Below are 57,671 nucleotides of genomic sequence, written 5' to 3'. Positions count from 1 at the left end.
CATCTTCACGGTTTACGTAGTGAGTAACACTGATCTTAGTTGCGCCCATCTCTTTTGCGTTTTTCCAGCTGTGACATGCTAGGCATTTGTTTGCATTTAGAGACACTTCGTAACTACGGATGTTATGTGGGATTAGTGGTGGTTGATATACAAAACTGCTGTCGAGTACTTGCTCACGAGGGAACTTTTTTAAGTCATCTGCAGGACGAGTTGCTTCTAGCTCACTTGCACCGCGTAAAGACTCAAGACCACCGATACCGCCAGGGTTTTCGATTTCAGCAACGGCAACGCCGCTTACAAGAGCACCAACAGATAACAGTGCGATTAGAAATTTTTTCATTATTAATTCTCCGCCTAATGGCCAAAATCTTGATTCTGACTACCCTCAAAGAGGGCAGTTAGAGCATTCATATTTAAGCGATTTTAGTAATCTTAACTGGACACTTCTTGAAGTCTGTCTGTTTAGACAGTGGATCGGTTGCGTCTAGAATCAGCTTGTTAATAAGAATACGTGCATCAAAGAACGGTACGAATACCAAGCCTTGAGGTGGGCGGTTACGGCCACGTGTTTCAACACGCACACGTACTTCACCACGTTTGTTCTCGATGAGTACTTCGTCGCCACGGCGGACGCCACGTGCTTTCGCATCTGCTGGGTGCATATAACAAACAGCATCAGGAACGGCTTTGTACAACTCTGGTACTCGACGAGTCATAGTACCTGTATGCCAGTGTTCTAGAACACGGCCAGTACATAACCACATATCGAACTCAGCATCAGGTGTTTCTGGTGGTGCTTCGTATGGAGCAGAGATAATCAGTGCTTTACCGTCAGGTTTACCGTAGAAATCCCAACCAGAACCTGCTTTCGCATATGGATCTGAGCCTTCTTTATAGCGCCATAGCGTTTCTTTACCATCAACAACAGGCCAGCGTAGGCCACGTACTTCGTGGTATAAATCATAAGGTGCTAAATCGTGGCCATGACCGCGACCAAATGCCGCGTACTCTTCGAATAGGCCTTTTTGTACGTAATAACCGAAGTGGTGTGCATCGTCGTTTAGTTCACGAGCTTCTTCGATTGGGAATTTGTTGATCACGCCGTTAGCAAACAGCATGTCATACATGGTTTTACCTCGGTATTGAGGCGCAGCAGCAAGTTGTTCTTCAGTCCAAACTTCTTCCATCTTGAAGCGTTTAGAGAATTCCATCACTTGCCATAAGTCAGACTTTGCTTCGCCGACAGTTTCGACTTGTTGGTACCAAGCTTGAGTACGACGCTCAGCGTTACCGTAAGCACCTTCTTTCTCAATCCACATTGCTGTGGGTAGAACTAGGTCAGCTGCTTGCGCGGTTGCTGTTGGGTATGGGTCAGAACACACAATGAAGTTTTCTGGATTACGGTAACCCGGTAGACGTTCACCGTTGATGTTTGGACCCGCTTGCATGTTGTTGTTACACATTACCCAGTAAGCGTTAAGCTTGCCGTCTTTAAGCATACGGTCTTGAAGAACTGCGTGATACCCCGGTTTTGGAGGGATAACACCATCAGGGATATTCCATATACCTTCGGCAATCTTACGGTGTTTAGGGTTAGCAACAACCATGTCTGCAGGTAGACGGTGCGCGAACGTACCAACTTCACGAGCAGTACCACATGCTGATGGCTGACCTGTTAGTGAGAATGGGCTATTACCAGGTGTCGCAATCTTACCTGTTAGTAGGTGGATGTTATAAATCAAGCTGTTCATCCAGACACCACGAGTATGTTGGTTCATACCCATAGTCCATAGTGACATTACTTTTGTATCTGGATCTGCGTACTGTTTAGCAAGCTCAATAAGTTTTTCTTCAGAAACACCTGACATTTCAGATGCTTTTTCTACTGTGTAAGGCGCAACTGACTTCTTGTATTCCTCAAATGAGATAGAAGACATTTTACCCGAGTTAGGGTTAGCAGCTGCTTTTTGTAGCGGATCATCATCACGTAGGCCGTAACCAATGTCTGTTGTTGCTTGCTTGAAGTTCGTGTGCTTATTAACGAAGTCCCAGTTTACCGCATCGTTTTCGATGATGTAGTGTGCGATGAAGTTTGCAATCGCAAGGTCTGACTGAGGCTCAAAGATGTAACCTTTGTCTGCTAGCTCGAAAGAACGGTGGTAGTAAGTAGACAGTACGTTTACTTTAACGTGTGGGTGGCTAAGACGACGGTCAGTTATACGAGTCCATAGAACAGGGTGCATTTCTGCCATATTCGAACCCCAAAGCACGAAAGAGTCTGCTGCTTCAAAGTCATCGTAACAACCCATTGGTTCATCGATACCGAAACTACGCATGAATGCGCCTACCGCTGATGCCATACAGTGACGAGCGTTAGGGTCGATATTGTTTGAGCGGAAACCCGCTTTCATCATCTTAGCAGCAGCGTAACCTTCCATTACTGTCCACTGACCAGAGCCAAACATACCAACGCCTGATGGACCTTGCTTCTTAAGAGCTTCTTTCCATTTTTCAGCCATTGTGTCAAAAGCAACATCCCAAGAAACTGGAGCGAAGTCGCCGTCTTTGTCGTATTTGCCATTTTTCATACGTAGAAGTGGCTGAGTTAGACGGTCTTGGCCATACATGATCTTAGAAAGGAAGTAACCTTTAATACAGTTAAGGCCTTTGTTTACTGGTGCTTCAGGGTCACCTTGCGTCGCAACAACTTTGCCATTTTGTGTACCCACAAGAACGGAACAACCCGTACCACAAAAACGACAAGGTGCTTTATCCCATGTGATTTTAGTTTGGTCTGAGCTAGCGATCAGGTTACTAGCAGAAGCTGGTAATGTAATACCTGCAACCGCTGCTGCTGATGCTGCCGCGTTTGCTTTCACAAACGCTCGTCTTGTCATCTTCATACTTCACCCTCGGTTTGGGAATGTTGAGTTCCAGTGTTTTCATTTATTGATTCGTTTTCATCAAGCTCTGTTTCGATTTGGTGATAAACTAAAACCGTGCTCAAAACGTTTGGTAAGTTGTTGATTGCTTCGATGTTGTCAGTAATGAAACCTTGGTTTTCTGTCTCCATTACAACGACGATTTTCCCTTCTGGGCTATCCCCGTAAATCTCTGCGTTATCAATCTCTTCAATCTGTGCCTTGATCGTTTCTAAGTGCTCTGGGGCACAATGGACGACTAAGCTAGAAATATGCACTTCATTCAGTGACATTGGTTACTTCCGTTCTAAACTAAAATTGCTCACATTGATGGATAAAGTAGGGCATATTGCAACGCATGCTCCACAACCTGTACACTCATCAAGGACTATATTCGGCTGTGCGACTTTACCGATTTCCAACTTAAACTGGATTGCCATGGTTTCGCACATATCACCACAGCTTCGGCATTCGACATTTTGCTTTGCCAGACATCCGTCAGTCATGCTCGCTTTTGCATCCCACGGATTATTTTTTTCAGGTTCAAATAATGACTCCGGACACACCTGTGCGCATCTGTAACAAAAAGTACATTCACCACGTGAGAAATCGACCTGAGGAAAACCACCATCACCATTAATGATGATGTTCGTTTCGCAGTTTTCAGCACACTTGCCACAGCGAGTACACAATTCAATGAATTGAGCGCTGTTTGTAAGCCACGGTAAACGAATAGTATTATCGTCAACGGTACGTTTTGAAAATAAGCGCCTTTTGGATAGGTCTACCACTATCACACCTAAACTGGTTAACTATTAAAATTTTGGATAAAACATTGTTCATAACCTTTCATTTATCCATATATAAATTGTAGTTTTTGAAACATTTCGATAAATACCCCTTAGGGGGTAATTGCTGATGAAAGTTGCTTTAGATCAATAAACTCACAGCGAAGTGATCACATATTGTCGCGCTAATTGATTATAAGCTTAGTATGTAGACAATAAATTTGTTTGAAGGTGTTAAAGAATCACATGTTAAAGAATGTGAAAAGCTCAGTTACAACGACCATTGCTAAGGCAATGATATGCATCCTGTTACTTTCGGTGGCGACAACTAGCTTCGCGATTGTTATGTTGGCTTCAAGCCTTAACGATGCAGAAGCGGTCAACGTTGCGGGTTCAATGCGTATGCAAAGCTATCGTCTTGCTTACGATATACAGTCAGAGTCCCACGACTATGAATCACATATAGCGATGTTTGAGCGTTCAATTTACTCACCTTCAATGAAAGCAACGCAAAATTGGGCTGTACCCGCGGACATAACCCACGACTACTACAGTTTGATTACTCGTTGGCATGAGTTAAAACTGGTCCTAAAAGGTGATGATAAAGAGCGTTACTTGGAACAGGTAGAAGGGTTTGTTAATCAGATCGATGCGTTTGTATTTAAGTTGCAAGACTTTTCGGAAACGAAGTTGATCTCGCTCGCTTGGGTAGGGGGGATAGGATTAGGCTTTGTACTGTTGATAAGCATTTTTGTTGTTCATTACACACGCAAACATGTCGTCACTCCTTTGAACGCATTAATGCTAGCCAGTGAGCAGATCCAAGCGCGCTCATTTGATGTTCAGCTCAATATTTCTAGTGATAATGAAATGGCTGTACTAGCAAAAGCATTCAATAATATGGCGCGGGATTTAGGTAATTTGTACCGAGGTCTAGAAAAGGCCGTTAATGAGAAGACCCTAAAACTACAAAATGCCAATGATTCACTGCGAGTCTTATATCAATCCTCACAAGAACTTACGGCTTCGAGAATTACGCAAGATAACTTCTCAGCAATCTTAAAGCATATTGTTAGCTTAGAAGGCATTTCAGCAGCTAGATTAGAAATTAATGAAGTCGGCGAAAAACCTATTTTGATCTCTGAAGGCGAGGCATGCAGAAACTGCCAAAAGAGCTGCAGTAGTCAGAAACTCGCTTTAGATGGGCTTGATCTTGGTACATTATATTGGAAGGTCTCTTTGCCGTGTCCAGATCAAGCATTGATTGACAACTTTGTACAGATCTTGTCGCGAGCGGTATATTACAATCAGGCTCAGCGCCAAGCAGAGCAGTTACTCGTTATGGAAGAGCGTGCCACTATTGCCCGCGAGCTCCATGACTCATTAGCGCAATCGTTATCATATTTGAAGATACAAGTCTCTTTGTTGAAGAGATGTATGAGCAAACTCCCTGATTCACCGGAACTAGAGAAAACTTCACCAGTTTTGGATGAATTGGATACTGGTTTGTCTGCGGCTTACAAGCAACTGCGTGATCTACTGACGACCTTCAGATTATCTATTCAAGAAGGCAGCTTTGGTACTGCTCTTCAAAGTATGACGGAACAGTTATCTGATCAGACAGATGCTGAGATTGAACTCAATAACCAATTGTCTTCTATTGAATTAGAAACAAACCAACAAGTACACTTATCACAGTTGATACGCGAAGCGGTAACGAATGCGATAAAGCATGCGCAGGCAAAACATATAAAAATAGAATGCAACGAGACAGATACTCACATCCAAGTTTTGGTAAAAGATGATGGGATTGGCTTTAATACTAAATTAGAAAAAGCGAATCATTACGGGCTGAGTATTATGCAAGAACGTGCCTCAAGGCTTAACGGTAAGTTAACTATTACAGCGAATGAAAAGCAAGGCTGTGAGGTATATTTAAAGTACCCCAAAATTAAGGATTCAAACATTGACAAAGTGTAGAGTGTTATTGGTCGATGACCATCCATTAATGCGACGTGGTATCAACCAACTGTTGAGTTTCGAAGAGGAATTTGAAGTCGTTGCAGAAGCAAGCAACGGTACGGATGCAGTGGCTCAAAACCATGAGCACAAACCAGATCTGATCTTACTTGATTTAAATATGAAGGGGATGTCCGGTCTAGACACACTTAACGCCTTACGTGCCGATGAATGTGATGCGACTATCGTTATTCTAACGGTTTCAGATAGCCCTGCAGATATTGAAGCGATCGTTAAAGCAGGCGCAGATGGTTACTTACTTAAAGACACCGAGCCTGATGAACTGATTGAATTACTAAAAGATTCGTTACATGGTAACAAGGCATACAGTCAAGAAGTTGCAATTTACTTGGCTGAAAGAGAAAACTGCAGCAGTGTGTTTGACGAGCTAACAGATCGTGAAATGCAAATCCTGAAAGAGGTCGCGAAAGGCCTTAGAAACAAGCAAATCGCAGATACCCTGTTTATATCTGAGTCGACTGTGAAGGTGCACATGAAAAGCTTGTTGAAGAAGCTCCAAGTGCCATCGCGTACTGCGGCGACAGTGCTTTACCTTGAACGGCATGGTGAAATGAAGTAGTCAATAATGAAAAAGGGGGAGCTCAAATGAGCTCCCCCTTTTGTTTATCGATGAGATAGCTTAAGCGCTCATTGGTACAAGAACTAAGGTGCCTAAGATAACCGTAACCAACCCACATACTACAGGTACAGACGTACGTTTAACGACTTCAAACGGACTGATTTTACCCATGCCTGAAGTGGCAACTACGACACCAGACACTGGTGAAATTGTACGGCCTAGGTTAGAAGCCTGAAGCATCGGAATGATAAGGAAAGCAGGGTTTAGGCCCATCTTCGCGGCTAATGAAGGCGCTAGTTCTACGAAAGCATAAAAAGGCGCGTTACCTGAACCTGTAGCAATCGCAGCAGCAACAGTTAAGCCTGTTAGAATTAGCATCAGAGCGATACCACCAGCGCCAGCTGTTTCAGCAAGGTGCAGTAAGTTATCGATCGCGCCAATTGACATCAAACCTTGAGCAAACACACCTGCAGCGACTAATAGCATGACCACGCCTTTAAATGCGTCAGCCATACCTTGGTAGCATGATTCGAGGTCCGCAAGCGCCTTTTCACCATCAAAGCGCTTAACGACAAAGTCAGTTAAGGCACCGATAAAGATGGATAGAACGACAATAGTGTAGATATCAAGTTTTAGGCCAGGAATAGTGCGGCCGTTAAATAGAAATACACCGATGATTGGAAGGAAAGGCAGTACCGCATAGAAAGCCGGTGCGTTCACTTCAATCTCAGAAACGTCGACACGCTCCATTGGTGAATTGTCTTTTTTATCTAGATATTTGTTCCAGAAGAAGGCAGCCACGGCCATAACGATGATCGCGCAGATCGAAACGGGTAATACAGTTTGTACCGCAAAAACATCTAAATCTAAGCCTGATTTTTCTGCTGCAATCACAACGTCACCGGATGTTGGTGAAAGGATGATTGCCGCAGGTGAAGCACATACCGCTACTGCTGCTGGGCGAGAGATACCCATTGCAGTCATCATAGGGAATAGTGTTGCCATCAAGAGTACACCTAGACCCGTTGCTGAGCTCACGGCTAACGACATTAGACATGCAACGATGTATGCAGCCACTAACAGAACGTAAGGTGATTTAATGACAGATAAAGGCTTAGAAAACTGTTTAACAACGACATTGTTTGCGCCAATGTGTGTCATGTAAGAAGCGAAACCACAAAGTAACATGATTTGCATACCTAGACCGCCACCACGGTACTGAAGCATGTATTTGACGTATTCTAGTGCGTCAGTAAAAAGGTTACCGGTTGAAGCTACTTTTGAAGGGAGAACGGTGTGCCCAATAAGGCCGGTTAGAATAAGAAGTAGCACACCTGCCGTGAGTAGAACACCGGCTGGTTTGTAGCCTTTAACAATGAAGTAGCCAACGGCAACCGTCACTGCTAAGCCGATTAAGAGTTCCAGCATAGAAATATCCTCAACTATTGAAAATTATAAAGAAACTGTTTCAAACTATTGCAAAGAATGTACAAAATTCTATGCTGCCCGACGAGGCTAAGTTGAGATTCCGATGATCTAGAGCAATAAAATAAGCTAGGTATTAAAACTAGTGAAACATATTGTGTATATAGGGTTTTGCAGATGTTAAATATATTACAGGGGGAGAGTTAGGAAGTTTTAGTTAGATCAAACTTTGGGAAGTGGCGTTATAGAGCCAATTTATCGAGAAGCGCTTATATAAATGGAGCTTGGGTCTCCAATTGAGGCAAGATTGTTACACTCATCACGGTAAACGGCTTCAAGAGGCTCAGGTATAGCAAGATGGTAGCCTTGGTACATATCAACGTTCAGTGAGCGCATCGCCAATAATTGTTCTTCTGTCTCGATGCCTTCAACAACGACCTTAGAACCGATTTTTTTTGCGAGTTTCAAACCGGACAGTAAAGCGAACTGTTCACCGTTCATGTAAGAGAGCATAAGAGAGCGGTCTATTTTAACGATGTTAGGGCTAAGTCGTTCAACTCGCGCACGATTTGAGGCATCAACGCCAAAGTCATCGACAGCAATATTGAACTCACTGGCGTTGAGTTTTTTCATAGCACTGGCTAGGCTTTGTTCATTGTCAGCTTCAATTTCAACAACTTCCATCACAAGTTGGCTGTTATTGATACCTAGTTCTCTAAGACGTTGAGCGAGCAAACTCGTATCGATATTTTCTAAAGCTAAATATTCACCGGCAGAGGGCAGTACGTTCAAAAACAGCATTAAATGACGGTACTTTGATCTAGAGAAGTTTCGAATATGGATAACACGACTTAATCGCTCTACATTGATTTTGTCATCAAAGCACGTCTCGTCTGAATGGAAGAAAACGTCGGGTTTAACACAGCCATTCTGCTCATGACGGATACGAACTAAGGCCTCAACACCAATAATTTGGTTATCTGAGTTAAAGATGGGCTGAAAAACGCTATGTAGAATCAGTTCCTTGTATTGGCCTACATATTGGAACTGATCATTGATAGAAAGGCAGTCAACAAATTGCTGCTTTGTTGAAAGAATCATATTTAATTCCGACCCCTATGGACTAATGCGCTTTCCAGAATGCTATGATGCAAACCATTGACATAATATTGACAATGACGTGATTTTGTCAATGTCTATTCACCTTAAGTCTAAGAAATAATCCTATTTATGAAGAGTATTTCATATCAATATAATTTCAGTTAATTACCCTGATAACTATGTAGATAGTTAAAAGTTAAGCTGTGAGATTGTATCTCCTCTAGATCGAAATGGTAGTGGAGGTTGGTCTTACAAGTTGGTTTCGGGAGGAGCGTCTCATCCTCCTTATGATGAACGTAATGCTGCTTTAGAAAATTGTCGACTGTACTGAGTAAGCGACATTGAACTCAAAAAAAAGATTTAACTGAAAGGGTCAACTCAATTGAATCACAGAGTAGAGCTGAATGTATTTTCTCACCAATTGGCGATCTGTGGCTCTTTTTAGTGGGTGAGTGAACTTTACAAAGTACGGGCTTAACTTGAAGTGTTCCTCTAATGACAAAGCCAGTTGGGATTCGCTCTCATATAATGAGATACCTTGAATGCGGTACTCATCAATTTCGTCTGGAAGTTCGCCCGTCCACCAGTGAAGTAACTCTCGACTCTGTTTACTGCGCGTAATCCAGTGATCGGTCAGTAATAGGAGAAGGTCATTAGGTTGAACGGCAAAGCCATATTCTTCTTGCCATTGAGCAACGGTTTTAAACAACTTTTTACGGCATGAAGGTCCTGCACTGACAAGATGCGAAGTTAAGATCCATACGGTACCAATATCAGAGCTTACGCGATAATGATGTGGTAGGTCAGACGCTTGAGGGGTATCTAGAGGCTTATAGTCGTAATCGTGCCCGAACTCATTCAAGGTTCTTGACAGTCTTCTCGCAAACGCCAAGCCTAAATGATGTTCGCTCATTCCTTTATTGTGAATTGTTGGGTAGTGTTTTTCACACAGCACCATGCAGTCAGCCTGAAATTCATTGACGCTCTGAACTAGCACATCCAATAACAAGATCCATCTCTCCATAATGAGCAATATGCGCAAATAGCGTAACATGCGTATGATAACTTTCGTTACACTTAATCTACTAAAATATGAGGAGCTTTAGGGGTTTATGTCGAAGATTGAATTTACATCACAACAAAAACAGGCAATGTCGAGTGAACTGCAACGTTACTTAGAAGATGAGCTCGATGTAGAAATAGGTCAATTTGATGCTGACTTTTTGCTTGATTTTATCACGAAAAAGTTTGGTCCTGCCTTTTACAATCAAGGGTTGTCCGACGCAGAGGCAGTCATGCAGCGCAAGATAGTCGATATCGCTGATGAACTTTATGAAATAGAGCAGCCGAGTGATTTTTAACGGGTTGAAAAAGTTTCTTCAAAAATTTTGAACGACTTCATCGAGCGGTAGATGTTTTACTAATGTAAAGAATGGTAAATAATCTGTTGCAACAAACGAGAGCTATATACTCTAAATCATAACAAGAGTCATTTAACCATTAGGGCTTACAAATGGAATCAGAAATAAAAAACTACAATGTACTTGCGCGTGCCATTCATTGGCTGTCCGCCTTGGTTGTCATTGGTATGTTTGCAGTCGGTTCGTGGATGGTTGATCTTTCGTACTATAGTGAATGGTACCGAACGGCGCCACACTGGCATAAGTCAATCGGAATACTATTAGCTGCTTTGACTCTATTTAGGTTTGTATGGAAGTTTGTTACGCCGTCACCAAAAGTGGAAGGGAAAGGCTATGAGGTGATAGGGGCAAAGCTTGCTCACCTCGTAATGTATGTAATTCTACTTGCTTTACCGATCTCTGGTTACCTTATTTCGACCGAAGATGGCCGCGGAATCGATGTATTTAATTGGTTCACATTGCCAGGTTTAGGTGCTCTTTTCAAAGGGCAGGCAGATTTGGCAGGACAGATTCACTTTTATGCTGCTTGGGCGCTTATTCTTATTGCTGCTGTCCACGCTATAGCAGCTTTAAAACACCACTTTATTAATAAAGACAACACGCTACGCAAGATGATAGGAGCTTCAAAATGAAAAAAACGTTATTTGCTACCGGATTAGCAATGGTAATGGCATTACCATTTGGTGCAAGCGCGGCGGATTACATGATCGACACAAAAGGCGCTCATGCTTCAGTGAACTTTAAAGTAAGTCACTTGGGCTACAGCTTTATTAAAGGTCGTTTCAACACGTTTGACGGTGAGTTTTCATATGACCCAGCAAACGTATCAGCATCAAAAGTAACGGTGAATGTAGACACAACAAGTCTAGATTCAAACCATGCAGAGCGTGACAAACATATTCGTAGCTCAGACTTTATTGATGCGTCTAAATTCTCAACTGCAACATTCACAAGTACAAGTGTTGTAGACAAGGGTGAAGGCAAACTAGCGGTTAATGGTGATCTAAACCTTCACGGTGTGACTAAGCCAATCACAATTGACGCAACGTTTATTGGCGCAGGTCAAGATCCATGGGGTGGTGAGCGCGCTGGTTTCATCGGAACAACTCGTCTAGAGCTTGCTGATTTCGATATCGCCGTAATGGGCACTTCAAGCTATGTTGACATGGAACTTCATGTCGAAGGTATCAAGAAGTAAAAACAAAAATGCCCCCAACCTAGGTTGGGGGCGGTTTGGTCAAGCGACTTATTTCCAGACCAAATTCTGAGCCACAGCGTTGTTAGTGTTTGTTATTATTATGCTGTTTCAAGTTCACGCTGGTTTTCTACAATGTTCATACGCTCGCCGTAGATAGGGCGTAGTGCTTCCAAAACATTCTCCCTTGTAATCACGCCAACAAGCTTGCCATTGTCGAGAACAGGCAATACATGCGGTTTACTTACTTTCATTGCTTTTGCTCGTTCTTCAAGCGATAGAGTGGTGAGCTGAGTTGCAATGCCCATGCTGGTCGTTGGATAAAGCTGCTCTTTATCGATACAAAGGAATTCTGCGATATCAACAAGCTTATCGTTCGCATCAATCGCAATTACGTCACGAGCCATAATGTCGACTACTTTTTGATCTTTAGCCGGAAGGTAATCTTGACACCAAAGGTCAACCATAACGTCATGTGCTGAGAAGAACCCAACTAAACGACCTTCAATATCACAAACTGGCGCGCTGATTTGGTGATGCTCTAGTAAAGAGTCAATAGCAACAGGAGTAAGCATCTCTGCACGCAGAATTATAGGGTTCGTGTTCATTACATGTTTAGCGGTGATGTAGTTGTTCATGGTGATTTCCTTAGCCGAATTAATCTGACTTGTCTTTGTAATCGAGCGAACATTCGCTGCTTTAAGTTGTGGTCTGCGGTAAATCCCCCAGTTGGCAAGACCAACTAATAATGAGCCGCCAACGATGTTGCCGAAGGTCACTGGGATTAAATTCGCAAACAGGAATTGTTTAATATTTAGGTCTGAGTATTGCGCTGCGCTGAAGCCAACTTGCTGCCAGAATGAATCAGGAGCGAAGTTTTGAATAACGATGCCAAGTGGAACCATAAACATATTCGCAACGCAGTGCTCGAAGCCACTGGAAACAAACATCGCCACAGGCATAATCGTCATGGCTGCTTTCGTTAGTGCATTCGCGCTGCTAAACGTCAGCCAAATTGCCAAACAAACCAGTAAATTACACAGCACTCCTAGTGCAAATGCTTGCAAAGTGGAGTGATGAAGTTTGTGCTGTGCGATATTGAGTGCATTCAAACCCCATTGGCCATGATCCATTTGGTATAGACCGGCTGCCGCAACAATGGTGAGAAGCAACATGGCTCCGATAAAGTTGCCGATGTAGACCTTGCCCCAGATTGAGAGCATCTTTGTGAAGCTAATCTGTTTGTTTGCCCAAGAGATGCTGGAAAGTACTGAGCTAGTAAATAGTTCACCGCCACAAATGACGATAAGTATTAAGCCCATACTAAAGGCAAGTCCTCCTGCTAAGCGGCTAAGCCCCCAGCCAGCGTCGGTACTACCCGTGGTTACCGTTATATAGAACAAGAAAGCTAAGCCAATAAAAGCGCCAGCCATGATCGCCAAACTTAATGTCATGCCGCTGCTTTTCTTCGCTTTGCTTAATGCGAACTTCTCAGCTTCGGCCATCATTTCCATCGGCGAAAAATATTGGTTATTCGTTTGAGCCGGTGTCATATGCACTCCCGAATGTGAACGTCATAAGTAATCTCCTTAAAAGTGCAGTTACGTTTCGTGACTGCCGATTCAGAATAGGTAGCGGGAAGGTAGAGGTAAAATTGATAATTTTTAAAATCCGTATCAAAAATATTGATATAGGGATGGGAGCAGGTAAAATGAAACGACTTGTGTATCATTGATGGAAAATATGAAACTGGTTGAATTTTTAATGGTGTCTAACTTATGCAATACACAAGGATAGGAGTCCTATGCGATATTCTTTAAAGCAGCTCACCGTGTTTGATACTGTTGCGGATACTGGAAGTGTCAGCCTTGCCGCCGATAAGTTAGCCTTAACTCAATCAGCGACAAGTATGTCGTTAGCCCAACTAGAAAAGATGCTGGGGCGACCTCTATTCGAACGCCAAGGCAAACAGATGGCGTTAACGCATTGGGGTATGTGGCTAAGACCAAAAGCCAAACGCTTGTTGCAAGATGCCCAGCAAATTGAAATGGGTTTCTATGAGCAGCATTTGTTGAGTGGACATCTTAAGCTAGGCGCCAGCCAGACTCCCGCCGAACACCTAGTTCCAGACCTTATCAGTATTATTGATAACTCGTTTCCGGAAATGCGAATCTCACTAAAAGTAAAAAGTACTGACAGTGTGATAGAAGGGGTTTTAGATTATAAATATGACCTCGGGATCATCGAAGGGCGTTGTGATGACAATCGACTCCACCAAGAAGTATGGTGCCGAGACCACTTGACCGTTGTTGCCGCTGCCCATCATCCATTTGCGAAGCAAGAAACTGTGAGCCTTGCCCAACTAGAGCAAGCTAAGTGGGTATTACGTGAGCACGGCAGTGGTACACGGAAGATATTCGACAGCTCAATTCATCACTTAATTGAAGATCTTGATGTTTGGCGTGAATACGAACACGTTCCAGTGCTTCGTAGTATGGTTGAACATGGCCAGTACATCACTTGTTTGCCTTACCTTGACGTAGAACGCTTTATTGAAAGTGGTCATTTAGTAGCGTTAAATGTGCCTGAATTAAAAATGGAAAGAACGCTTTCTTTCATTTGGCGGGCCGATATGATTGAAAACCCGCTTGTTGAATGTATCAAAAGAGAAGGGGCTCGAATGATGAAGGGCAAGCCATCAGTGCTCTGATTGGTGATTCTGTTATTACCTATTTCTGTTGAAATATCGATTGCATCACAGGTTTCATGAAATGAGTGTAATAATTTGACTTTAAAATGTGATCTTTGATGTGTGATTGCGAGCGGAGTTTCTCTAAGATGCCTACTTGTACTTTTGATGTGTGAAACCACACACTGAGCGAGGCGTAATGAGCACTTTATTCGCAATCTCCCTGACTACTGGCATTTTATCTGGGCTTTGGGGCTGGATAGCGGTGACACTTGGACTACTATCGTGGGCTGGGTTTCTAGGCTGTACAAGCTACTTTGCATCACCGAACGATGGGTTTAAAGGCCTATCAGTAAGTTTGATAACCAATATGAGCGGTGTTTTTTGGGCGATGGTGATCATTCATGGTTCGCAATTCGTTTCGCTTGAAATCCTTGGCTATGTTATCACTGCTGTTGTTGCATTCTTTATGTGTATTCAAGCTAAGCAGTCGTGGCTTGCTTATATCCCAGGTACGTTTATCGGATCTTGCGCGACATTTGCTGCCGATGGTAACTGGAAGCTTGTGGTTCCATCACTAATTTTAGGTGGCATTTTTGGTTACATAATGAAGGCGAGTGGACTGTGGCTACATCAAAAGTCAAAGCAATCTCAGGTTAATGCAAGTCTACAGACGCGGTAGTGACCTTTGATAAGTCTCAGCTGTTTTCGAAAAGGGCAGCTTGGACAACCCCCGATTGATTTGTATCACCGATTTTTGATACGCGGCATCGATAAATTCGATGCCGCTTTTTTATGTGTTACCGTTCGCCATAGTCACGACTCGTTTTAGTGTCCAACGTAACAGTAAAGGAATCCCTTCCACACCTTGCTTCTCACAGTGAGAAACAATCGCCAACGCTAAGTCGGGTTTAGCAAACTTCTTCAGAACACGAGTGACGACCTTTTTCGCTGGAATAGGATGATCGAGAGGAATCTTAAGCATGTTTTTAAAGAATTCCTCGAAGCCATTGTTATAGAGATAATGTTCGATATCTCTGTCTGGAAGCTCAGTGAGGCGGTGTCTTTGCTGATCGTTATCCAATTGGGCCTTTACCGCTGCTGCATATTTCTTACCTGCCGCATCGCCATCCGTCACTACGTGCCAATCAATGCCAAACGCTTTAGCCACTTTAATCAAAGATTTCAGTCCGGACTGAGCGAACTCGATGATTTGGACACCTTCGGCTGCAAGGTTATAGCCGCACTGGTTAGCAAGTTCATTGAACAGCCAAACTTCGGTTTCACCTTCAACCAATAGCCAACAGCGAGCAAATAGTGCTCCTGGGCGATGAAAACGAATATGAAAACCAATTCGACGAAACTCGTCACGGCCTAACCCTTGGTCTGATAAATAGGTGGTAATAGTGCGATCCGACTGCCTGACTAAACGACGAATACTGTGCAGTGGAACTTGACCTAATAGATCGCCACTGTTAGTGGTGAGAATCTTCTGCATAGGCAATAGTTGCAGTAGGCCCCATGCACGAGCAAGGTGAGTAGGGTGCAAACGTCCTTCTGGGTCTTCAATGATCAATAGAGGGCGGGCACATCGCCTTAATGTAGTAGGCCCTTTTGCTTGCAAGTAGGCGTTGAGCAAACCCATAAACAAAAGTCGCGTTTGCTTATCGTTTGTTTGTTCGACAACCTCAGAAATACTCTTACTACCGGGTGATGCATTGAAAAAGATCCCATCACGTTGTTTGCGAAGGTTACTACGGATGTTTGGCTTAAATGAGAAGTAGTGCTCGACTAAAGCATTCATTGAACTTAAGCTGCTTTTCATTTCACCTTTATTGACATGGCCCGGAATCGCCATCAAACGTCGACAGGTGTTGTCGATTCGCTTCTCAACTCGTGCATTAACATTTTTAGTATTATTGATTGGCCGTTCAAAGCGTCGAGAATCTTTTAAGCGAATAACGGGATGTAATGACATCAACTCTTGAGCGAGTTTTTCTGAATGGTGAAGAGGTAAAGGGATGCCCTCCAAATCAAGAAATGAGTAACGAGTAACGATATCGTAGCCATCTCTTGATGCACTTAATCGATAGATAATTCGATTCGCGCCATTGCTGTCTTGAATCCAGAGCGGTTTGATTTTTCTGTATCGACCAGAATGGATTTCGTTTTTGTCGGTAGAAACTAGGCTCAATACGATTTGTAAGTGCTGGGTTTGTGGGTGGGAGACGGAATAGTCGACATGAAAGTCTGCCATTTCAAAATTATAAGGGTCACCTTCAGGTGGGAGTGCGACAGAAAGCGCATCCAGTAGTGATGATTTGCCCCAAGTGTTTTCACCAATTAAAGTGGTGAGCTCATCAAAGGCAATAGATAAACGTTTGATTCCGCGAAAACCAGAAATTTCGATTCGCTCAAGCTTCATTGAATCACTCCATTACGCCATTTCTATATTAAGCATAATAGAATTTTCCTGTTATAGCAGACATTTAGCTCACAAACTCGCGTTAAGGCTAGCTAGAGTATGGTCAATAAGTGAGTGATTTTGCTCATAGATATCAATGTATATGAAACGTCATGTTTAATATAAGTGTGAAATATAATGAATCTGTCACATTGGTTGCGGTAGGATGTGAGTGAAAAGAGAGATGAATATGACAGATAAAAATAACAAAACGACAAAGCTAAGAATAGCGCACATTAATGACACACACTCATACTTTGAACCAACGTCGCTGCAACTCACCATTGATGTAAACGGAGAAAAACTCTCTCCATTTGTCAGTGCAGGTGGTTTCGCACGCATCGCGACACGCGTAGAGCAATTACGTGAAGAAGCTCAATCACAAAGCACAGAGCTGCTTTTTTTGCATGCAGGCGACTGCTTCCAAGGCACGCTTTACTTCTCTTTGTTTAAAGGGGAAGCCAATGCAACACTGCTCAATAGTCTTAAGATTGATGCAATGGCACTCGGTAATCATGAACTCGATATGGGTAATGAGCCTGTTGCTCAGTTTGCCCAACAAATCCAATTCCCACTGTTAGCGGGCAACTGGGACCTTTCAAACGAACTAGAATCCAAATCGATTCGCCTTGCTGACAACCCGCGAGTTATTGCCTATAACAGCGTAACCAACGCCGCTAACTGGATTGAGAAATCGGTTGGTGATGACAAGGTAGCGATACTCTCTTTAGCGCTCGACAAAATGGTTGATATCTCTAATCCAGATATCGATACCCCTTTCATCAATGCGATTGAAACTGCGAAGCTGACTGTAGAACAGATACAAGCAGCAGGTATCAATAAGATTATCTTGTTAAGCCATATGGGCTATGACGCAGACCTAGATCTTGCCAATCATGTTGATGGTATCAGCGTGATTGTTGGCGGACACAGCCATAGGTTACAGGGTGACTTTAGTGGCTTAGGGTTAGTTAAAGACGATGAGTACGGTGTAAGAGTCAACAATACCTATGTTGTACAGGCTGGTTGTCATGCTCTGAGCCTTGGTCACTGCGATATTGAGTTTAATCACGACGGCTCTGTCGCTACCTTCAATGGCAAAAACGAGTTGCTACTAGGGCGACGCCTGTTTATCGACGCTAACATGAGCGAAACACACAGCGAAACACGATACCAACTGGCAAGAAACTTTATCGATAACCATCCAAATGTGGTGGTATGTAAAAAAGATCGCGCGCTTCAATCGATTCTTGAAGAAAAATACATCTCGCGAGTACGGATACTGCAAAAAGAGATCATCGCCAGTGCGAATCAAAAGCTACGCCACGTTCGCGTGCCTGATCAGCAAGGTCCTAGTCAACTAGCGCCCCTGGTTGCTGAATCTTTTACTTATAAGATGACACAACTCGGTCATCAGGTAGATTTTGCAATCCACAATGCAGGTGGCGTTCGAAATTCACTCAATGCTGGTGACGTCTCAGTCGCGGATGTTGCCGGAAAGCTACTACCATTTGCCGTTCCAATTGGTGTATACAAGATCCGGGGAGAGTTTTTGCCTCTTATCATTGAAGGGGCAATCAATAATGCTCTTAACAATGGCGTCAATGGTACCGGTGATGGCTCATACCCTTACACCAATAACCTTCGTTTTAATTATGTCTACGAAGCGGAAGCTGGCAATAGAGTGCAACAGATGGAAATTCGCGATCCACATGGTGTTTGGCAAAGTATTGAATCGAATGAAATTTATACTGGTACATCGTCAGCGTATACCATGAAGGGGAAAGAGGGTTATGAAGCGATTCTAAACATGCAAGGAGAAGGGCTTATTACCGCCGTTTCTATGGCTGACTGTTTCATTGAACTACTGACCAAAATGCCTGATGTACTCAACCGCGACCTACGCAGTGAACAAAAAAAGCAATGGCATAAAGGTTGCTAAATAATCTCTGGGTTCATGCTATGTATGAATAATACTCAGGGGGTATTATGTGGAGTCGAGATTGGATTGATGTAGCTGTTGTTGTTAGTTGGATTGGCGTATGGTCTGCACTTGTCTACTTTGTTCCTATTGGTGGCGTATAGCGTTGAAATGACCAAGCCAATAGCATTGATAAAAAGGAGTAATTATTTGCTCCTTTTTTGCTTTTTCTTATAGACGAATTCAATTTTCAGGCATAGAATCCGCCTTGTTTGGGGAGTAGTCGCCTCTGGTTTACTTATCGTCATCTCGTTAGACGTCGTTCTATCCGGTAAGTATAAGTATGTAAACTGAATCATTCAGTTGCGCATATTTCGACGAGACCAACGCAATCAATGTTACTTAGCTTAACCGCTGGGTAATGAGTTTGTTTGCGGTAGGGATCGTCACATATCTTAAGTTCCTCGATCCCTCCGCCTTTGGAGGATACATGACCCCAATTACTTACTTCAGTTTCGGTTTACTCACGCTTACGCTGGTCGCTTTAGACATATGGCAAACTCGTGGTGGAAAAATTACCATCAAGAAAGCCGCTGTATGGAGTCTATTTTGGTTTGCGCTTGCCTTTTTGTTTGCTGTTACCATTTACCTATTCTGGGATGTATACGCACCAGGGAGTGAATACACGGCAGAAAAAGCGACACTGTCTTTTATTACTGGCTATCTGCTTGAGAAATCACTGAGCGTAGATAACTTGTTCGTGTTTGCGATTATTTTCCATCAATATGCAGTACCAGAGCACTTACGTCCAAGAGCGTTACTATGGGGTGTGATTGGTGCGCTAGTGCTACGTGCAATAATGATTGCGGTTGGTGCTCAGCTCCTTGCTCAGTATCACTGGATTCTTTACCTATTCGCTTCGTTCTTGATTTGGACAGGTATCCAGTTAGCACGTGACAAAGGCGAAGACGAAATCAATCCACTGCCTGAGCGTATTATTCGTAAACTTGTTCCGGTTTCCGATAGCTACGCGGGTAATGCGTTGACGATCGTTGAACAGGGTAAGCGCATCGCGACCCCAATGTTCATCGTGATTGCGGTGATCGCGTTTATGGACGTGATGTTTGCTCTTGACTCTATTCCTGCGATCTTTGCGGTAACAAGGGAGCCGTTCTTAGTCTTGGCTGCAAACGTATTTGCTTTGCTTGGTTTGCGTTCTCTGTACTTTGTACTTCAGGGGATGATGGATAAGTTTATCTACCTCAAACCTGCGCTATCGTGCATTATGATATTTATTGGTATCAAGATGATGTTAGTGGGCTCAGCATGGGAAATCCCAACAGCTGTATCATTACTGGTGCTATTGGCTACGATGACAGTGGCGGTGATTGCCTCAATCATTAAGCAAAAAAATGGTTTGCAAGAAGCAACGGCAACTGTTGATAAATAAACTAATTTACTTGCGAGTAACTTCCCGCTTTCGGGAGTGAATGTTTGTAAAATATTTGTGATGCAAAGCAGGGGGTTAGATTTGCATTGAAAATACTAATTCATAAATACGTTCTAATTATGCGTATATTGAACTCTTTTTTGCATAATTGAAACAACGCTCTGTTAAAGCATTGTTTCATTAGAAAAAGTAATTCGACAAAAGAAAAATAGTCATTTTTTTTGCAAACAAACATTGCTTATTATTGCCTCAACAAAACGAATTACACCAGTTTATAGAGAGGCAATCATGGCAGCACAAACAATGCAAATGGGTACTATCAACGCACCTATCTCTATGGATAAAAAAACCTACGCGGTTTCTTTCAAAGGATTGATTGCTCACTTATTAGATATTCTATTCACAGATAACAGCGAACCACGCGCGTACTACGCAAATGATTTGTCTGGTCACATGCAGAAAGATATCGGTCTATATCGTTAATTCGAACGAGTAGATTTTAAAAACGCCAGCTAGGAATAGCTGGCGTTTTTTTTATTTTTAAGAGACTGAGCTTTATTTAAGTATACAAATACTGTTCTCGACATTAGCGGGGACAAATTTTGTACTGAATCTAATAAAATATTGACCTTACCATTGGGTTAAGCTTTAGCCTGTGAGTATCTACTGAAAAAGGTGCTTATGGGAGCAATTCATGAAATATAAAACTACTCTTACATTAATATCGATGCTGTTTAGTGTCGGAGCTATCGCATCAGAAGGGAGCGATTTCGCAAAAATGTCACCACATGAAGCGATAGAAAAAGCGAACTCATGGTATGGAACTGGGAAGGCAGTCGTTCAAGTTCAACCTAATCAAATAATTGGTCAATTTAAAGATGGAAGTATTGGTAAGATCCCTCTGAAAAGCGAATTTCTAGTATCAATTGCCCCATATATAAACAAAAATCATCCATGTAGCTTCCATGGACCAACTGGTTGCACTGGTGAGCTACAAAGGGAGAATGTTGGTGTAGCTGTATACGATGAACAGGATAACAAACAAATACTTTTCAAAATGATGAAAACAAACACCAATGGATTTATTGATCTTTGGTTACCTCGTGATAAAAAACACCTAAAAGTTACCATTACATACAAAGGGATGAAAACGACGAAAGAGATTGGCACAACCAGTAAAGATTTTACTTGCGTGACAGATATGCAGCTGCAAAAAGTATAGATATTTAAGTCGTTATAGCATCTAACGTTTAAACAAAAAAGGCGCTCAATTGAGCGCCTTTCTAATATCTGTCGAAGGTAACTTGTGATTACTTCTTACGGCAGTATTCAGCGATAACGTACATAGATTGGCCGCCGTTCGCTTTACCAGAAACAAGCTTAGGATCGTCGCCGATGCTGATGCCGCGGATAACCGTGCCTTGCTTGATTACTTGGTTAGTACCTTTAACTGGTAGGTCTTTGATAACCGTTACGTCGTCACCTTTTTTAAGTTCAACGCCGTTACAATCGAATGGTTTGTCATCAGCAGACATACCAGTCATTGCCCAGTTCATTTGATCTTCTTCCATGTACATCATGTCTAGCGCATCTTGCGCCCAGCTTTCAGTGTTTAGACGAGTTAGTTGGCGCCATGCAGTTACTTGAACAGCAGGAACTTGGCTCCACATGCTGTCATTTAGGCAACGCCAGTGGTTGATGTCTTTTGGCTCTTCGATTTCACCTAGACACTTGTCACACACCATGATGCCGTAATCTACTGTCACGTGGCTGTGCGGAGGAACGGCATAAGCGGTTAATGGTGCATCAGCAGCACATAATTCACATTTTGATTGGCAGCGTTCTAGCATAGTAGCTTCAGAAGACATAGTGGACTCACATTAGTTAGGTGTTAATTACGCGGCTATTATGCACTTTATCCATCGAAAAGAAAGGGGTATACCGAATAGCAAAGGTTTAACTGATATAAAATTGCTTTACTCTGACTTTCGAATACTAAAGGTAAACAAAATAAGCCCCATCAATGGCTTAATCTGTGTGACATTGTCACATTGTTAGCATTTTCTTTACCTCATTAGTCAGGATAGGCATAATCAACGGCGTCTTTATAGCAAATTAATAGGTTACGAGCGTTGGAACTTCTCTCGATTGAATTTTTAGGTAAGCCGCTTCGTCTAGAAGGCTCTATGGCTGGTTGGCAGCAACTGTTTTGGAACAACCAGTTGGTCTCGCAACTTGATGCCAATTCAGAGCGCGGCGATAACTCGCATCATCAGTTTACTTTGATGAATGGAGAGCAAGAGCTGGTTTGTAAACTTGAAACAACTCTAATCTGGCAGCCTTTTACTATTGATTACCATGCAACGGTGAACGGTGAAACTATCCAAAAGGGGAGCCGTGATACCAAAGATATTGAGAAGCAAGTTCCGTTCACGCCACCGACACCAGAAAAACGTTTTAGCCTAATTGGTTTATTCTCTTTAGGTATGAAGGCGCTAAAGAGTGCCAAGCTAATTAAAGTAGTGCTGGCTTCAGCGAGTTTAGCTGCGTATTCATGGCTATTTTCATTTCAGTTTGCTCTCGCGTTGATTGCTTGTTTAGTATTCCACGAATATGGCCATGTAAAGGCGATGAAGTACTTTGGTATGAAAACCAAAGGTATCTACCTTGTACCGTTTCTTGGTGGTTTAGCGCTCAGTGATGAGAAGATCAACACCCGTTGGCAAGATGTTGTTATATCGATTATGGGGCCAATGTTTGGTTTGATCCTTTCGATTATTTTGTTGGTTGTCTACTTAATTACTGGCGAGATGTTTTTCGCGGGATTAGCGGTGTTTAACGCCTTCTTAAACCTATTTAATCTACTGCCGATTTTACCGCTTGATGGCGGGCATGTACTAAAAAGCATTAGCTTCTCAATGAATAGCGTTGCGGGAATCATTCTTTGTACTGCGGCAGCGGCTGGTGGCGTGGTGCTTAGCTATTCGTTAGGCCTGACCTTATTTGGATTCTTACTGATTATGGGCATGCTAGAAATCGTCATTGAGTGGCGCGGTCGTCACCATAGCCATTTGTTACCACTAGACAGATACGGGCAAATTATCTCAGCTGTTTGGTATGTTGGTTTGGTTGCATCGCTGATTGGCATTATTTGGTTCTTTGCGTCAACAGGGGATCAATTGCTCCAGTTACCATTACTCATTCTAGGTACATAACAGATAGTAAAAAGGGAGCATGATGCTCCCTTTTACTTATGAACAATTTGGTCGTTTAGCGTTGTAGTTTGGCAAGCTTTGGATCTTTGCTTTTAAATCTTCAATACGCGTACTGTGAGAAGGGTGCGTAGAGAGCAATTCCGGTGGTTGTTTCCCGCCTGATGCCTTGGCCATGTTCTTCCATAAGTCGACACTTTGGTTAGGATCAAAGCCCGATTTCGCCATCAATTCTAATCCGACAATATCCGCTTCAGATTCCTGCGTACGCCCATAAGGCATTAATACACCATATTGAACACCTACGCCTAGCGCCGCCATAGTAACGCCTGTGTACTGAGAATACTCTGACGAACCCAAAGCAAGGTTAGTAATTTGCAGACCGGCATTGGCAATTTGAGACTGGGATAATCGCTCGTTACTGTGGTCTGCAAGAACGTGAGCAATTTCATGACCAATGACGGTTGCGAGCTGATCTTGGTTGACCGCAACATCTAATAGCCCTGTATATACGCCAATCTTCCCGCCGGGGAGTGCAAAAGCGTTAACTTGCTCGCTGTCAAACACCACAACCTCCCATTGATTGAAGCCAGGCTGAGGCGGAACGTGCTTAGTGATTGCTTGCGTAACGCACTGTACATAGGCGTTTTTCTTTTTATCCGTACTGAGTTTTTGGTCTTTCTTCATTTGCTCAAATGATTGAGCCCCTAAGCTACTCATATCGCTGTCTGAAAAAAGCAGCAATTGATTACGTCCAGTCGGAGAAGCGCTACACGCAGCGATGGCGAGTGTTGTAACGACGGTTGATAGCTTTAACCACTTTTGCATTGAATTCCCTATAGTAAATGCAAGAATCTAATTAGGTAAATCATAACATTAGGTTACAATCCCTGTTAACTGTAGTCTCGATTGGAAATATAGATGAGTATTTGGAAACGCCCGATTGACCTAGAAGTGCTAAATAAAACGTCAAAAAATACATTGATAGAGCATCTCAATATTATTTATACCGAATTTGGGGATGACTATATTTCGGCAACCATGCCAGTGTGCTCGTTCACCCACCAGCCATTGGGGATGTTACACGGCGGGGCTTCTGTGGTGTTGGCTGAAACTTTGGGTTCTGTCGCGGCTAATTTTTGTGTGGCTGAAGGCAGCTATTGTGTCGGCCTAGATATTAATGCTAACCATGTCCGCTCAATGCGCAGCGGTCATGTAATCGGGACGGCTAAGCCGATCCACATAGGGGTTTCTACTCAAGTCTGGAAAATCAATATTACCGATGATCGCGAAAGACTTGTGTGCACCAGTAGATTAACCATCGCGGTGAAAAACAAAAAGTCTACGACTCGTCGTAAAGAGGCGGAGTAATGGTTATTCATTTCAGTGCAGGGAAGGTGATTGTTACTCCTCATGAAATTGTCGTAAAACTTGAATCTGCTTCTATGGTTACGCTCCAATCTCAAGTTGATGCTATTACCTTAATTGGACGCGGTGCCAATGTAATCGCTGCAAACGGTAGCGAGACAAAGTGGTCGATTAAGCTAGACAGTGAAGATCAGCTTCAACAAATCGCACAAGAAACGAGCATTGCGATTCAATAATCTAATTAGCACTTGATCCTATCTACACAAATGAGGAAACTCATTAACATGCCAATGTTAGTGAGATTTCCTCTTTATGAGTAGCCCCCGCCTAAGAGTTCAGTTTGAAACGCTATTTGAACACTACAAAGGACAAGACTCCGGTGTTCAACTAGAAGAAATTACCGAAATCCTATTTTGTACCCGTCGTAATGCGCGAATCGTACTCAATAAAATGGAAGAAGAAGGGTGGCTAGAGTGGCATCCTGCTCCTGGGCGCGGCAAGCTTTCCCAGCTCAACTTTAAAAGAAGCCGAGCTGACGTTAGTGAGAATTTGGCAAAACGCTATTTGGAAGAAGGCAAAATCGGCCAAGCACTAAAAGTGCTCGATCACGATAGTGCCAAGCTGGCTCAAGTCGTTGAAAAATATCTTGGTATTGTCCATCAAGAGGGGCAACAAGTTGTACGCCTTCCATACTATCGACCGCTATCAAACCTAAACCCTTTTGATCAAATGAGGCGTTCGGAGCTGCACATCGCTCAGCAAATTTTTAGTGGATTAACACGTATTGATGAACAAGAGCAGTTACAAGCGGATCTAGCTCATACATGGGAAATGGTCAGCTCTAAACATTGGCGCTTTTATATTCGACCGAGTGTACGATTCCATAATGGTGATCTGCTTACGGTTGAAAACATCCTCGACTGTTTGGCCGCATTAAAGCAAAAGACGCTGTTTTCACACATCGAACGGGTTGAGTCTCCGGGGCATTTGATCGTTGATGTTCATTTGGATCGAGCTGACTATAAATTGCCTCTTTTGTTGTCAGAATCATGCGCGAAAATCACCTTACCGATTGAAAGCAGAGCGGATAACTTTGATGAGCTACCAATAGGTACCGGACCTTACCGCATCGTTCAAAACGACCAAAAACGCTTGGTTTTACAAGCTTTCGATGGATACTTTGGATTTAGACCATTACTCGATCGGGTAGAGGTGTGGGTGATTGATGAAGCGCACTCATCGATGGTGTTTCCAAGTCTAGCGAATCCAGTTCGACCAGAAACGGCTGAATTCTCTGATGAAGTTGAGTTGGACCCAGGCTGCACACTATTGATGCTCAACCGAAAAGATGGTTTGGCCGCTACTAACGATTGGGCTAACTATTTCAGTCAAAAACTGACCACGCTGAACCTGTTCCAGCAGCTTCCACAAGAAAAATTAGCTGAGCTTGGCGTCTTGCCTGCTCATGGCTTAAAGCCGGGTTGGTATCACCACACTAAACAAGGCTACACATCACCTCCGTCATATCGCACGGTGACGATTGCTTACCATGGCCAGCACCCAATGTTCCCAACACTGGTTAAATGTATTGAGTCATTGCTTAAGCAAGATGGGTTAGGCGTTAATCTGGTGACGTATGATCAAACCGTCGAGGAGACATCTGCTATTGATATATGGCTAAAACCAATGGGTATTTCCACCAACCGTGATGATGCATTAGCAGGTTGGCTACTTAACTACAGTGATATTGCCGCACTTAGTAAAGAGGAAGACTTTGAATACTGGGCTCAGCTAGTCAGAGAGTGGCAAGCAACACCAAACTCAGCATTTCCTTCAAAAGCATTGGGTAAGTCACTCGCTGAAAAAATGCAGCTGATTCCGATGTTTCACTGCTGGCTAGGGGTGAGCAAAGATCAATGTGGCTCATTACAAAACGCGAAATGTAACGCATTAGGTTGGTTTGATTTTAGTAAGGTCTGGGTTAAGCCGCAGCTTCTACAAAATGATGATGGTAATGAGTAGTGGCGAAACCAAATAAGAAACAACCGAGTAAAACGGTCAATATCTATTGTGCAAAGTGTAAAGCACAGCTGTTTAAATATCGAAAAGGAGGCAAGGGCGCTTTAGTTAAGTGTTTTAAGGAGCGTATTGTCGAAGATTTTACGAACAAGCCCTGTTTTTGCCCTGATTGCGGTGGAGAATTTGCACGCGACACGCTAGTTAGAGGTACACCAGCCTACAAGATAATCGGTGGAAAAGTGACCATGAAATAGTAGCGATCTAGAATATTATTTTGAGAAAGCGGCTGATTAAAAAGGATACAGAAAGTGTAAATAACAGAGCTCTCAAGGTTAATTTTGATCTGAATCGATAAAATACATAAAAACCTTGTTAAGAGCTATCAATGTTATTTAAAACTGTTAGAATATCCGCAGTTAATCTTCGGTTTTTCCAAATATATCTCAGAGGTACACAATGGAACTAGGTCTGATCATCACTTTTATCGTTGCAGCTGCTATTATGGTAAAGAAAGAGATGGCTAGCGCTAAGTAATTCTCACATTTGCTCCATTTTCTATATTCTTTTTAGCAAATGTTAGTGATTAAAGCTCCTTAAACGGGAGATTTTTTGTTTTTCAGCGCTTAATAATCAATTAGTTATGCCCATAAACGTAAAAAAGCCAGCTTAGAGCTGGCTTTTTGATTTATCGCTATAATTAGAATTGGTAATCTAAGCTAACACCCCAGTTACGGCCCGGCTCAGAGTAACGATCATTATATGAAGCCGTGCTAGCGCTTGAATCAACTGTAAAGTTGTCATACTGCCAATACTTCTTATCGAACGCGTTAAACAGACCTGCTCGTAACGTAAGATCTGTCATTGGTTGATAATATGCTGTGATATCAACAACGCCATAACCCGCTGAATCTTCATAATCATAAGTTTCTGTTGGCCAATCAGTTTTGCTTGCCACCAGCTTCAATGTAGCTAAGCCACCGAATTTGTGTTCAAAGTTGTCGTAACCAAGCCCAATCACTGATGTTAACGGTGCTACAGAGGTCAGTTTCTGACTAGTTTTCTTATCTTCACCTTCCGCATACGCGATAGAGAACGTAGTGTATGTACCTTTAGGCGCGCTAAACATCTGATCGAGTAGCAATACATTACTGAATTCAACACCTTTGATCTCTACTTCATCGAGGTTAACCAATGTGAAGTGTTCTTTACCTGGCGTCTTTTCAGCTAGTTGTTCCGTTGAAATGAAATCTTTGTAGTCGTTGAAGAAGCCAACTAGCTCAAATTGAGCGAACTCGTTTTTGCCACGGAAGCCGATTTCGTACGATGTGCTTTTCTCTGCTTCAAGATCTGAGTTTGGTGTAAAGTCAGAACCTTTATCGTACTCGTAATACAGCTGTTCTACGGTAGGCGCTTTGAAGCCCTGACCAATCTGCGCAAACGTGCTTAATTGGTCATTAAAGTGATAAACCGCACCAAGCTTACCGGTGAATGCATCGTCTTCGTTTACCTTATGATCAGTAGTGAATCCATCATCTGTAGACGGGTTTGCTTCATAAGCGTCATAGCGTAGCCCAACGTTAAGAACTAACTGTTCATCTAGTAGGAAAATGTTGTTTTGAGCAAATACACCCCATTGATCCATCTTCGCGTCAGGAACATTTGTCGCACCTGGTGAAGAAGTACCGTTGTCATGGAAGTAATCGACATTGTTTAATGAGAAATCAGTATTTACGTAGTTCAAGCCATAAGTGATCTCATGAGTAGAGTTACTTAACGCAACGACTTTATCGAACTGCGCATCAAATTGGACTGTTTCGTCTTCAGCGTAACGTGTTCGTGTACGCTCGCCGCTGTAACCGATCATGCCGAGGTGGTCAGTGACTAAAGCGTAGTTGTCGTTAGTGCTTTCTGTGGTTTGGAAATTCAGATTAAGCGCCATGGTATCGAAAGCAACGTTATTGCCGAGCAGTTCATAACTGATACCGATTTTTTCACGTAACGTTTCATCGTCAGAAGTCGAATTGTCATACGTAACAATGTCACCAAACATAGGGTGGCTAGAAGTGTAATTGCCACTTAGCTTGTTTTCTTCAAAGTTTTGATTGTTGCGCTCGTACGTCAAGCCGATACGGTTTTGTTCGTTCAATTGGTAATAGACTTTTGCAAGGATATTGCTCATGTCTTTATCAGCAGGGTTTGCAATTCCGCGATCTTCACCTTCTACGTCAGCACCATCACCATACGTTTCTGTTTCATGACCTTGCGCATAGGTACCGATAAGAATGGTTTCAAGATCGCCGCGGCGCATAGCCCAAGTTAAAGTATTCTTGAACTGCTCATCGCTTGATGAGTAAGATGATTTAATACCAAAGCGAGACTCATCTCCGTCAGTTACAAGGAAGTCTTCAGGATCTTTAGTCTTAAGAACAACCACACCGCCCAGCGCGTTTGAACCATATAGGGTTGAAGAAGCGCCTTTGTTTATTTCAATCGCTTGAAGGGTATCGACTTCAATTGTGTTCGGGTAAATTGCCTGAGTGCCGCCGCCTGAGTTGTACGGGGTAACTTGTTGAACACCATCAACAACAACTTTAACTCGGTCACCATCCATACCGCGGATGTTGAAGCCTGAAATACCAAAGCGACCAGACGTTGTCGCATCAACTCCAGGGGTGTTAAGAAGAACATCTTTTAAATCGTTTGAAAGAGAGTTGTCGATATCTTCAGCGGTAAATGAGTCAATAGATGCAGCTACGTCTTCTTTGCTTTGCTCTGTACGTGTTGCAGATACCACAACTTCGTCAAATAGGGCATATTCTTCGGCGGAGGCAGTTGACGTCAGCGCTAAAACGATTGAAGCTGACAGTAGAGATTGCTTATACATTATGTTTATTACCTTTTATCCATATAGGTTTTCGTTGAACGGGGAAATTCTATTGGATCTAAATGATAATTACTATTGTTTGCGTTGGCGTTTTTAGTATTTTTCGTACGCCATATTTGTCATAATTACGAGAAAGTCCTTAAATTACAGTTAGATAATCAATTATTTAACATTTGTAAAGGTTCAACTAATACCTGTATTGCGTGATCAGAGTCACGTTATTTGCGGTGGCTATAGATAAGGAAAGCAGTTGTGCAGAGTCCAATAACATTAGAAGCACTTCATATATTAGATGCGATTGAAAGGAGAGGCAGCTTCGCAGCGGCAGCAAATGAACTCGACCGAGCACCTTCATCGCTGAGCTATCAAATTCAAAAGCTCGAACAAGACCTCGATATCATGATCTTCGATCGCTCTGGACATAAAGCGAACTTTACCGAAGCAGGGCGTCTGATCCTTGAGCGAGGTAGAGACATCCTTGCTGCAACGGAGAAGCTGGTCAACGATGCGAGCGTACTGGCCAATGGTTGGGAGCTTGATATTACGCTCGCATTTGACGGCATTATTCCGGTTAAAAACTTTTTTGGTTTAGTTGCGGAGCTTGGCAATGTGAGTTCGACACGCATCAAGCTGCAAGAAGAGATTCTCGCTGGGTGCTGGGAGTCGTTAAACAATGGTCGGGCTGACTTACTTGTTGCGCCAAGAATCGACACCTTACCCCAAGACGTGAAGGCTGAAGCCATCGGTACGATGGAAATGATTTGGGTCGCGGCAGCGGATCACTACGTACATAAGCGTGTCGGCGAGTTTGATGAAGAGGCTCGCGAAAAATATCGAATCATTGCCATCGCAGATACCGCGAGGGAACAACCAGTGCTGACAGTTAATATTACCCAACGTCAACCGCGGCTTACTGTGACCAACTTTTCAGCCAAAGTTGATGCGCTTAAGTTAGGGTTGGGGATTGGTACTTTACCGAAAGAGCTGGCCCTGGAGCTGATCGAAGAAGGTGTGATTAAACAAATTGAAGGAACCAAGCCGCAGCCAATCGACATTATACTGGCGTGGAAACGTAATAAGATTGGTGAAGCGAAATCTTGGTGCATTCAGTACTTGATGAAGCACTGGAAGAAGCAATCAAGAGTATAATTAATAAGGGGAGCTCGATGGCTCCCCTTAATCATCTATTCCGTTAAGCAAAGGCGCATATCCGCGACGCCATCTTCAAACTGAACGTCTAACTCGAACCCTAGCTTTTGAGCCAACATTAACATGCCTCTGTTGGTTGGCATCGTCATCCCAGACATTTGTATGGTGCCTTTGTGGCGACAGTATTGAATTATCTTATTCATCAGCACTTTACCTAAGCCGTTACCCTTAAGATCAGAGCGGATCAAAATGGCAAATTCAGCGTCGGTGTTTTCTGGGTTGATTAAAGCGCGTGATACCCCAATGATTGGTGAGCCCGGACGAGACTGACTTACAGCGACGAATGCCATTTCCCTGTCGTAATCAATTTGAGTCAAGTTTGCCAATGCTTCGTGGTTGAACTCGCCAACATCGGTAAAGAAACGTTTGTAGAGATCTTCTTTCGAGACATTTTTAATAAAGTCAGCATGATGCGGCTCATCTTCAGGAAGAATAGGACGCAGCAACACCTGTTCACCGTCTTTGAGCTCAATGAGTTCTTCGTACTCTACAGGGTAAGGGCGAATCGCCAATCTTTGCTGCGCGTCCCCTTCGTATCTTTTTAATACTAAGTCTGCATCGATAATGGTGAAATTGGACCCATTAGCGAGCACTGGATGAATATCCATTTCATGTACTTGAGGGCAATCAACGACCATTTGTGAGATGCGAACAAGTAACTCTGACAGACCATGAATATCCATTGGCTCTGGCAGTTTTTGCAGGCGAATTTTGCCATTTTTTATCGCTCTAACGATAAGATAGCGGGCAAGAGCCATATTCAGTGGTGGCAGAGCAGAAGCTGCATCGATAGATTCATCCCACTCTGAACCACCTTGACCTAGTAAAATAACAGGGCCAAAGGTGTCGTCATGCTTGACTTTAATCCGAATTTCTTCGCCACCTGCTAGCTTAGCCATCCCTTGAACTAAAAGGCCATGAATGTTGGCTGAAGGATAAGAGAGCTTAGTACGATCCAGTATCGCGTCAGAGGCGTTAGCAACTTCAGTGCTGTTTCTTAAGTTAAGCATTACGCCTTGTACATCTGACTTATGAGCGATGTCAGGAGAACGGAGTTTAACCGCAACTGGGTAGCCGATTTGCTCAGCGACGTGAACCGCTTCACTTGAGTCTGACGCAATCCAAGTCGGGAGTACTTCAAAGTTGAAACAGCGCAAAAAAGGGCCGATTTGGTGAGTATCTAAAGAGACTGTGTTTTTATCCAGTAGCTTTTCTTCTATCCAATTATTCGCTTCTTTCAACTCAGCAATATGGACTGGTTCTGCGGTCGTTGGCGTTTCCATTAGTTGTTTTTGGTTACGTCTGTACTCGACAAGGTGCATGAAGGCGACTACTGCACTTTCTGGCGTGCGATATGTTGGAATACCAGCTTGAGTGAAAATATCTCGGGCAGGTTTCGCGGTGAGCTCACCAGACCAGTTGGTCAGAAAATTGAAGCGCTTGTGACGTGGGTGCGCTTTAATCGCATCAACAACCGCTTTGGCTGTTAACTCTGAATGCGCAACAGCAGAAGGGCTGTGCATGATCAGAATCGCGTCAGCACAATCTGTATCCATCAGCGCGTTCAGTGTATTCACGTAGCGAGATTGATCCGCATCGCCGACCATATCAATCGGGTTGTTGTAACTCCAGCTAGGAGGTAGAAGAGTAGTCAACTTATTCAAAGTTTCATCAGACAGCTGTGCTAATTTACCACCGCGTTCGAGCAATGCGTCGACAGCCATAATCGCAGGGCCACCACCATTGGTAATGATGGCCAGTTTCTCACCGCGTAATGGGACTGAATGTGTTAAAGTTTCTACCGCTGCAAATAGTTCATGCGAGTTGTTTACGCGCAGCATACCCGTACGACGAATCGCAGAGTCGTAGATGATATCGAGTGTATCGTCCCCACCAGTATGAGCTTTGGCTGCGAGACGTCCGGCAGACGTTCTACCACCTTTTAGAACCAAAATTCGACGGTTACGAGACGCAGCACGCGCGGCGGACATAAAGCGGCGAGCATCTTTTATCGTATCGACGTAGAGCAATATTGCCTCGGTATGGGTGTCGGTACTTAACTGATCTAAAAGATCAGCAAAGTCGATATCTAGAGCATTGCCGAGCGAAATAAACGCTGAAAAGCCGATATTTTTGTCATTGGCCCAATCAAGAATGGTCGTACACATCGCCGCGGATTGAGAAATAAAGGCAATCTTGCCTTTTTCAGCAGTAACCGGAGAAAATGAAGCGTTGAAATTCACCCAAGGCAGCACTAAACCTAAACTGTTGGGGCCGAGTATGCGCATACCACTTTGTTTGGCAATTTTAAGACAGGCAGACTGAATACTGTCGCCATCATCATTGGATAAATGCATATCGGCAGAAAGGACGATTACCGATTTAACCTGTTTATCTGCAAGCTGTTGAAATAAAGCTTGATTGTATTTTGCATGAGTACACAAGATAGCCACATCGGGCACGATCGGCAATTGATCGACTGAAGAATAGGCGAGTACACCACAAACCGATGAATATTTTGGAGTGACGGGCATAATCGCACCTTCGAAGCCGCCATGAAGTAAGTTCTTCATCACGATATTGCCGGCTCGCATCGGTTTAGTCGATGCACCAATAACGGCGACAGAACGAGGTTTAAAGAGTTGGTTCAAGTTGCTCATCTCATGCTCCCAATACAGCGACAACACTCATCCTAGCGAACCTAACTGGTAAATACCCAGAGATTTTGATGTTGTTTTAATCAGATCACTGGGGCGCTGGTTAAGTTTGTGCCATGCGTCACAGTGTATTGATATATAATTAGAATGTTGGGTTGATTCTCTTCCTTTCTAACGGCATGATTTACAGTAATTTCTAGTTAAGGCATTTAAAATTTCATGAAAAAAATTGCGATTGTTGGCTTATCAGTGGTGCTTTCTGCATGTGTATCGAGTGATTATGTCACCGATGTGAGCTCGGAAAGCTATCGTGAGGATTACAAAACAGCTAAGGTTGAACAACCAGTTGTATCACAGCAGGGAATGATCAACGGCATTTCAGAAGACAACGTTGCTGTTGTTAATATGTCTACTCCAGAAAAACAGGCTGTGAAGACACAGGCTAAAGCGAAACCCGCTAAAGTGAAACCAGCTGTAGCGATTATTCCGCCTACTGCTAAACAGAAAGCGATGAACCCGCGTTATGGTTTTACTATTCAAGTGGTTGCTGTAGGTTCACAAACTAAGGTTGATCAGTTTGCACGTAAATTACCACGTGACAACCAACCTATCTGGGAAAACTATAAAGTCGTGAACGGTACGAAATGGTACTCAGTGCTTTACGGTGATTACGCAACTCGCACAGATGCAAAAAAAGCGATCAATGAACTTCCAAGTGAATTCCAATCATTGAAACCTTTTGTGAAGAGCATTGATGCAATCAAGAACTCTCAATACCCAACTTTGAACAAGTTGAACTAATACCATTTTTATAAGAAGGGGCTATCGCCCCTTTTTTTACGTCTAAATTGTAAGCACTCAGAAGCCAAATTCCAGAAATTCTTTGCTAAAACCGTGTAACTGTATGCGCTTTTGATTATCATGTTTTTCTAATCCCTCTGTTGTGTCACGGAAAGATCGATTAATGACTAATACGACAATTCTTCTTCTTTGCGGTGGTGGTTCATCTGAACATGAAGTATCACTCGTTTCTGCAAACTTCCTTCAATCTCAGCTAGAACAGACGTCTGACTTTAACGTTGTACGTGTAGAGATGAAAACAGATGGGTGGTACACCGACAGTGGTGACCTTGCGTACCTTGATACCAACTCTGGCACATTGAATACTAACTCTCAGCAGATCAAGTTAGACTTTGTTGTTCCTTGTATTCATGGTTTCCCGGGTGAGACTGGCGATATTCAATCAATGCTTGAGCTATCGGGTATTCCTTATTTAGGTTGTGGTCCTGAAGCGAGTACCAACAGCTTCAACAAGATCACGTCTAAGTTATGGTATGACGCGTTAGGCATTCCGAATACACCGTATATTTTCCTTTCAGAGAACAGCGAACAAGCTTATGAGCTAAGTGAACAAGCGTTTAAAAAGTGGGGAAGTATTTTTGTCAAAGCCGCTCGCCAAGGTTCTTCAGTAGGTTGTTACAAGGTAACGGAGTTGACGCAATTACAAGCAGCTTTAGATAATGCGTTTGGTTATTCGGACCAAGTACTTGTTGAGCAAGCGGTGAAACCGCGTGAGCTAGAAGTAGCGGCTTATGAGATTGATGGCGAGCTGCATATCACAGCGCCAGGTGAAGTGATTGCACCGCAAGATGCGTTCTATTCTTATGAAGAGAAGTACAGCACAACAAGTCACTCAACAACTAAAGTGGTTGCTACTGACTTGAACGAAGATCAGCTAGAGGTGATCCGTACCAGCTCAGAAAAAGTGTTTACGCAAATGCGTCTACGTCACTTATCTCGTATCGATTTCTTCTTAACGCCTAACGGTGAAATCTACTTGAATGAGGTTAATACGTTCCCAGGAATGACACCGATTTCAATGTTCCCTAAAATGCTTGAGAACAATGGACATAGTTTTGCGGCGTTTCTAGCGAACTGTGTAAAAACATCGATCTAAGTCCATGGCTTGATTGATTTGAAGACTACCTTTTCTTCATCTGCCTGTGCCTTATTGCCGAGATAGTGATAAGGCATAGCAGCGCTTCGCCAACGACCAAATTGCTGTATCTCCTTTACTTTCTTCCCCTGTTTAGCAAGGTTCTGAACTGCGCCAACTCGTAGTGATTGACCAGAAAACTGAACGTCTAAGCCAAGTTGGCTACTTGCATTACGCAATATACGAAAGATTGAAGAGTCATCGAGTGAACTATTACTCGTAACACCGTGCTTATCGATAGCTGTGAAAAGCGGACCGCTAGAAGACACTTTGGATTGAATCCACTTGTCCAGAAAAAGACTAGCAGATTCAGATAATGAATAGGTTGAAGAGCCAACGCAAAGTTGTTTGGTGCATGAGTCACCGATAATATCTTGATGGGATAATACTTTAAGTTCGCCACGTTTCAACATGCACTCGAACATTATGTAGTAGATCGCGAGATCTCGTTTGTCTTTTAATTTAGCTGAAGGCTCAAGACGTTGAGTAATCATCTTTAAGTGTTTTAGCGTAAAAGGCTTTGCGGATGTCGCGTCGTGTTTTTTGTCTAACCTTAGGCGCGCCATAAGGGTTTGAATGGCTTGGGTAGCGGTAGGGTCAGCAACCCCAAGTATTCTATGAACTAGACCAATGGTTACCCCGTAACGCTTTATTGTCGAATATTTTCTTTTCTGAACTTCGCGTTCCAAAAACAAACGAACAGCGGTCGAAGAGGCTGGAATAGGGCGTACATGCTTACTCTGACAAAACTCACTAAACAGATTCCAATCTTTTCTCATAGCTAACAGTGAGTTATGGGAGTAAGAATGATCTGTTAGAGAGTTGATATCTTCCAATTCAACAGGATTTAAAAATGTAGAAATAAATTGATTTCTTTCGTCTTTGCATGTGATGACACGAACGATTTTCTTCATTTATACGCACTATAACCAATAAACTTACAATAAATATACTTGATAATGAGCAATTTACAATTATTATTAAACTAATCTACTTCAACGATAATAACGATTATGGCTGCTGCTACTTACAGAGGCTTTGTCCTCAAAACTGCTGGAAATTCAACGGAAGTTTGGCAAGTTCAAATTAAGAGCCATGTGCTGTCAGGCAGCATGGCTGCTGTGAAAAAGAGTATCGATTGGTTTTGCGATACGGCTACGATCATCGACCCTAAAGAGTTTAGCTCGTTGGCTGAGAAGAAAACCGCGACTGGAAGCCCTGTACAGGAAAACTTTAATGGTTATACGCTAAAAAATGACACCGGTGATGTAAATAGTTGGTACTGTTTCTTCAATGGTCGTCTTATTAAGGGCGGAAAACTTGCCATACAGAAGCATATAGAGGCATACTTGTTGGCTAAGCAAAAAGCCGAACAGCAACAGAAGAAATAGCAATTATGACTCTTGTATATAGTACTGATGTAGGTCGAATTAAACCTGAACAAGAAAAGCCTCAGCGTGAAAAAGGCGATGGAATCGTCCGTATCACACGACAAACAAAAGGACGTAAAGGTAAAGGCGTCTCTATCGTAACTGGATTAGATTTGGATGACGCACCTTTAAAGCTGTTAGCAGCAGAGCTAAAAAAAGTATGTAGCTGTGGCGGTTCTGTAAAAGATGGCACAATTGAAATTCAAGGCGATACACGTGACAAGATCAAAGCACACCTTGAAAAGAAAGGACACACAGTAAAACTAGCCGGTGGTTAAACCTAAAAACAGGTTTGCTAATCTCTGATTATCAAACTAGTTATTAGGTATTTTATGTAAAATGCGTTTATGTTGAATTAGACAACATATATAACGTGTAGCAGGCCTGTTTCAATAGAGCACTTCGTTGTGCTCTTTTAATTTTGCCTTTTATTTAACATAATATACATAATACGCACTTAGACATTTTGTTGTGGTGACTTTCTATCGGCTCAACTCTTCCAAATCACACTTTATGTGAGTTGACCTTATACGTGAAAAAGCCCACGTTTATGTGGGCTTGGACTCTGTTACTTCAACGTTCTTAATATGTGGCTAACATATTCGGCTTGATGTTTAGCATCAGCTAATGCACTGTGTTTGATGCCTTTAAATGGAATGTCTTTCTTAGGGTTAATTCCCCTAAAACTTCTTCCCAAGTCAACCACCGTTCTTACGTCTCGCTCATTCCAGAATCGCCACGGCACATACTGTTCACCCATGCAGTATTTGTAGGCATTACGCAAGATAACACAATCAAACGATGAGCCATTTCCCCAAACTTTCACAACATCATAATCCATATGCTCAGCAACAAACGCCCTAAAACGATGTAACGCCTCATCCAGAGACATTCTATCGGCTGAGTTTAATTTCTCTCTCGCTGCTCGCTCTTGTTGTAACCACCAGAGAACCGTTGAACCATCGATTTCACCGTATTGGCTTGCATCTTCTAGATCAATAACACACTCAAAAGCTGCTCCAATTTCACCACTGATTGGCTCAAAAAAACACGCCCCAATAGAAACAATTGCAGCGTCTGAACCTTTTCCCATTGTTTCTAAATCTAGCATCAAGTTGTTCATTTTATTCATTTCCTTTGTTGTTTGTTTCAATGGCAACGTGCATGGTCACACTGCGGATACGTCGCTTTTTTTGGCAAAATGGACAATAGACTTTCACCTGATTGTGCTCTGGTATGACGGAGCTTTCTAAAAACTCACCACAAGTCCAACACTTCAGATAAAAGACCCTCATATATTCACCATCTCCACTAAGGCCGAAACCTCAGGCTTACGTGGGTGTTTTGAATAAGACTGCTGTAGCTCTCCAAGCCATTGGTAAGCTTCCTCAAGCAAGACAACATGTGAATCAAGGTGCTTCTGTAGTTCATCGTCCATCAACAAATGCTCTGACATGCGCTTTCTCGACAACTTAAGCGTGATTCGCATGTGTTGAAGGCGTTCAAAGCTATAATTGATGCGTTTAACATCGGTCATTGTAGGTTGCTTTTGAGCGGGTTCATGGTCTAAATCGACTAAACTTAACGCATTGCAGTGCCTACATATGACTCCAAAACGTCTAGCGGTTGTATTTTCAGTGGTTCTGTGATTATTATGTTCAAACATTGAATGTATCCTTTTCGATGTGCAATTCAGGGCTAGCTGAGTACCAGTCAGTTAGCCCACTTCATTTTTAAGCAACGAGTTTATTACTCACATGCTCAAACTCTTTCAAATCACATTCCAATAGCCCTGAAAGCATTTCAAGCATACGCTTATTGTCGCTTTGCTTAGCTGCCTTGCTGAATGACGTTTCAAGCATGTTTGGATGCAATGCTGACAACTCTTTGAGCTTGGCATAAGCTAGAATAGCAACCAGCTTACGACCTCGTTCATCGGCTGCACCACCAAGAAAGCCACCTTTATCCTTAAACTGACCTTTCTTATCAGCTTCAAAGTGTTTGATTAATGCTGCTGAAAGTTGCTGTGACTCTTCTGGAAGTGTTGGCGTTGTTTCCTGCGCTACTGGGCGTTTAACCAGTGAAATGACATCCATCATGTCATGTGCAAGTTCAACTAAGGCGTTACTCGATTCGCTATCGTCTACTTTTTCAAGGTTGCCAATAGATTGTTCGATGTTCTCTTTCGCATGGCCTGTTAATACGTCATCATCGTCTGGATGGTCAAAGTCATAGCCATACTCTTCATACAAGCCAACCAGTGTTTTCTTATCACGTAGTGTTAATGTGCCCTTCTCTTTCTCGAAATGGCTAAGCGTATTGCGGTTGCCGTCAAGCAACTGTTTGCCAACCATAGCGAGTGATAGACCAAGTGAAATGCGAGCTGCCTGGAACTCTGCCCCTGTTACTTTATTTGCATTCATTGTATTGATTTCCATAGATAGATTTTAAGTGTTGCATGCATTGCACAGACCTTGCAGTGCAAGGGTTTGGCAGTTTTTTCATGCAGTTGATTTCAAGCGCATGCAAGCAATAAAGCACCTGCATGCAGCCCAAAAGGTTTAGCCGTTTAAGCCAACAACCCAAGTCTGACTAAAGTTGTTTGGTTTAGGTTCGACATTCACGTCGATATTGGCGAAAGGCTTAAGTTGCTGAAACTGAGAAATGCACAAAGGGTCGATATCAAGCTGACGCTCTTGATAGCCGTTACCCGTTGCGGTCATGTGAGGAGTGCTAATCTCTTCGATTGGCATTGCAAGGTGAATCTTACTCATTTCGTAAGGGTTACCCTGACCTTTATTCGATACACCACTGCGTTGGCTAATGCCCATAAATACAACTTTCATGTTTACCTCTACTTGTTAGTCAAAATGCTCTCGTATCCCCGTTCTGGTTCGGGGTTCAATTGAGCTGTGATTGGATTCGGTTTAAAACGTTGTTGTTTGTGTCGGGTTAAGGTCATCTCGCCATCTGGCCAAATGACTAAAGAGAGTGATTCGCGAGGTGTTAGTGGAACCTCTGTACCATTTAGGAACTGGTCTAAATCAAACGATTCATCCAGTTGTAAGTGCTCTTTTAAACGTGCTGCTGGGTCTTCTGATAGACCGATTTCATGGGATAAGCGATGCGTTACACCAAATGCAACGGCAAGTGATGAAGTATCCTGAATGTGAGCTAATGGTGATACTGGCTCGATATAATCAGCGGGACGTTGATTGTCGAAGTCAAAACGTAAGATTTGGCTTAATGGCATGCGTTTTCCCTCTGTGAGCTGCTGAATGTCAGCACGAGATAAACCAACGCCTTGCAACTCTTTTACATTGCGGTAGAACGTCGCTTTGGTCATTGACTCTTTGACTTCTGACCAACCACGGTCACACAGGCGCGTGTAAAAGCCATAGATGCGGTCAGCTTTGGCATAAGAGACATTTCCCTTAGGCGTCACTGAGTGGTAAGCCATGCGTAGTAACTGCTTGATTTTGTGGTCGTTGTAAATCTCTAGCTCTTCACCTTCCACGGCGTTTAATAGATCTTTAAACAACGCTTTGAACATGTATTCACAAAACGAATAGCCATTGATTTGTTCAAAACGTTCAGCGTGACGAAGTACCTTCCAGATATTGCAACTCCCCACTTCACGCTCAATAAATCGCTTCTTTGCACGCCCCTCAAAACGTAAACGGCATGCAGCAAACTGGCGTAATTCTGGGTTGTTTAATTGAGCTAACACATGGTCATAACGAGAAGTGCCCTCTTTACGGGCCTTGCGCTCTAGCTCAGAGGCTTGCTTCTCTACTTCATCCGCTTTTGAGTAAATAAGTAGTGTTTTAGCTCGACCTGCATCTGGGTTCTTTTCGGATGCTTTATTGAAGTAAAGTGACGTTTCGTAGTCAGCGTTGCGAGCTGGGCGAATGGAGCGGTTAGAGATATTACCAAGTGCTTTAAGTGTTTGACGTAGCGTGTCTTTATCACGTAGCTGTATCGAGTATGTGCAGTCCAATTGACGAATTTCACCCAAACCAACATCAAGCAGTGCAAACAGTTCAGGCTGAGATTTAGCAAGAGCTTCAAGCATGAATTCAATGCCTAAACGTAAGTTATCTGAACCGTATACGTTATGACCTTGCATTACTTTTGCTGGCGATGCTTTCAACTCAAAGAAAGGCCAGTAAACATTGGCGCGAGGCTCTGAATCAAAAGCTTTACAAGCGATATCAGTAAATGATGACGGAATGGTTTGGTAAGGACAGTAGAGATCGTGAATCCCGTTTTCAGCGTTGGCATTGATAGCAAATTCAATGTCCCCTGCTGCGATTTTTAGACCTGTTTTTTTAGCCAGTTCTTCAAAATTCAAGAACCCGCAATCACCCATAACGGTAACCACGTCTTTCTTAAATGGTATTTTGAAGTTGATTTTGTCAAACACTGCTAAAAGCCCGTCAAGTGTCACATGTGAATTTGTTGGTGTCACCTATGGTTCCAAATTAAGATCTCAAAGTCAACCATAAATGAGACTTTATAAGTGTCTCAAATGACACTCTGAGAGTTCAATATGAAAAAGTGGGTTTATACTCAAAGCAGTTCTAAGTAGTTCGAAGGGTCACGAATGGTCATGAGTGGTAATGAAAAAGAAATGTTAGTGTCAGATACGTTCGAAAAAGAAATCGCAGAAAGATTAAAAAATGCGATATTAAGCAACGGTGGATATGAAGCCATTAGCGAAAACACAGGAATTAGTCTTAGCACCCTAAAAAGAACGGCTGCTGGAAAAACTGAACCTAAGTTCTCTACGGTTGCCTTGATTGCTAAATCTACTGGGAAAAATTTAAGTTTCATCGCCTATGGAACAGGTCCTGAGGATGCAACCGTAACAATCGATGGTGAAAATCGATTAAATTCGTTAATCACTGAATTAACTAAGAAAACTGAATTACAAGCCGCTCAAATCGAAACTTTATCTGCGAGACTGGATAAGGTAGAACATAACTAGAAGTATCGTATTGAGACTAAAAGCCGCTATTAGAGCATGCGGCTTTTTGAGTTCACCACTCAAGAAAAAGGATCAAAAAATGGACGTATTCGCTAACGCTCAACTCAACATTACAGCAATACAAGTTATTGTTATGACTGCTGCTGGTTTCCTTGCCTGTGTAGCTTGCAAAAATGGTAATTTTAAACTTTTAGGCGTGATGCTTGGTGTGTTGGGTTTTACTTATATGACCGTATAAGCTGACAGTTCGTAATGGCTTAGCAGGAAGGAGGCTTCTAGAATGCGTTTAGAGCGTCGATAGACTGACCGCGCCCCGTTGAGTAGATACGTCTACTTTAAGTTTCTCAGGGGCTTGGTGCTGCGTTCTCGCTTCGCAATCACTTATCCCTGCGGGGCGAGTCCCCAAACGCTGAAAGGAGATCGATAAACGATCTCCTTTCTTGTGTTGGAACTCTAGTAAAAGTGCGCATTATGGAAATTATGTGTACGGGCTTCACTGGCAAAGCGATTCGCCCTCGCCACCTTCACACGCTGTCGCCCTGCTTCGTCCCTCAGCATGCTAGGCGTGGAATCATTACCTCGTTCGCCCACCCTTTGCGAATCGTTCAGGCCAGAGGCAAACCCTCAACATAATTCCAAACTACATAATACGCACTTAGGCTGTAAGAGCAAATTCGTAATGTCCGCGGTTTTAGCCACTTTAAAATGTCCTCCTAAGATTAACAGTATTGTTTGCTTTTGAGGCTTTAACCGATGCTGATTACGATGAGTGAAAAAGATATTTATCGATTTAAGGTTCTGTCTGACGTCTGTGAAAAGCGATTTGGTCAAGTTGATGCTGCAATTATTCTAAATGTGTCTTTCGTTATACTCGGGCGCTTACTCAATCGACTCTCCACTTTAGGAACTCAAAGGTGCGCTTTTGAAAACGCAGTCACCTTACTTCAGCACTTGTTTAACTGGCGCTAATTGCCAATCATTATAGGTATATGACCTTGCGCTCGCCATGTAACGCAAATTCAGGTTTCTACTCTTTAATAGGATCTCTACGAATAGATCGTTTTCACTGCGGCTAATTGGCTTAAAGGCCAAGACTGAATCATGACAAGTACGGGTAAATTCAAGTGGTGTTCCGTTCGCTAGAATGCTGACGTTTGCTTTATCAGTGAAATATTCATTTTGACCACACTCCACACCCGCTAAAGACAACTTCAGTTGCTTACCGCTTAAGACACTCAATGTTGGTAGCGCGATAGATTCAGCCAATACAGCTTGAGTTTGAGCTGATACCGAAATTGGCGCAGCGAAAACTAAGGCTGCAAGTACCAGTATTTTGCACTTATTAGTAACCATGTCTATTCCTAACCCTAGATTATGAAAACGAATAATCAATAGGTTAGCACATCAATCCCACCATGTTCAGGTGACACTTCTTAGTTTTGGATATTTTCCAATTAGCTCGTCGCTAAATGATTCTGCTAGTGAGTACTTTTGTTACGCCATAACCACGCAGAGCATTACACTAGATGACAGTAAGTGCTCACACCGAAAACTTTCAGGAGTGTAATTTAATTACAAAGTAAATTTCCATATTGCCACTAAAAGTATTTTGTTCTACTGTAAGTCATTGATAATTATTTATTTTGTTGTGATTACCGGTTTGCTTGATCTAGCTTACAGCTTTATTACAAATGGATGTTTTGTTGGTTGCGAGAGGTGTTAGACAGGTTGTGGTTGCAGTGCTATAGCTAATAGCGATATTTTGTAGTGTTATAGTGCGCTTTAAAATTTGGGTAAAAAAAAGAGCAGTGCCCTGCTCTTTTTTAATGTTGTGTGGTCAGTTATTGTTTTGCAGCTTCTGCCCTAATCTGCTCAGCAACAACTTTGATTGCTTGGGCTGTGCTCATGCCCTCTGCCATGAGCTGTTGGATTCGCTCTACAGCTTTCTGTTGTTCTTCGTGCGAGAGTGGCGGTAAATCGTCAAACATAAAAAAGGCTCCTAACATTTAGGTGCCGACTATATTACGAATTGTACGATTAGGCTAGTGCCACCTGCCCCGTTGCTTAGTAACTGGTTAAGAAGTTTACGTAAGCACCCATAGAGTTTTCATTGGTGTAGCTCGCACCTATATCTAACTGGAACAGGTTTAACGGTGATAGACCAATACCTGCTGTTACGGTATCGTCTAGATCATCATAAGCTAGGTTACGTTTCCAACCCGCGCGTAGTTTCAGCTGACGCATAATGTCGATTTCACCACCGACACGCAACATTTGAGTGTTGTCATTGAAATTAGTGTATCTCTCTTCTTCATTCAGATCGTAATCGACACTAATCGTTGCGTAATCTGCAACTAGGCCAACACCAACTGTGTAAAGTGGACGCATCTGGTATGCATAAGATACAGGATCAAATGTGCGGCTTTGTGAACTATCGATGCTTGATGTAACAGTTGAACCCGCAAGTTCTATGGTTTGGATATCACGTGAGATAAGGTTTGTTGCAGAAAAGCCAACGCGTAAAGGCCCATAGAACCATAAGAAACCAGCGTCCATATTGAACATGGTTTCGCCAGTGCCATTGTCACGGACGTCTTTAATGTCATAGTTGTTTAGGTTCGCAGAGTAAACGTAGGTATAGATACGTTGGATCTTAGGTGTAATACCAAATGAGATATGTTGGCCAAGGAAAGTTTGATACTTAGCAAGTGAAATACCAACTTCCGTTACCCCAACGCCTACCGCGTTAACTGCGCTTAACTCGGCATTAATAGCCGGGTTTAAAGCCGTATCAATACCACTGTTCGCCCCATTATAAATATCGGTTTGTGCGAATGATTCTGCGTATGCTTTACCAAAAACGTTCGCTGCTATATAGCGATTTGGAATTGCAAAAGCGACAACGCCACCAAACTCAAGTTTAGCGATATCACCGTTGAGTGCATCTAGAGTACTTTCGAGTTCAGAGATATTTGAATAATCCCCACCAATCGCTTGGTCAATTAGGCCCGCTGCATTATCGAGATCATCAACCATCATATGCTAATCGCTATATGACAAACCGAAGCTTGGTGTGATCATACCAACATCGTCATTACGACGGTAAATAGCAGTCAGTGCTGGGTTGTAAAAAGGAGCAGTTAGAAAATTTGCTGAGACAACGCCAACACCACCCATCGCATCGCCACGGGCTTCGATTGCATAGTTTGCTGCTGACGCTGATGAAGCTGCAAACATAATAGACAACGATAAGAGCTTTAATTTATTTTCCATATCGGTATAAAATTTTTCTATTCCATGGGTTTATATCGGCATATTGTGAATTAACTTGAGCTATTCATCCACCGAAACATCATACGTTTTACTAATTGTTTGGGATTGCTCTACGATAATTGGCCCTTGCCAGCGTTGGTGTTTCATTGATACGGTCAGAACGTATCGCCCTGGCTTAATTGGAACATTATCTAGTGCGGTCGGATAGTCGGAATCGTAGCTCTCTCCCCACACTTGGCTATAATTGCCATCCACATAGTCATACACTGCAGTTTCTAACTTGGGTAATGGGCAGTGTCGATTCAGTAATGCGTTCTTTTCTACTTTCCATTGTGCTTTTGAGTCCCAACGTACCGACACTTTTGCTTTTGGCTCACCAAGTAATAGCCATGAGCTCCAAGATGTTTCGTCTACAGCGGTGATATCAAGGCGGTATAGTCCCATCTTAACGCGGCTATTTAAGTTATAGCGTTTCACATAACGAGTGAATTTGTCGTTTTTATCGTTCGGTTCTTTGGTAACCGTCGTATCCGTCGATAACACCTTGGATACCCAACGAGTGAGAGAAATCTCTTTTAGTTCTTTGTTCGTGCCAACTTCAACGATTGCACGATAAGAGTCTCTACCAGGGCTCTGAATCTCTGTACGGCGAATCAAGACGCTACTGAGCCAGTCAGGGAGTGATTTATTGTCTAGCCCCTTCCCACAGTCTACTTCAAGAGATTGAAGAAAAAGGTCGTTTAGGTGTGGGACAATGCTTTCGTTCTTTTCAAGCTGCCAAACTTCGACTAACGAGGTGAACATGCCGGGCAAGTCGCCATCAAGCAGATGCTTGTGCGCTTGTGTTAAAGGTGAGTTACTTTCAAACCAAGGTATTTGTACGGCTGAAAGAGGTGCACTTAATACCAGTGCACCGATTAATGTTACTGTTCTAACCATTAAGCTTTCATTTTGTAGCCAACGCCACGAAGCGTTTCAATCTCAAGGCCTGGTAACTTCTGACGCAGCTGAAGTACGTGTGTATCCACAGTGCGCGTTGTTGGGAAGTGGTTATAGCCCCAAACGTGATCCAGTAGCTCGTCACGCGTGAATACTCGTCCCAGATTGCTTGCTAGGAATAGCAGCAGATCGAATTCAGTACGAGTTAGCGTAATCGCTTCGTCTTTGTACTGAACTTCACGAGTTGCTTTATCAATAACTAAGTGTTCAGTAATTACTTTGCTGTCATCAACAGCTTCACCTTCAGGTGCACGCAGCTGTGCACGAATACGTGCAAATAGTTCTGCTTCAGCGAATGGTTTAGTCAGGTAATCATTCGCGCCAGCGTCTAATCCCATAACTTTGTCTTTAACGGTAACCAAAGCCGTTAATAGAATGACAGGCACCTCTTTGATGTTCTTCCATTCAGGTAAGTGTGTTACTGAATCGCCATCAGGTAACTGACGGTCGAGAATCACTAAGTCTGCTTTGTCCCAGTACTGAGCAACATCAGCGATGGTTTCTGAGTGGAAGCATTCGTATCCCGCTTGCTCCAAACTTACTAGAAGTCCATCAGCTAAGTTTTTGTCGTCTTCAACAAGAAGCAGTGTCTGTTTCACAGGGTATCTCCAAAATAAACGTTGTCGGTGGACCAACTAAAGACATTTTACCGCCCATTCGCCCTACCATTGATTCAACGATGGTTAAGCCTAAGCCAAGGCCGCTTTTACTTACAAAAGGTTTTCTGAGCTGACGCCAATCTTTTGAAGACAACTCACCTTGGTCAATCACTTTAACCGTAATCTTTTGCTTACAAGTGGTAACCTCAAGCACCACTGGCGCAACGCCGTACTTAACAGCATTGCGTATTAAATTGTCTATACACGTACCCAACCAATATACATTAAGTTTGGCAGCGATATCTTCATTGATAACGAATTCGATATTACTATTGAACTCTTCTTCAATCTTAAACTCAAGCCACTCTTTTACTGACGGAACCCAATCAGTTGCCAATGGCTTATTATCTGATTGCAAATAGTCTTTACTTGCTTCAGCTAACTGCCTTAAACGCCTAGAGTCTTCACATAAGCGACGAAACTCATCATAAACCGTTTCCGGTAGTTGCTCAAACTCACGCCTGAATCCCTCTACCGTTAGTGACAAGCTCGCAATTGGCGTTCGAAGCTCATGCGTAAGGATCTGCAAGATGAGCATGCGACTTTTCATCTCTTGTCGCTTGGTGTTCCAGCGATACACCGACCAACCAAGCACCAATAAGATGTTAGCGATAACAAGAGCGACCATGCTCTTGCGTAGTAGATCAGAATGATCTTTGGCATCCCAACACAGGTTGCCTCGACGTACAAAACAGCTGCTCGACTCTTTACGGAGAGTAAACGACAGCCCTGCGGTTTCGACGTTTCGTCGCCAAATATACTCAGGGAAAATTAAATAGTTATCGCTCTGCCTAAGCCAAAGTTCATCGCGCTCAATAAACATACTAGAGCCAGAAATAAGCGCCATGATGGCGTCTTCATCCATGCGCTGTAAACGACCCAGCAAGGTAGAGTCTGGTGCTAGTGAACGCTCTTTAATGTGCATGTATTGTTGAAGATCATCTTTTCTCTCTGGATAAACATCAACATAACGACTCGCATAAGTTCCCCCTCCTGGATGTATTAATGCACTTCGAGAGAACCATTTGTTAGTCAGCCTATTACCCTTGCACATTGCACGTGTATATACCAGCGGTTCAGTAATAAGCGGACTTAGGGGTAATCGACCGGTACAGTTCTTAGCGAGTTGATAGAGCCTCTGGATATCTTTCAATGGATACGCAGAAGTCTGAGGTAACATGGACTCAGGTGTCAGTAGGCGCGTCGGGTAATCTGTTTGTAGACTGCGAATATCATACGATGCAGTCGCTTTATCTTGATCAAAAAGATCGACGAATTGGTCAATACGCTCGGGCAATGACTCTGAATATGCGTTACCACTTAGCAGTAGCAATGAAATTGACAGTGTTTTAATCGTCGTTTTAAGCAATGTAAAATTCAATAAATCAGTGAGTTAGATTTAGAGTAAAACATTATCGCAAAAAGATAAAACTGAAATGTGATATCAATGTCAGAAATAATATTGATAGAAGAAAAGAAGCCAGCTGTTAGCGCTGGCTTCTTAGTTAGAAAGGTTGTGTTATAGCGCTTTTGAAATCGCGTCTACGCTCTCTTTCGCATCGCCGAATAACATTTGGGTGTTCTCTTTAAAGAACAGTGGGTTTTGAACGCCGGCGTAGCCAGTATTCATTGAACGCTTAAATACGATAACGTTTTTCGCATTCCAAACTTCAAGTACAGGCATACCTGCAATTGGGCTGTTTGGATCTTCTAGTGCAGCAGGGTTTACTGTGTCGTTTGCACCGATAACAAGAACTGTATCTGTTTCGCCGAAGTCATCATTGATTTCGTCCATTTCAAGTACGATATCGTAAGGTACTTTTGCTTCAGCAAGTAGTACGTTCATGTGACCAGGAAGACGTCCCGCAACGGGATGAATACCAAAGCGAACTTCAATGCCCTGTGCGCGTAGCTTTTCAGTAATCTCATGTACTGGGTACTGCGCTTGAGCTACTGCCATGCCATATCCAGGAGTGATGATTACAGATTTTGAACCTTTAAGCATATCTGCCACGTCTTCCGCGAAAGTTTCGCGATGTTCGCCCTGCTCTACGTCATCAGAAATAATCACCTCTTGGCCGAAGCCGCCTGCGATTACACTAACAAACGATCGGTTCATTGCTTTACACATGATGTAAGACAGAATCGCACCGGAAGAACCAACTAGTGCACCTGTAACAATCAATAGGTCGTTTGCCAACATGAAACCTGCTGCCGCTGCTGCCCAACCAGAGTATGAGTTAAGCATTGAAACAACGACTGGCATATCTGCACCGCCGATTGACGCCACTAGGTGGTAGCCAAACGCAAAGGCGATAAGTGTCATAACGATAAGAGCAAACATGCTACCGTCAGCTTTGACGAAGTAGATCATAAGTAGCGTTGAAACTACGATCGCCGCAAGGTTGAGTTTGTGTTTGTGAGGAAGGTTTAGTGGTGATGATGAGATCACGCCACGCAACTTACCAAATGCGACAATAGAGCCTGTAAATGTTACAGCGCCAATGAATACACCTAGGAAGACTTCAACTAAGTGAATGACGTGTGCCGCATGCGCTTCTTGAGGGTTCAAAGAGGCAATCACTGGCGCGTCAAGGTAGCTGTTGTAACCAACCAGTACCGCTGCCATACCAACAAAGCTGTGTAGAATTGCCACAAGCTCTGGCATTTCTGTCATTTCAACTTTCTTAGCGTAGTGGATACCGATACCACCACCGATGACCATAGCGATAATGATCCATACAAGACCTTCTGACTCTGGGCCAAAGATCGTTGCGATCAGTGCGATAGACATACCCGCAATACCGTAGTAGTTACCCGATCTTGCGGACTCTTGCTTAGACAACCCTGCCAAGCTCAAAATAAAGAATAAAGCAGCAACAATATAAGCTGCTTGTACTAATCCTGCAGACATTCCCTGTTACTCCTTAGTCTTTACGGAACATTTCAAGCATACGCTTGGTGACGGTGAAACCACCGAAAATGTTAATACTTGCTATAAGTACAGCGATGAAAGATAAGAACGAGACTACCCCATTCCCTTGTCCTATTTGCAGTAGTGCACCTACTACGATGATGCCTGAGATTGCGTTCGTTACCGACATTAGTGGTGTATGCAGCGCATGGGTGACGTTCCAAACAACGTAATAGCCAACGACACATGCAAGAACGAATACCGTGAAGTGCGATAAAAACGCAGCGGGTGCAACAGACGCTACCCAACCGAAAGCACCTAGGCCGATGGCAAGAGCTGCAATCTTCTTAATTGGAGAAACTGGTTCTTCAACTTTTGGTTCAGGTTTAACAGTTTGCGCTGCAGGTTTCTGTTCAGGCTGTGCTGATACTTGGATTGGCGGCGCTGGCCAAGTCACCTCACCTTCTTTCACTACTGTTACGCCGCGTAGAACGACATCTTCAAAGTCGATGTTTATGTTGCCATCTTTTTCTTTGGTTAGAAGTTTAAGAAGGTTAACAATGTTTGTTGCGTAAAGTTGAGAAGATTGAGTCGGTAAGCGACCAACCATGTCGGTGTAACCAACGATCTTAACACCATTCGCTGTCGTGATTACTTGGTCAGCGACCGTGTACTCACAGTTCCCACCATTTGCGGCAGCAAGGTCAACAATGACGCTGCCCGCTTTCATGCTATCTACCATTTCTTTGGTAATTAGCTTAGGTGCAGGTCGGCCCGGAATAAGCGCTGTAGTAATGATGATATCAACTTCTTCTGCTTGCCTTGCGTAAAGCTCAGCTGCTTTTTTGTTAAATTCATCTGACATTTCTTTCGCGTAGCCATCACCAGAGCCAGAATCTTCTTTGAAATCGACTTCTAAGAATTCTGCGCCCATTGATTGAACTTGCTCTTTTACTTCCGGACGAACGTCGAATGCTCGAACAATTGCACCTAAACTTCCCGCAGCACCGATAGCTGCTAGACCAGCAACACCTGCACCGGCAACAAGCACTTTCGCTGGTGGCACTTTACCTGCTGCGGTAATTTGGCCGGTAAAGAATCGACCAAACTCATGTGCCGCTTCTACGACTGCACGGTAACCAGCAATGTTTGCCATCGACGATAGCGCATCTAGAGCCTGAGCACGCGAAATACGCGGTACAGCATCCATCGCCATGACGTTAATGTTCTTGCTAGAAAGTTGCTCCATTAACTCTGGGTTTTGGGCTGGCCAGATGAAGCTAATAAGACTTGCACCTTCTTTAATCAGAGCAATTTCATTACTCTCTTCAGAATACAAGGGTGCATTCACTTTTAAGATAAGATCTGACTGCCAGACTTCTTGAGTCGTAACAATCTTTGCCCCTGACGCTTCGAATGCTGAATTGTCGAAACTCGCTAGTTCCCCTGCTCCTGTTTCGACTACAACGTCGAAACCTAGTTTTAATAACTGCTCTACCGATTTTGGCGACGCAGCCACTCGCGTCTCTCCGGCGAGTATTTCTTTTGGCACACCAATTTGCATTAGCTATTCCTTGACTATTCGCAACAATGATTGTTTTGTTTTTATCCAACGGTTAGAGATACTTCAAGCATTTTGTAAGAAAAACACAAAATATCATTACATATAACCATTGGTAATGAGTCTGCATGCTGTTTAATTAGTTTTTCAACAACGAATTACATAAGTTGTAAGAGGTCTAACCAGAAGCAATAATTCATCATAAAAACAAAGAATTACGTTCATTACATAAACAAAAGAACCATCAGCATAACGACTAATGGCTCTTGAATTTATGATGTTTATCAAATTGGTACGGATCTATTGAAAAATATCGTCACCCATTTGATCAACGAACATTTGCGCTTTTTTTAGCATAAACTCATTTGCATCGCTTTCACTGGGAAGTACGTCTGAACGAATAAAGCGATGTATTTTTGTTTCATCACCAAATTGTTTTGTAATGCGCCCCGCGATTCGATACTGCCCACCTTCTGATAGAGCTTCTTGATAGATTAGATAGCCTTTGTATTCCACCGGCTCGACTTCAACTTTTGGTTGCTCTTTCGAACCTCCGAATAAGCGTGAAAACAGTCCCACTAACGACTCCTAAAATTTACTTGTGTTGCTTCAAGATTGGCTTTTCAAACCATTCTAGCTCAATATCATCATCAAATCTTTGTTTACTAAAGATAACGGGAACTTCGTCTTTACGATGTTTGCGACGGTCATCGACTATCATGCTGATAGCGGCTTCTACTGCCACTTGAGAATAAGTTTTCAACGTAACTAAGCGTTCTTCAGGTAAAGCGGATAGAAAATCAATATCATGCCTTATATATACTGGACGAAGTTGGCTGAGTGCTAAACAAGCGAGATCGGCAAGTTGCTCATGATCGAAGTGATCGACAAATTCCGGCTTAGCGAGTACTTGTCCTACGAGAGTTTCCATATAGTTATGCACATCTACACTAATTTGCATATGGCTTAGCTCCTTCTAAGATAATGCGCTGATTATACAGTATGGCTAAATTGTTCAATTGATACTATAGTTTGCACACTCTATCATCAACTTTTGTCCGCAATTTATCCATGCCCGCACTTTTCATAGATAAGTTTAGTAAAAAGCTTGGAAATTCATCAAATAAAAGTATTCTTAACAAGCATTCAATCAAAAATTCATTCGTTTTAGGCTAGGTTTCATGTCGTTTTCTATCGTCACAACTAATTGGTTCCGTGTTGCGTTGCCTCTTCTACTGTTGACGTTTATTGCTTTTGGCATGAACAACGTGATTTTATTGACTCAGTCTAATTTAGGGATCGTTTCAAAGCTCCCTTTCGTTTTGTTTGCAATTACCATCGTGTTGGCCAATGCCTTTAAGCAGAGTCGGATTGCTATGGTCGCTTGTACGTTAGCACTTTCGTATTGGGTCATTCAAAATAGATTACAATCGCCGCTCTCATATGGTACGACGATATTAGAGTTGTCACTCCTTGCCGCGCTTCTGCCAATTGCTCTGTTGTTTGTCTTTACTTATCGTGATTCGACACTGTTTTCACGCTCATTCGGCATATATTTAGTCACACTGTCACTACTTGTGTTTTGGTGTTACCTTATTCTCAGTTACTTTTATGATGGTGGCTTTGATAACATCGATGAAACCTTCCTATTTGTTTTACCACAAGTTTCTAAGCTACCTTTTATCTTAGTGGTTTACTCACTCGCTATGGTTTTGCTATTTGCTATCTGTGTGTTGAGCAAAAATCGAAACGTCGATGTGGTTATTTATTCAGCTACCCTGCTTGCATCAACAACGTTTGTCTTTTTCCACATTCCTCACATATCCAGCACTATGTTCTCATTAGCTGGTGTTTTACTGCTGGTTTATTTGCTTTCCGCCAGTTATGAGCTCGCTTTTACCGACTCGTTGACCGAGATCCCTGGTCGTCTCGCATTAGAGTCAGATCTAAAACATTTAGGACGCCGCTATACGATTGCGATGCTCGATATTGACCATTTCAAGTCGTTTAATGATACATATGGTCACGACACGGGAGATGAAGTTCTTAAGCTTGTCGCATCTAAGATGTCACATATAGGTGGGCGTGCAAAAATTTACCGTTACGGCGGTGAAGAATTTACCGTGCTCTTTAAAGGAAAGTATGCTGATGAAGCTCAGGACCACTTAGAACTGCTCCGTGCATCAATCGAAAGTTATGACATGGTGTTACGAAACCAAGATGCTCGTCCTAAAGATGACAAACAAGGGTCCAAAAAACGCGGGGCTAAAAAAGCCAGTGATACGGTGAACGTCACTATTAGTATTGGTGTTGCCGATAGTAGTGAGACATCAAAGGTTTCTGAAGTAATGAAAACCGCCGATGAAGCATTGTATCAAGCGAAAAAAAGAGGTCGAAATCAAGTTTGTATGAGTTAATCTACTTGGTTGAAATAAAGTACTATACTGCCACCTTTTAAATTACTCCCATAATTAACATTCAGCCCTAAACCGATATTGTCAATCCAACCAGATTCAAATGGTGGAGTCATTAGTAATCCGACTGAAGCTTCATAGTAGTGAGACGTCCCTAGCCGTGCGTTTGTGTCACCTCCGGCATCTATTCGTCTTAAACTGCCGTACAGAGACTGTTTAGAATGACCTAACTTGCTGATATCATAGTACGCTGAGATACCATTGCCCAAGTACCAACCTTCAGGGTTACCTATGTCAGAGTAGTTAGCGTCCCCCCATCCTTTTCCATAAAAGTAATGGTATGAGGACTTAGCATTCCAACTTCCCCAACTTGTTTTTTTGTTATATTTGAGTTCAGCGTGTGGCTCAAGAGAAGCCGCCCAAGCCGTTGTGTTGAAAAATACGCCATCGAATATTGGTTTTACATAGCTATTCGAATACTCACTTATATATTTATGGTTGTTTCTAAAATGTTGTAAATGTACGCCGATACCAGGAGTTAGTGTCCAGTTATCGGATAGCTGGTAACCGAAGCGATAGGCGGTGAATACACCAAGTATAACTTCGCTCTGTTCGTCTGGCGTGTCGGATGGCTGGATTTCGATATTCTGACGTGTTCCATAAACGGACAAACGTGTAAAGATTTGTTGTTTAATCGTAACATCATCATCACTGATATCGATTGTAAAAGGAAGTGTAGAGACAGCTATTTGTTGACGTAACTCTACAGACTCATTAGAGCCTAAATCATCATTGTGAAGATTTACCCAATCATTTGGGTTGAAGTCATGAACCCCAACAGTGAATACGTCACTGTCAGTCATAATGATAGCAGCTGAAAAAGCTTGCTCTAAGTAATCTTGGAAATAGGGGGAGCCTTGGGCAAAACTAATCGGTGAAAAGCACACTAATGACAAACCTAGATAACGGCAAGATTTAAACGTTACCATCTAATCAATAACCCAAATTCATACACAATTAGAGTAAGTTACTTCAAAAACGCCATCAAAACAATCGCTGATCACTATTGGTGAACGCTAATATATTGGTTGCGACCTGCCAGCTTCGCTTGGTAGAGCTGCTTATCGACGAGCTCATAGATTTGTTCAATGCTCTCTTTGCCATTAGGGACAAGGGTAAACACACCCTGTGACACTGTTACAAATTCAGCCACTTCACTGTATTCATGCGGGATTTTCGCTTCAAGTAACGCAGTCTGTATACGAGAAGCATCTTTAATGGCTTTTGCCTGATCGGTATAACCGAGAATAATAACAAACTCTTCACCACCGTATCGACCGACGACTTCGCCACTGCGTACGAATAAATTGGTTAAGAGCTCTGCCAATACAATTAAGCACTTGTCCCCTTCGATGTGGCCATAATTGTCGTTAAACAGCTTAAATTTATCGACGTCGAGTAATATCACGCTGAGTGGTAACTCATGTCGCCCGTGAAGCAAAATCATCTCTTGGAGTTTTTGATCGACAAAGCGGCGGTTTTTAACCTTGGTCAAACCGTCCTCTTGTGCGAGTTGTTCAAGTTCTTGATTGGCTTTCGCAAGTTGTGCTGACTTTTGCTTAAGCTCTCTACGCATAAAAGCAATTCTCTGCATCGCAATCAGTTTGGAGTTAAGCACAATCTTATTGACGGGTTTAATTAAGTAATCGTCGCCCCCTGCTTCGATCGCATTGGCAATCATTGAAGGCTCGTCGTGACTGCTTAAGAAGATAATCGGCACCCACTCAGGGTATTGTTTACGGATTTGAGCTGAAACTTCAAAACCATTCATATCTGGCATAGAGATATCGAGTAGTATTAACTCCGGTTCGAAATCCTGATAGAGCTCTAGCGCACGTCGTCCAGAATCGGCCATTTCAACAGTATGCCCTAACTGCTTTAATCGAATTGCCAATTGAATACGTTCCATTTGAACATCATCAACCAAGAGTATCTTCATAGAAGAACCGCGTACATCCACTCTAATTGCTCCGAGATTTGATAAAAAGAGTTACCCATAAGAAGGCATTTGATTAAAACTAATAAGAAATCACACGCTTAGACTAAAAATACTACACAATTACATAATCCTCCATCCAAGGTTGACATTTGGCGCCAAAATTTTACGATAACGGCGTCATATACACATATAAGAGAAGATAAACATGTCTGACGTTAATCAATCAGAACAACCGAAAGTAGATTTGGCAGAAGTTTCTGCAGAACTGCGTCAAGTTATTGAATTTGACGGAGTACCAGAAGCAATGCACTACATGGTGACGTCAATCCATGATGTTTCCGAAGAAGCGGTTCGTGAAGCGTGGAACGAGCTACCTAATAGCGCTCAAAACGTTCTAGACAACTTCGAACAATTTCACGCACTTATCTCAGTAAGCCAAGCATTTGCTGGCTTAAATGTGATGGAAGAGTTCCCTACACTTAATCTTCCGCAAGACATGACTGAAGAGCAAAAAGAAGAATACCGAGCTCAGCTGCTTGACCAAGTTTTACATAACTGTGTTAAAGATATGGTTAAACAAATTAAAAAAGCACGACGCGATCCAATTCTTAAGCGTGATTTTACAGACGTATTTGCTAAGTAAGATGATACAAATAAAGAAAACGCCGCTACATGCGTAATGCCAGTCAGTTAAGCTGACTGGCATTTTTTCTATTTGTTGCGTACTTCTTGGGTTTCAACTTCACCCATCGAGGATAACTTCTATCTTCTCTTCGAGGCGGTAAGATAAACATGGATACATGCTCTAGTAATACCTCATAGTGTTTAGGGAGCTTTCCTGGGCTTGTTAAAGGCAACGCTGCAAAGTATTGCGTCACAGCCATAGCGCTACTCGTAAAGCTCAGTTGATTTGGCCAGACGCTATCTAACCTACTTGCCGCTTTTGTCATAACCTGCCTGATAAGGTTATAGGCGAGTAAAATACCCCAGAGCTCCTGCTTAACCATATCTGGACGCTTGCTTCGCAATGTATACTCACTGTCAAGTAAGGTCTGCTTCATTTCCCGATAGCCTAATTCGATTTCCCAGCGATAACGATAGAGCTCTACGATTTCTTCGCCAGGAAAACGTAACCCATCACGCATTGATGTAAGCACCTGATACTCCTTACCTTTAATGATTTTTGAGACTAACCTTGCTTCAACTACATCAGGAAGTTCACTAAACTTCTTTCTTGCCTGAGGTGTTGTTTTAATCGCAACGATTGCATCACTCTTGCTGTACCTATGAACGACTTCATACTGGAAGTCTTTTCTCACAGGGAGCATCCAATGCCTCTCTTGGCCGACTTTGTTCCATCGGTTAAGCAGTCCCAGAGAGTAATATCCTTTGTCAAAAATAGTCAGAGAATGGTCTGGCGTTTGTTCTATGAGTTCTTCTGCAAGCCGCATTTCGTTGGTTCGATAGTCAGAGAATGCACTATCGATGAGCTGATGACTTGTAAGCTCCATCAAGCAAACCATGCGTATCTTAGGGTAAATATTTTCAGATGACTGATTACGCTGTGCTTTAAACTCTTGATGATTTTCAGGTGTATCTGCCGTTCTCCAAACGACACCATCGACAGATAGAAGATTGAGTCCACACCAAGTTTCAAACTTAGAAGATTGATAACTCTGAGCCGCCATCGTCTTAAAGACTTGTTTAACACCTTCTTCGCCTAATCTCTGCCTCGCTTGGACAACAGCACTTGGCGCAACAAAGCGCTGTTTGTCTGGTAGGACAATATCAAGTTGGTTAGCGATATCCCAAACAGATTGTTGCCGAAAAAGACTCATTCCTACAACGGACCAAAGTACTGCTTCCAAGGGTAAGCGTCTTCTTCTCACTGTTGCTACACCAGCTTTTTCAAAACCTTGCTGGATAAGCTCTGGACTAAGGATCTCAGAGTATTTGTCAAAGTGATGGAAGGTATTGCATGAGCGAAAAGTATTCGCAAGTTGGCTTTCTAAAGACATGAAAAATCCGATATTAGTTTCCTAATATCGGATTTTGAAGCCTTTTGAGGATCGGTCAAATGATCTCAAAAATTTTTCTTAACTGATCGGCATTA

56 protein-coding genes and 1 pseudogene (1 of these 57 running past the window's edge) are annotated in these 57,671 nt (G+C 42.8%); 25 read left to right on the top strand and 32 right to left on the bottom strand.

The genetic code is table 11. The features are described 5' to 3' along the window. From ACU01J_RS14190 to napF, 4 genes are all read right to left on the bottom strand, one after another. Positions 1 to 340, bottom strand: partial view of a nitrate reductase cytochrome c-type subunit gene (locus tag ACU01J_RS14190; protein WP_481086287.1) — the 5' portion only. 116 nt of this gene lie to the left of the window's left edge; 340 of the gene's 456 nt are visible here — the first part of the coding sequence; it begins with the start codon at positions 338 to 340; the stop codon falls past the left edge of the window. A 73-nt stretch (positions 341 to 413) separates the two neighbouring features. Continuing rightward, complete coding sequence (gene napA, locus ACU01J_RS14185; RefSeq protein WP_481086286.1) at positions 414 to 2,903, bottom strand: periplasmic nitrate reductase subunit alpha; 2,490 nt, start codon at positions 2,901 to 2,903, stop codon at positions 414 to 416. Next, entirely contained in the window at positions 2,900 to 3,214 is a 315-nt protein-coding gene (locus tag ACU01J_RS14180) for a chaperone NapD (protein WP_481086285.1), read from the bottom strand. Before ACU01J_RS14180 ends, napA begins: the two co-directional genes overlap by 4 nt. A 3-nt stretch (positions 3,215 to 3,217) precedes the next feature. After that, positions 3,218 to 3,712, bottom strand: coding sequence for a ferredoxin-type protein NapF (gene napF, locus ACU01J_RS14175; protein WP_481086284.1), 495 nt, complete (start codon positions 3,710 to 3,712; stop codon positions 3,218 to 3,220). A 243-nt stretch (positions 3,713 to 3,955) separates the two neighbouring features. Here napF and narQ point away from each other — a divergent pair, with 243 nt between their 5' ends. Both narQ and ACU01J_RS14165 read left to right on the top strand, forming a co-directional pair. Then, positions 3,956 to 5,689 carry a nitrate/nitrite two-component system sensor histidine kinase NarQ gene (gene narQ, locus ACU01J_RS14170; protein ID WP_481086283.1) on the top strand — a complete coding sequence of 578 codons (1,734 nt, stop codon included), beginning with the start codon at positions 3,956 to 3,958 and terminating at the stop codon, positions 5,687 to 5,689. After that, entirely contained in the window at positions 5,676 to 6,308 is a 633-nt protein-coding gene (locus ACU01J_RS14165) for a response regulator (RefSeq protein WP_481086282.1), read from the top strand. The genes narQ and ACU01J_RS14165 overlap by 14 nt, the downstream gene beginning before the upstream one ends. A gap of 60 nt (positions 6,309 to 6,368) precedes the next feature. Here ACU01J_RS14165 and dcuC read toward each other — a convergent pair whose 3' ends face one another. From dcuC to ACU01J_RS14150, 3 genes are all read right to left on the bottom strand, one after another. Continuing rightward, complete coding sequence (gene dcuC / locus ACU01J_RS14160) at positions 6,369 to 7,736, bottom strand: anaerobic C4-dicarboxylate transporter DcuC (RefSeq protein ID WP_481086281.1); 1,368 nt, start codon at positions 7,734 to 7,736, stop codon at positions 6,369 to 6,371. Positions 7,737 to 7,988: 252 nt separating this feature from the next. Continuing rightward, the gene (locus tag ACU01J_RS14155) at positions 7,989 to 8,834 is read right to left on the bottom strand and encodes an EAL domain-containing protein (RefSeq protein ID WP_481086280.1); all 846 of its coding nucleotides are present in this window, start codon (positions 8,832 to 8,834) and stop codon (positions 7,989 to 7,991) included. Between the two features lie 373 nt (positions 8,835 to 9,207). Beyond that, positions 9,208 to 9,843: a hypothetical protein gene (locus tag ACU01J_RS14150; protein ID WP_053439126.1), complete on the bottom strand. Its 636-nt coding sequence runs from the start codon at positions 9,841 to 9,843 to the stop codon at positions 9,208 to 9,210. A 103-nt stretch (positions 9,844 to 9,946) separates the two neighbouring features. Between ACU01J_RS14150 and ACU01J_RS14145 the strand changes: the two genes are divergently transcribed. The 3 genes from ACU01J_RS14145 (at position 9,947) to ACU01J_RS14135 (ending at position 11,453) form a co-directional block, all read left to right on the top strand. Then, positions 9,947 to 10,195, top strand: coding sequence for a DUF2164 domain-containing protein (locus tag ACU01J_RS14145; protein ID WP_053439127.1), 249 nt, complete (start codon positions 9,947 to 9,949; stop codon positions 10,193 to 10,195). Positions 10,196 to 10,347: 152 nt separating this feature from the next. Beyond that, on the top strand, positions 10,348 to 10,887 hold the full coding sequence (locus ACU01J_RS14140) for a cytochrome b (RefSeq protein WP_481086279.1): 540 nt from the start codon (positions 10,348 to 10,350) through the stop codon (positions 10,885 to 10,887). Further along, the gene (locus ACU01J_RS14135) at positions 10,884 to 11,453 is read left to right on the top strand and encodes a YceI family protein (RefSeq protein ID WP_394126191.1); all 570 of its coding nucleotides are present in this window, start codon (positions 10,884 to 10,886) and stop codon (positions 11,451 to 11,453) included. The genes ACU01J_RS14140 and ACU01J_RS14135 overlap by 4 nt, the downstream gene beginning before the upstream one ends. Positions 11,454 to 11,551: 98 nt before the next feature. Here ACU01J_RS14135 and focA read toward each other — a convergent pair whose 3' ends face one another. After that, positions 11,552 to 13,003: a formate transporter FocA gene (focA, locus tag ACU01J_RS14130; protein WP_481086278.1), complete on the bottom strand. Its 1,452-nt coding sequence runs from the start codon at positions 13,001 to 13,003 to the stop codon at positions 11,552 to 11,554. A 251-nt stretch (positions 13,004 to 13,254) separates the two neighbouring features. On the opposite strand from focA, the gene ACU01J_RS14125 reads away from it, so the two are divergent. Then, entirely contained in the window at positions 13,255 to 14,160 is a 906-nt protein-coding gene (locus ACU01J_RS14125) for a LysR substrate-binding domain-containing protein (RefSeq protein ID WP_481086277.1), read from the top strand. Between the two features lie 178 nt (positions 14,161 to 14,338). Then, a complete protein-coding gene (locus tag ACU01J_RS14120; RefSeq protein WP_481086276.1) occupies positions 14,339 to 14,821 on the top strand; it encodes a DUF1097 domain-containing protein in 483 nt (160 codons plus the stop codon). Positions 14,822 to 14,932: 111 nt separating this feature from the next. On the opposite strand, the gene ACU01J_RS14115 is transcribed toward ACU01J_RS14120, so the two are convergent. Next, positions 14,933 to 16,564 (bottom strand): ATP-dependent endonuclease, encoded by a 1,632-nt coding sequence (locus ACU01J_RS14115; protein ID WP_481086275.1) that lies wholly within the window; start codon positions 16,562 to 16,564, stop codon positions 14,933 to 14,935. Between the two features lie 229 nt (positions 16,565 to 16,793). Between ACU01J_RS14115 and ACU01J_RS14110 the strand changes: the two genes are divergently transcribed. The 4 genes from ACU01J_RS14110 to ACU01J_RS14095 all read left to right on the top strand — a co-directional run bounded on the left by ACU01J_RS14110 (position 16,794) and on the right by ACU01J_RS14095 (position 21,196). After that, entirely contained in the window at positions 16,794 to 18,545 is a 1,752-nt protein-coding gene (locus ACU01J_RS14110; RefSeq protein WP_481086274.1) for a bifunctional metallophosphatase/5'-nucleotidase, read from the top strand. Between the two features lie 469 nt (positions 18,546 to 19,014). Continuing rightward, positions 19,015 to 19,974 (top strand): TerC/Alx family metal homeostasis membrane protein, encoded by a 960-nt coding sequence (locus tag ACU01J_RS14105; protein ID WP_481086273.1) that lies wholly within the window; start codon positions 19,015 to 19,017, stop codon positions 19,972 to 19,974. A 288-nt stretch (positions 19,975 to 20,262) separates the two neighbouring features. Beyond that, positions 20,263 to 20,457 carry a hypothetical protein gene (locus ACU01J_RS14100; protein WP_481086272.1) on the top strand — a complete coding sequence of 65 codons (195 nt, stop codon included), beginning with the start codon at positions 20,263 to 20,265 and terminating at the stop codon, positions 20,455 to 20,457. Between the two features lie 211 nt (positions 20,458 to 20,668). Next, on the top strand, positions 20,669 to 21,196 hold the full coding sequence (locus tag ACU01J_RS14095) for a CueP family metal-binding protein (RefSeq protein ID WP_481086271.1): 528 nt from the start codon (positions 20,669 to 20,671) through the stop codon (positions 21,194 to 21,196). Positions 21,197 to 21,284: 88 nt separating this feature from the next. On the opposite strand, the gene ACU01J_RS14090 is transcribed toward ACU01J_RS14095, so the two are convergent. Next, entirely contained in the window at positions 21,285 to 21,842 is a 558-nt protein-coding gene (locus ACU01J_RS14090; protein WP_481086270.1) for a PhnA domain-containing protein, read from the bottom strand. Positions 21,843 to 22,106: 264 nt separating this feature from the next. Here ACU01J_RS14090 and ACU01J_RS14085 point away from each other — a divergent pair, with 264 nt between their 5' ends. Further along, positions 22,107 to 23,189: a site-2 protease family protein gene (locus tag ACU01J_RS14085; RefSeq protein ID WP_481086269.1), complete on the top strand. Its 1,083-nt coding sequence runs from the start codon at positions 22,107 to 22,109 to the stop codon at positions 23,187 to 23,189. Between the two features lie 36 nt (positions 23,190 to 23,225). Here ACU01J_RS14085 and ACU01J_RS14080 read toward each other — a convergent pair whose 3' ends face one another. Beyond that, the gene (locus tag ACU01J_RS14080) at positions 23,226 to 24,014 is read right to left on the bottom strand and encodes a M48 family metallopeptidase (RefSeq protein WP_481086268.1); all 789 of its coding nucleotides are present in this window, start codon (positions 24,012 to 24,014) and stop codon (positions 23,226 to 23,228) included. A 93-nt stretch (positions 24,015 to 24,107) separates the two neighbouring features. On the opposite strand from ACU01J_RS14080, the gene ACU01J_RS14075 reads away from it, so the two are divergent. From ACU01J_RS14075 to ACU01J_RS14060, 4 genes are all read left to right on the top strand, one after another. Further along, entirely contained in the window at positions 24,108 to 24,557 is a 450-nt protein-coding gene (locus ACU01J_RS14075; RefSeq protein ID WP_481086267.1) for a hotdog fold thioesterase, read from the top strand. After that, positions 24,557 to 24,790 (top strand): DUF3389 domain-containing protein, encoded by a 234-nt coding sequence (locus ACU01J_RS14070; RefSeq protein ID WP_394126201.1) that lies wholly within the window; start codon positions 24,557 to 24,559, stop codon positions 24,788 to 24,790. The genes ACU01J_RS14075 and ACU01J_RS14070 overlap by 1 nt, the downstream gene beginning before the upstream one ends. 76 nt (positions 24,791 to 24,866) lie before the next feature. Beyond that, positions 24,867 to 26,576, top strand: a complete 1,710-nt coding sequence (locus ACU01J_RS14065) for an SgrR family transcriptional regulator (RefSeq protein WP_481086266.1) — start codon at positions 24,867 to 24,869, stop codon at positions 26,574 to 26,576. After that, the gene (locus ACU01J_RS14060; RefSeq protein WP_481086265.1) at positions 26,576 to 26,827 is read left to right on the top strand and encodes a hypothetical protein; all 252 of its coding nucleotides are present in this window, start codon (positions 26,576 to 26,578) and stop codon (positions 26,825 to 26,827) included. Before ACU01J_RS14065 ends, ACU01J_RS14060 begins: the two co-directional genes overlap by 1 nt. A 443-nt stretch (positions 26,828 to 27,270) precedes the next feature. On the opposite strand, the gene ACU01J_RS14055 is transcribed toward ACU01J_RS14060, so the two are convergent. Next, positions 27,271 to 29,457 (bottom strand): TonB-dependent hemoglobin/transferrin/lactoferrin family receptor, encoded by a 2,187-nt coding sequence (locus ACU01J_RS14055; RefSeq protein ID WP_481086264.1) that lies wholly within the window; start codon positions 29,455 to 29,457, stop codon positions 27,271 to 27,273. A 252-nt stretch (positions 29,458 to 29,709) separates the two neighbouring features. Between ACU01J_RS14055 and ACU01J_RS14050 the strand changes: the two genes are divergently transcribed. Next, positions 29,710 to 30,606 carry a LysR family transcriptional regulator gene (locus ACU01J_RS14050; protein WP_481086263.1) on the top strand — a complete coding sequence of 299 codons (897 nt, stop codon included), beginning with the start codon at positions 29,710 to 29,712 and terminating at the stop codon, positions 30,604 to 30,606. Positions 30,607 to 30,641: 35 nt separating this feature from the next. Here ACU01J_RS14050 and ACU01J_RS14045 read toward each other — a convergent pair whose 3' ends face one another. Further along, positions 30,642 to 33,326: a bifunctional acetate--CoA ligase family protein/GNAT family N-acetyltransferase gene (locus tag ACU01J_RS14045; RefSeq protein WP_481086262.1), complete on the bottom strand. Its 2,685-nt coding sequence runs from the start codon at positions 33,324 to 33,326 to the stop codon at positions 30,642 to 30,644. Positions 33,327 to 33,542: 216 nt separating this feature from the next. On the opposite strand from ACU01J_RS14045, the gene ACU01J_RS14040 reads away from it, so the two are divergent. Further along, positions 33,543 to 34,124: an SPOR domain-containing protein gene (locus ACU01J_RS14040; protein ID WP_481086261.1), complete on the top strand. Its 582-nt coding sequence runs from the start codon at positions 33,543 to 33,545 to the stop codon at positions 34,122 to 34,124. 163 nt (positions 34,125 to 34,287) lie between these two features. Continuing rightward, complete coding sequence (locus ACU01J_RS14035) at positions 34,288 to 35,280, top strand: D-alanine--D-alanine ligase (protein WP_481086260.1); 993 nt, start codon at positions 34,288 to 34,290, stop codon at positions 35,278 to 35,280. On the opposite strand, the gene ACU01J_RS14030 is transcribed toward ACU01J_RS14035, so the two are convergent. Beyond that, entirely contained in the window at positions 35,277 to 36,233 is a 957-nt protein-coding gene (locus tag ACU01J_RS14030; RefSeq protein ID WP_481086259.1) for a tyrosine-type recombinase/integrase, read from the bottom strand. The genes ACU01J_RS14035 and ACU01J_RS14030 overlap by 4 nt on opposite strands. A 99-nt stretch (positions 36,234 to 36,332) precedes the next feature. Here ACU01J_RS14030 and ACU01J_RS14025 point away from each other — a divergent pair, with 99 nt between their 5' ends. Both ACU01J_RS14025 and yciH read left to right on the top strand, forming a co-directional pair. After that, entirely contained in the window at positions 36,333 to 36,710 is a 378-nt protein-coding gene (locus ACU01J_RS14025) for a DUF3319 domain-containing protein (RefSeq protein ID WP_481086258.1), read from the top strand. A gap of 5 nt (positions 36,711 to 36,715) precedes the next feature. Further along, positions 36,716 to 37,027, top strand: coding sequence for a stress response translation initiation inhibitor YciH (gene yciH / locus ACU01J_RS14020; RefSeq protein WP_481086257.1), 312 nt, complete (start codon positions 36,716 to 36,718; stop codon positions 37,025 to 37,027). 290 nt (positions 37,028 to 37,317) lie between these two features. Here yciH and ACU01J_RS14015 read toward each other — a convergent pair whose 3' ends face one another. The 5 genes from ACU01J_RS14015 to ACU01J_RS13995 all read right to left on the bottom strand — a co-directional run bounded on the left by ACU01J_RS14015 (position 37,318) and on the right by ACU01J_RS13995 (position 41,175). Continuing rightward, positions 37,318 to 37,872 carry a 3'-5' exonuclease gene (locus tag ACU01J_RS14015; protein WP_481086256.1) on the bottom strand — a complete coding sequence of 185 codons (555 nt, stop codon included), beginning with the start codon at positions 37,870 to 37,872 and terminating at the stop codon, positions 37,318 to 37,320. Positions 37,873 to 38,040: 168 nt separating this feature from the next. Further along, the gene (locus ACU01J_RS14010) at positions 38,041 to 38,286 is read right to left on the bottom strand and encodes a hypothetical protein (RefSeq protein WP_481086255.1); all 246 of its coding nucleotides are present in this window, start codon (positions 38,284 to 38,286) and stop codon (positions 38,041 to 38,043) included. Between the two features lie 196 nt (positions 38,287 to 38,482). Further along, complete coding sequence (locus ACU01J_RS14005; RefSeq protein ID WP_481086254.1) at positions 38,483 to 39,172, bottom strand: hypothetical protein; 690 nt, start codon at positions 39,170 to 39,172, stop codon at positions 38,483 to 38,485. Positions 39,173 to 39,310: 138 nt separating this feature from the next. After that, positions 39,311 to 39,580, bottom strand: a complete 270-nt coding sequence (locus ACU01J_RS14000) for a hypothetical protein (protein WP_481086376.1) — start codon at positions 39,578 to 39,580, stop codon at positions 39,311 to 39,313. A gap of 23 nt (positions 39,581 to 39,603) precedes the next feature. Continuing rightward, positions 39,604 to 41,175, bottom strand: coding sequence for a phage/plasmid replication protein, II/X family (locus ACU01J_RS13995; RefSeq protein WP_481086375.1), 1,572 nt, complete (start codon positions 41,173 to 41,175; stop codon positions 39,604 to 39,606). A gap of 186 nt (positions 41,176 to 41,361) precedes the next feature. Here ACU01J_RS13995 and ACU01J_RS13990 point away from each other — a divergent pair, with 186 nt between their 5' ends. Together ACU01J_RS13990 and ACU01J_RS13985 are read left to right on the top strand one after the other, a co-directional pair. Beyond that, positions 41,362 to 41,739 carry a hypothetical protein gene (locus ACU01J_RS13990; RefSeq protein WP_481086253.1) on the top strand — a complete coding sequence of 126 codons (378 nt, stop codon included), beginning with the start codon at positions 41,362 to 41,364 and terminating at the stop codon, positions 41,737 to 41,739. Positions 41,740 to 41,818: 79 nt separating this feature from the next. Beyond that, positions 41,819 to 41,977, top strand: a complete 159-nt coding sequence (locus ACU01J_RS13985; RefSeq protein WP_481086252.1) for a hypothetical protein — start codon at positions 41,819 to 41,821, stop codon at positions 41,975 to 41,977. Between the two features lie 701 nt (positions 41,978 to 42,678). On the opposite strand, the gene ACU01J_RS13980 is transcribed toward ACU01J_RS13985, so the two are convergent. The 10 genes and pseudogenes from ACU01J_RS13980 to ACU01J_RS13935 form a co-directional block, all read right to left on the bottom strand. Continuing rightward, entirely contained in the window at positions 42,679 to 43,092 is a 414-nt protein-coding gene (locus tag ACU01J_RS13980; RefSeq protein ID WP_481086251.1) for a hypothetical protein, read from the bottom strand. A gap of 488 nt (positions 43,093 to 43,580) precedes the next feature. After that, positions 43,581 to 43,727: a YoaH family protein gene (locus ACU01J_RS13975; RefSeq protein WP_134834698.1), complete on the bottom strand. Its 147-nt coding sequence runs from the start codon at positions 43,725 to 43,727 to the stop codon at positions 43,581 to 43,583. 76 nt (positions 43,728 to 43,803) lie between these two features. Beyond that, a pseudogene (locus ACU01J_RS13970) lies at positions 43,804 to 45,012 on the bottom strand (conjugal transfer protein TraF). Between the two features lie 60 nt (positions 45,013 to 45,072). Continuing rightward, positions 45,073 to 45,951: a DUF2861 family protein gene (locus ACU01J_RS13965; protein ID WP_481086250.1), complete on the bottom strand. Its 879-nt coding sequence runs from the start codon at positions 45,949 to 45,951 to the stop codon at positions 45,073 to 45,075. Then, positions 45,951 to 46,610 (bottom strand): response regulator transcription factor VxrB, encoded by a 660-nt coding sequence (gene vxrB, locus ACU01J_RS13960; protein ID WP_481086249.1) that lies wholly within the window; start codon positions 46,608 to 46,610, stop codon positions 45,951 to 45,953. The genes ACU01J_RS13965 and vxrB overlap by 1 nt, the downstream gene beginning before the upstream one ends. Then, positions 46,585 to 48,039 carry a sensor histidine kinase VxrA gene (gene vxrA / locus ACU01J_RS13955; RefSeq protein WP_481086248.1) on the bottom strand — a complete coding sequence of 485 codons (1,455 nt, stop codon included), beginning with the start codon at positions 48,037 to 48,039 and terminating at the stop codon, positions 46,585 to 46,587. Before vxrA ends, vxrB begins: the two co-directional genes overlap by 26 nt. A 150-nt stretch (positions 48,040 to 48,189) precedes the next feature. Then, positions 48,190 to 49,584, bottom strand: coding sequence for a Re/Si-specific NAD(P)(+) transhydrogenase subunit beta (gene pntB / locus ACU01J_RS13950; RefSeq protein WP_481086247.1), 1,395 nt, complete (start codon positions 49,582 to 49,584; stop codon positions 48,190 to 48,192). A gap of 13 nt (positions 49,585 to 49,597) precedes the next feature. Next, entirely contained in the window at positions 49,598 to 51,148 is a 1,551-nt protein-coding gene (gene pntA, locus ACU01J_RS13945) for a Re/Si-specific NAD(P)(+) transhydrogenase subunit alpha (protein WP_481086246.1), read from the bottom strand. A 297-nt stretch (positions 51,149 to 51,445) separates the two neighbouring features. Further along, complete coding sequence (locus ACU01J_RS13940) at positions 51,446 to 51,724, bottom strand: HlyU family transcriptional regulator (protein ID WP_481086245.1); 279 nt, start codon at positions 51,722 to 51,724, stop codon at positions 51,446 to 51,448. Positions 51,725 to 51,740: 16 nt separating this feature from the next. Further along, a complete protein-coding gene (locus ACU01J_RS13935) occupies positions 51,741 to 52,106 on the bottom strand; it encodes a late competence development ComFB family protein (protein WP_481086244.1) in 366 nt (121 codons plus the stop codon). 220 nt (positions 52,107 to 52,326) lie between these two features. Between ACU01J_RS13935 and ACU01J_RS13930 the strand changes: the two genes are divergently transcribed. Further along, positions 52,327 to 53,562 (top strand): GGDEF domain-containing protein, encoded by a 1,236-nt coding sequence (locus ACU01J_RS13930; RefSeq protein ID WP_481086243.1) that lies wholly within the window; start codon positions 52,327 to 52,329, stop codon positions 53,560 to 53,562. On the opposite strand, the gene ACU01J_RS13925 is transcribed toward ACU01J_RS13930, so the two are convergent. Next, a complete protein-coding gene (locus ACU01J_RS13925; RefSeq protein WP_481086242.1) occupies positions 53,559 to 54,548 on the bottom strand; it encodes a Solitary outer membrane autotransporter beta-barrel domain in 990 nt (329 codons plus the stop codon). The genes ACU01J_RS13930 and ACU01J_RS13925 overlap by 4 nt on opposite strands. Before the next feature lie 74 nt (positions 54,549 to 54,622). Beyond that, a complete protein-coding gene (locus ACU01J_RS13920) occupies positions 54,623 to 55,558 on the bottom strand; it encodes a GGDEF domain-containing response regulator (protein ID WP_481086241.1) in 936 nt (311 codons plus the stop codon). 205 nt (positions 55,559 to 55,763) lie between these two features. Here ACU01J_RS13920 and ACU01J_RS13915 point away from each other — a divergent pair, with 205 nt between their 5' ends. After that, a complete protein-coding gene (locus ACU01J_RS13915; protein ID WP_134834709.1) occupies positions 55,764 to 56,201 on the top strand; it encodes a DUF3069 domain-containing protein in 438 nt (145 codons plus the stop codon). A gap of 43 nt (positions 56,202 to 56,244) precedes the next feature. Here ACU01J_RS13915 and ACU01J_RS13910 read toward each other — a convergent pair whose 3' ends face one another. After that, the gene (locus tag ACU01J_RS13910) at positions 56,245 to 57,576 is read right to left on the bottom strand and encodes an IS4 family transposase (RefSeq protein ID WP_481084253.1); all 1,332 of its coding nucleotides are present in this window, start codon (positions 57,574 to 57,576) and stop codon (positions 56,245 to 56,247) included. Between the last annotated feature and the right edge of the window lie 95 nt (positions 57,577 to 57,671).

It is taken from the genome of Vibrio sp. 2433-A1 (assembly GCF_056726085.1).
The sequence above is the reverse complement of the archived record's forward strand: the minus strand, read 5'-3'. Positions and strand labels throughout refer to the sequence as shown.

Bases quoted from the DNA above. Each gene is read 5' to 3' on its own strand.
- ACU01J_RS14025 (WP_481086258.1), top strand. From the start codon at position 36,333: ATGGCTGCTGCTACTTACAGAGGCTTTGTCCTCAAAACTGCTGGAAAT.
- ACU01J_RS14145 (WP_053439127.1), top strand. From the start codon at position 9,947: ATGTCGAAGATTGAATTTACATCACAACAAAAACAGGCAATGTCGAGT.
- yciH (WP_481086257.1), top strand. From the start codon at position 36,716: ATGACTCTTGTATATAGTACTGATGTAGGTCGAATTAAACCTGAACAA.
- ACU01J_RS13990 (WP_481086253.1), top strand. From the start codon at position 41,362: ATGAGTGGTAATGAAAAAGAAATGTTAGTGTCAGATACGTTCGAAAAA.
- ACU01J_RS14015 (WP_481086256.1), bottom strand. From the start codon at position 37,872: ATGAACAACTTGATGCTAGATTTAGAAACAATGGGAAAAGGTTCAGAC.
- ACU01J_RS13930 (WP_481086243.1), top strand. From the start codon at position 52,327: ATGTCGTTTTCTATCGTCACAACTAATTGGTTCCGTGTTGCGTTGCCT.
- ACU01J_RS14110 (WP_481086274.1), top strand. From the start codon at position 16,794: ATGACAGATAAAAATAACAAAACGACAAAGCTAAGAATAGCGCACATT.
- ACU01J_RS14100 (WP_481086272.1), top strand. From the start codon at position 20,263: ATGGCAGCACAAACAATGCAAATGGGTACTATCAACGCACCTATCTCT.
- ACU01J_RS14120 (WP_481086276.1), top strand. From the start codon at position 14,339: ATGAGCACTTTATTCGCAATCTCCCTGACTACTGGCATTTTATCTGGG.
- ACU01J_RS14135 (WP_394126191.1), top strand. From the start codon at position 10,884: ATGAAAAAAACGTTATTTGCTACCGGATTAGCAATGGTAATGGCATTA.
- ACU01J_RS14040 (WP_481086261.1), top strand. From the start codon at position 33,543: ATGAAAAAAATTGCGATTGTTGGCTTATCAGTGGTGCTTTCTGCATGT.
- ACU01J_RS14180 (WP_481086285.1), bottom strand. From the start codon at position 3,214: ATGTCACTGAATGAAGTGCATATTTCTAGCTTAGTCGTCCATTGTGCC.
- ACU01J_RS14125 (WP_481086277.1), top strand. From the start codon at position 13,255: ATGCGATATTCTTTAAAGCAGCTCACCGTGTTTGATACTGTTGCGGAT.
- narQ (WP_481086283.1), top strand. From the start codon at position 3,956: ATGTTAAAGAATGTGAAAAGCTCAGTTACAACGACCATTGCTAAGGCA.
- ACU01J_RS13985 (WP_481086252.1), top strand. From the start codon at position 41,819: ATGGACGTATTCGCTAACGCTCAACTCAACATTACAGCAATACAAGTT.
- ACU01J_RS13915 (WP_134834709.1), top strand. From the start codon at position 55,764: ATGTCTGACGTTAATCAATCAGAACAACCGAAAGTAGATTTGGCAGAA.
- napA (WP_481086286.1), bottom strand. From the start codon at position 2,903: ATGAAGATGACAAGACGAGCGTTTGTGAAAGCAAACGCGGCAGCATCA.
- ACU01J_RS14095 (WP_481086271.1), top strand. From the start codon at position 20,669: ATGAAATATAAAACTACTCTTACATTAATATCGATGCTGTTTAGTGTC.
- pntA (WP_481086246.1), bottom strand. From the start codon at position 51,148: ATGCAAATTGGTGTGCCAAAAGAAATACTCGCCGGAGAGACGCGAGTG.
- ACU01J_RS14155 (WP_481086280.1), bottom strand. From the start codon at position 8,834: ATGATTCTTTCAACAAAGCAGCAATTTGTTGACTGCCTTTCTATCAAT.
- ACU01J_RS13920 (WP_481086241.1), bottom strand. From the start codon at position 55,558: ATGAAGATACTCTTGGTTGATGATGTTCAAATGGAACGTATTCAATTG.
- ACU01J_RS14055 (WP_481086264.1), bottom strand. From the start codon at position 29,457: ATGTATAAGCAATCTCTACTGTCAGCTTCAATCGTTTTAGCGCTGACG.
- ACU01J_RS14000 (WP_481086376.1), bottom strand. From the start codon at position 39,580: ATGGGCATTAGCCAACGCAGTGGTGTATCGAATAAAGGTCAGGGTAAC.
- dcuC (WP_481086281.1), bottom strand. From the start codon at position 7,736: ATGCTGGAACTCTTAATCGGCTTAGCAGTGACGGTTGCCGTTGGCTAC.
- pntB (WP_481086247.1), bottom strand. From the start codon at position 49,584: ATGTCTGCAGGATTAGTACAAGCAGCTTATATTGTTGCTGCTTTATTC.
- ACU01J_RS14080 (WP_481086268.1), bottom strand. From the start codon at position 24,014: ATGCAAAAGTGGTTAAAGCTATCAACCGTCGTTACAACACTCGCCATC.
- ACU01J_RS14010 (WP_481086255.1), bottom strand. From the start codon at position 38,286: ATGACCGATGTTAAACGCATCAATTATAGCTTTGAACGCCTTCAACAC.
- ACU01J_RS14030 (WP_481086259.1), bottom strand. From the start codon at position 36,233: ATGAAGAAAATCGTTCGTGTCATCACATGCAAAGACGAAAGAAATCAA.
- ACU01J_RS14005 (WP_481086254.1), bottom strand. From the start codon at position 39,172: ATGAATGCAAATAAAGTAACAGGGGCAGAGTTCCAGGCAGCTCGCATT.
- ACU01J_RS14070 (WP_394126201.1), top strand. From the start codon at position 24,557: ATGGTTATTCATTTCAGTGCAGGGAAGGTGATTGTTACTCCTCATGAA.
- ACU01J_RS14045 (WP_481086262.1), bottom strand. From the start codon at position 33,326: ATGAGCAACTTGAACCAACTCTTTAAACCTCGTTCTGTCGCCGTTATT.
- ACU01J_RS13965 (WP_481086250.1), bottom strand. From the start codon at position 45,951: ATGGTTAGAACAGTAACATTAATCGGTGCACTGGTATTAAGTGCACCT.
- focA (WP_481086278.1), bottom strand. From the start codon at position 13,003: ATGACACCGGCTCAAACGAATAACCAATATTTTTCGCCGATGGAAATG.
- ACU01J_RS13910 (WP_481084253.1), bottom strand. From the start codon at position 57,576: ATGTCTTTAGAAAGCCAACTTGCGAATACTTTTCGCTCATGCAATACC.
- ACU01J_RS13975 (WP_134834698.1), bottom strand. From the start codon at position 43,727: ATGTTTGACGATTTACCGCCACTCTCGCACGAAGAACAACAGAAAGCT.
- ACU01J_RS14090 (WP_481086270.1), bottom strand. From the start codon at position 21,842: ATGTCTTCTGAAGCTACTATGCTAGAACGCTGCCAATCAAAATGTGAA.
- ACU01J_RS14115 (WP_481086275.1), bottom strand. From the start codon at position 16,564: ATGAAGCTTGAGCGAATCGAAATTTCTGGTTTTCGCGGAATCAAACGT.
- ACU01J_RS14105 (WP_481086273.1), top strand. From the start codon at position 19,015: ATGACCCCAATTACTTACTTCAGTTTCGGTTTACTCACGCTTACGCTG.
- ACU01J_RS14065 (WP_481086266.1), top strand. From the start codon at position 24,867: ATGAGTAGCCCCCGCCTAAGAGTTCAGTTTGAAACGCTATTTGAACAC.
- ACU01J_RS14140 (WP_481086279.1), top strand. From the start codon at position 10,348: ATGGAATCAGAAATAAAAAACTACAATGTACTTGCGCGTGCCATTCAT.
- ACU01J_RS13980 (WP_481086251.1), bottom strand. From the start codon at position 43,092: ATGGTTACTAATAAGTGCAAAATACTGGTACTTGCAGCCTTAGTTTTC.
- ACU01J_RS14035 (WP_481086260.1), top strand. From the start codon at position 34,288: ATGACTAATACGACAATTCTTCTTCTTTGCGGTGGTGGTTCATCTGAA.
- ACU01J_RS14075 (WP_481086267.1), top strand. From the start codon at position 24,108: ATGAGTATTTGGAAACGCCCGATTGACCTAGAAGTGCTAAATAAAACG.
- ACU01J_RS13935 (WP_481086244.1), bottom strand. From the start codon at position 52,106: ATGCAAATTAGTGTAGATGTGCATAACTATATGGAAACTCTCGTAGGA.
- ACU01J_RS13925 (WP_481086242.1), bottom strand. From the start codon at position 54,548: ATGGTAACGTTTAAATCTTGCCGTTATCTAGGTTTGTCATTAGTGTGC.